Source organism: Terasakiella sp., from assembly GCF_048267425.1.
GTDB lineage: Bacteria > Pseudomonadota > Alphaproteobacteria > Rhodospirillales > Terasakiellaceae > Terasakiella.
In genome coordinates this window covers 57,672-115,342 of sequence record NZ_JBLWXN010000005.1, presented here as the reverse complement: position 1 = coordinate 115,342, position 57,671 = coordinate 57,672, and the positions used below count along the sequence as shown (strand labels likewise).

The 57,671-nt window shown below is 46.4% G+C and carries 55 protein-coding genes and 2 tRNA genes (2 of these 57 cut by a window edge); 18 read left to right on the top strand and 39 right to left on the bottom strand.

The window, feature by feature from the left end; all coding sequences use genetic code 11:
- Together ACN0VA_RS09805 and ACN0VA_RS09800 are read right to left on the bottom strand one after the other, a co-directional pair.
- Positions 1 to 1,137, bottom strand: partial view of a tyrosine-type recombinase/integrase gene (locus tag ACN0VA_RS09805; protein WP_417820973.1) — the 5' portion only. Its footprint begins 51 nt before the window's first position; 1,137 of the gene's 1,188 nt are visible here — the first part of the coding sequence; its start codon is at positions 1,135 to 1,137; its stop codon lies beyond the left edge, outside the window.
- Positions 1,138 to 1,358: 221 nt separating this feature from the next.
- Positions 1,359 to 2,243 (bottom strand): LysR family transcriptional regulator, encoded by an 885-nt coding sequence (locus tag ACN0VA_RS09800; protein WP_417820972.1) that lies wholly within the window; start codon positions 2,241 to 2,243, stop codon positions 1,359 to 1,361.
- 110 nt (positions 2,244 to 2,353) lie between these two features.
- Here ACN0VA_RS09800 and ACN0VA_RS09795 point away from each other — a divergent pair, with 110 nt between their 5' ends.
- Entirely contained in the window at positions 2,354 to 3,451 is a 1,098-nt protein-coding gene (locus tag ACN0VA_RS09795; protein ID WP_417820971.1) for an alkene reductase, read from the top strand.
- 65 nt (positions 3,452 to 3,516) lie between these two features.
- Here the strand turns inward: ACN0VA_RS09795 and ACN0VA_RS09790 are convergent, their stop codons facing one another.
- Together ACN0VA_RS09790 and ACN0VA_RS09785 are read right to left on the bottom strand one after the other, a co-directional pair.
- Positions 3,517 to 4,308, bottom strand: coding sequence for an acyl-homoserine-lactone synthase (locus ACN0VA_RS09790; protein WP_417820970.1), 792 nt, complete (start codon positions 4,306 to 4,308; stop codon positions 3,517 to 3,519).
- A gap of 93 nt (positions 4,309 to 4,401) precedes the next feature.
- On the bottom strand, positions 4,402 to 5,115 hold the full coding sequence (locus ACN0VA_RS09785; RefSeq protein WP_417820969.1) for a helix-turn-helix transcriptional regulator: 714 nt from the start codon (positions 5,113 to 5,115) through the stop codon (positions 4,402 to 4,404).
- A 188-nt stretch (positions 5,116 to 5,303) separates the two neighbouring features.
- Here ACN0VA_RS09785 and ACN0VA_RS09780 point away from each other — a divergent pair, with 188 nt between their 5' ends.
- Entirely contained in the window at positions 5,304 to 6,344 is a 1,041-nt protein-coding gene (locus ACN0VA_RS09780; RefSeq protein WP_417820968.1) for a CobW family GTP-binding protein, read from the top strand.
- Here the strand turns inward: ACN0VA_RS09780 and ACN0VA_RS09775 are convergent.
- From ACN0VA_RS09775 to ACN0VA_RS09755, 5 genes are all read right to left on the bottom strand, one after another.
- Positions 6,341 to 6,934, bottom strand: coding sequence for an SCO family protein (locus tag ACN0VA_RS09775; RefSeq protein WP_417820967.1), 594 nt, complete (start codon positions 6,932 to 6,934; stop codon positions 6,341 to 6,343). The genes ACN0VA_RS09780 and ACN0VA_RS09775 overlap by 4 nt on opposite strands.
- Positions 6,931 to 7,446: a hypothetical protein gene (locus ACN0VA_RS09770; RefSeq protein ID WP_417820966.1), complete on the bottom strand. Its 516-nt coding sequence runs from the start codon at positions 7,444 to 7,446 to the stop codon at positions 6,931 to 6,933. Before ACN0VA_RS09770 ends, ACN0VA_RS09775 begins: the two co-directional genes overlap by 4 nt.
- A gap of 4 nt (positions 7,447 to 7,450) precedes the next feature.
- On the bottom strand, positions 7,451 to 7,885 hold the full coding sequence (locus ACN0VA_RS09765; protein WP_417820965.1) for a hypothetical protein: 435 nt from the start codon (positions 7,883 to 7,885) through the stop codon (positions 7,451 to 7,453).
- 106 nt (positions 7,886 to 7,991) lie between these two features.
- On the bottom strand, positions 7,992 to 8,369 hold the full coding sequence (locus tag ACN0VA_RS09760) for a LytTR family transcriptional regulator DNA-binding domain-containing protein (RefSeq protein ID WP_417820964.1): 378 nt from the start codon (positions 8,367 to 8,369) through the stop codon (positions 7,992 to 7,994).
- Between the two features lie 357 nt (positions 8,370 to 8,726).
- The gene (locus tag ACN0VA_RS09755) at positions 8,727 to 9,431 is read right to left on the bottom strand and encodes a Crp/Fnr family transcriptional regulator (protein ID WP_417820963.1); all 705 of its coding nucleotides are present in this window, start codon (positions 9,429 to 9,431) and stop codon (positions 8,727 to 8,729) included.
- Positions 9,432 to 9,673: 242 nt separating this feature from the next.
- On the opposite strand from ACN0VA_RS09755, the gene ACN0VA_RS09750 reads away from it, so the two are divergent.
- The 4 genes from ACN0VA_RS09750 (at position 9,674) to ACN0VA_RS09735 (ending at position 13,160) form a co-directional block, all read left to right on the top strand.
- Positions 9,674 to 9,796, top strand: coding sequence for a hypothetical protein (locus ACN0VA_RS09750; RefSeq protein ID WP_417820962.1), 123 nt, complete (start codon positions 9,674 to 9,676; stop codon positions 9,794 to 9,796).
- A 127-nt stretch (positions 9,797 to 9,923) separates the two neighbouring features.
- On the top strand, positions 9,924 to 11,108 hold the full coding sequence (locus ACN0VA_RS09745; protein WP_417820961.1) for an adenylate/guanylate cyclase domain-containing protein: 1,185 nt from the start codon (positions 9,924 to 9,926) through the stop codon (positions 11,106 to 11,108).
- Positions 11,109 to 11,179: 71 nt separating this feature from the next.
- Positions 11,180 to 12,511 carry a diguanylate cyclase domain-containing protein gene (locus ACN0VA_RS09740; RefSeq protein WP_417820960.1) on the top strand — a complete coding sequence of 444 codons (1,332 nt, stop codon included), beginning with the start codon at positions 11,180 to 11,182 and terminating at the stop codon, positions 12,509 to 12,511.
- A gap of 22 nt (positions 12,512 to 12,533) precedes the next feature.
- On the top strand, positions 12,534 to 13,160 hold the full coding sequence (locus ACN0VA_RS09735) for a DsbA family oxidoreductase (RefSeq protein WP_417820959.1): 627 nt from the start codon (positions 12,534 to 12,536) through the stop codon (positions 13,158 to 13,160).
- On the opposite strand, the gene mfd is transcribed toward ACN0VA_RS09735, so the two are convergent.
- Positions 13,161 to 16,640 (bottom strand): transcription-repair coupling factor, encoded by a 3,480-nt coding sequence (gene mfd / locus ACN0VA_RS09730; RefSeq protein WP_417820958.1) that lies wholly within the window; start codon positions 16,638 to 16,640, stop codon positions 13,161 to 13,163.
- 20 nt (positions 16,641 to 16,660) lie between these two features.
- Positions 16,661 to 16,921, bottom strand: coding sequence for a succinate dehydrogenase assembly factor 2 (locus ACN0VA_RS09725; RefSeq protein ID WP_188664889.1), 261 nt, complete (start codon positions 16,919 to 16,921; stop codon positions 16,661 to 16,663).
- Positions 16,922 to 16,997: 76 nt separating this feature from the next.
- Between ACN0VA_RS09725 and recG the strand changes: the two genes are divergently transcribed.
- Positions 16,998 to 19,079: an ATP-dependent DNA helicase RecG gene (gene recG / locus ACN0VA_RS09720; RefSeq protein WP_417820957.1), complete on the top strand. Its 2,082-nt coding sequence runs from the start codon at positions 16,998 to 17,000 to the stop codon at positions 19,077 to 19,079.
- Here the strand turns inward: recG and ACN0VA_RS09715 are convergent.
- Positions 19,076 to 19,867 carry a DUF502 domain-containing protein gene (locus ACN0VA_RS09715; protein ID WP_417820956.1) on the bottom strand — a complete coding sequence of 264 codons (792 nt, stop codon included), beginning with the start codon at positions 19,865 to 19,867 and terminating at the stop codon, positions 19,076 to 19,078. The two genes, recG and ACN0VA_RS09715, sit on opposite strands and share 4 nt — an antisense overlap.
- Before the next feature lie 83 nt (positions 19,868 to 19,950).
- On the opposite strand from ACN0VA_RS09715, the gene ACN0VA_RS09710 reads away from it, so the two are divergent.
- Entirely contained in the window at positions 19,951 to 20,193 is a 243-nt protein-coding gene (locus ACN0VA_RS09710; RefSeq protein ID WP_417820955.1) for a hypothetical protein, read from the top strand.
- A gap of 15 nt (positions 20,194 to 20,208) precedes the next feature.
- Here the strand turns inward: ACN0VA_RS09710 and ACN0VA_RS09705 are convergent, their stop codons facing one another.
- Positions 20,209 to 20,589: a cyclic nucleotide-binding domain-containing protein gene (locus tag ACN0VA_RS09705; protein ID WP_417820954.1), complete on the bottom strand. Its 381-nt coding sequence runs from the start codon at positions 20,587 to 20,589 to the stop codon at positions 20,209 to 20,211.
- 121 nt (positions 20,590 to 20,710) lie between these two features.
- Here ACN0VA_RS09705 and ACN0VA_RS09700 point away from each other — a divergent pair, with 121 nt between their 5' ends.
- Positions 20,711 to 21,154 carry an NUDIX hydrolase gene (locus ACN0VA_RS09700; protein WP_417820953.1) on the top strand — a complete coding sequence of 148 codons (444 nt, stop codon included), beginning with the start codon at positions 20,711 to 20,713 and terminating at the stop codon, positions 21,152 to 21,154.
- Here ACN0VA_RS09700 and ACN0VA_RS09695 read toward each other — a convergent pair.
- The 3 genes from ACN0VA_RS09695 to ACN0VA_RS09685 are packed head-to-tail and all read right to left on the bottom strand — an operon-like array spanning position 21,118 to position 26,995.
- The gene (locus ACN0VA_RS09695; RefSeq protein WP_417820952.1) at positions 21,118 to 22,503 is read right to left on the bottom strand and encodes an HlyD family type I secretion periplasmic adaptor subunit; all 1,386 of its coding nucleotides are present in this window, start codon (positions 22,501 to 22,503) and stop codon (positions 21,118 to 21,120) included. The two genes, ACN0VA_RS09700 and ACN0VA_RS09695, sit on opposite strands and share 37 nt — an antisense overlap.
- Positions 22,500 to 24,692: a peptidase domain-containing ABC transporter gene (locus tag ACN0VA_RS09690; RefSeq protein WP_417820951.1), complete on the bottom strand. Its 2,193-nt coding sequence runs from the start codon at positions 24,690 to 24,692 to the stop codon at positions 22,500 to 22,502. Before ACN0VA_RS09690 ends, ACN0VA_RS09695 begins: the two co-directional genes overlap by 4 nt.
- Complete coding sequence (locus tag ACN0VA_RS09685) at positions 24,689 to 26,995, bottom strand: peptidase domain-containing ABC transporter (RefSeq protein ID WP_417820950.1); 2,307 nt, start codon at positions 26,993 to 26,995, stop codon at positions 24,689 to 24,691. The genes ACN0VA_RS09690 and ACN0VA_RS09685 overlap by 4 nt, the downstream gene beginning before the upstream one ends.
- A 383-nt stretch (positions 26,996 to 27,378) precedes the next feature.
- On the opposite strand from ACN0VA_RS09685, the gene ACN0VA_RS09680 reads away from it, so the two are divergent.
- Positions 27,379 to 29,685: an LPS-assembly protein LptD gene (locus ACN0VA_RS09680; protein WP_417820949.1), complete on the top strand. Its 2,307-nt coding sequence runs from the start codon at positions 27,379 to 27,381 to the stop codon at positions 29,683 to 29,685.
- A 72-nt stretch (positions 29,686 to 29,757) separates the two neighbouring features.
- Here the strand turns inward: ACN0VA_RS09680 and ACN0VA_RS09675 are convergent, their stop codons facing one another.
- The 4 genes from ACN0VA_RS09675 to ACN0VA_RS09660 all read right to left on the bottom strand — a co-directional run bounded on the left by ACN0VA_RS09675 (position 29,758) and on the right by ACN0VA_RS09660 (position 34,375).
- Positions 29,758 to 31,560: a PHA/PHB synthase family protein gene (locus ACN0VA_RS09675; RefSeq protein ID WP_417820948.1), complete on the bottom strand. Its 1,803-nt coding sequence runs from the start codon at positions 31,558 to 31,560 to the stop codon at positions 29,758 to 29,760.
- 196 nt (positions 31,561 to 31,756) lie between these two features.
- Positions 31,757 to 32,521, bottom strand: coding sequence for a histidinol-phosphatase (gene hisN, locus ACN0VA_RS09670; protein WP_417820947.1), 765 nt, complete (start codon positions 32,519 to 32,521; stop codon positions 31,757 to 31,759).
- A gap of 3 nt (positions 32,522 to 32,524) precedes the next feature.
- Positions 32,525 to 33,991 carry an NAD-dependent succinate-semialdehyde dehydrogenase gene (locus ACN0VA_RS09665; RefSeq protein WP_417820946.1) on the bottom strand — a complete coding sequence of 489 codons (1,467 nt, stop codon included), beginning with the start codon at positions 33,989 to 33,991 and terminating at the stop codon, positions 32,525 to 32,527.
- 45 nt (positions 33,992 to 34,036) lie between these two features.
- Entirely contained in the window at positions 34,037 to 34,375 is a 339-nt protein-coding gene (locus ACN0VA_RS09660) for a DUF1491 family protein (protein ID WP_417820945.1), read from the bottom strand.
- 43 nt (positions 34,376 to 34,418) lie between these two features.
- Between ACN0VA_RS09660 and ACN0VA_RS09655 the strand changes: the two genes are divergently transcribed.
- The 5 genes from ACN0VA_RS09655 (at position 34,419) to ACN0VA_RS09635 (ending at position 36,984) form a co-directional block, all read left to right on the top strand.
- Positions 34,419 to 34,829 (top strand): HIT domain-containing protein, encoded by a 411-nt coding sequence (locus tag ACN0VA_RS09655; RefSeq protein WP_417820944.1) that lies wholly within the window; start codon positions 34,419 to 34,421, stop codon positions 34,827 to 34,829.
- A 26-nt stretch (positions 34,830 to 34,855) separates the two neighbouring features.
- Positions 34,856 to 35,476 carry a TetR/AcrR family transcriptional regulator gene (locus tag ACN0VA_RS09650; protein ID WP_417820943.1) on the top strand — a complete coding sequence of 207 codons (621 nt, stop codon included), beginning with the start codon at positions 34,856 to 34,858 and terminating at the stop codon, positions 35,474 to 35,476.
- A 146-nt stretch (positions 35,477 to 35,622) separates the two neighbouring features.
- Positions 35,623 to 35,796 carry a hypothetical protein gene (locus tag ACN0VA_RS09645; protein ID WP_417820942.1) on the top strand — a complete coding sequence of 58 codons (174 nt, stop codon included), beginning with the start codon at positions 35,623 to 35,625 and terminating at the stop codon, positions 35,794 to 35,796.
- A 98-nt stretch (positions 35,797 to 35,894) separates the two neighbouring features.
- Entirely contained in the window at positions 35,895 to 36,215 is a 321-nt protein-coding gene (locus ACN0VA_RS09640; RefSeq protein WP_417820941.1) for a peptidylprolyl isomerase, read from the top strand.
- A 97-nt stretch (positions 36,216 to 36,312) separates the two neighbouring features.
- Entirely contained in the window at positions 36,313 to 36,984 is a 672-nt protein-coding gene (locus tag ACN0VA_RS09635; RefSeq protein ID WP_417820940.1) for a hypothetical protein, read from the top strand.
- Positions 36,985 to 37,098: 114 nt separating this feature from the next.
- Here ACN0VA_RS09635 and ACN0VA_RS09630 read toward each other — a convergent pair.
- The 10 genes from ACN0VA_RS09630 to ACN0VA_RS09585 form a co-directional block, all read right to left on the bottom strand.
- A tRNA-Glu gene (locus ACN0VA_RS09630) sits at positions 37,099 to 37,174 on the bottom strand.
- Between the two features lie 24 nt (positions 37,175 to 37,198).
- Positions 37,199 to 37,274: transfer RNA gene (locus ACN0VA_RS09625), tRNA-Glu, on the bottom strand.
- A 179-nt stretch (positions 37,275 to 37,453) separates the two neighbouring features.
- Positions 37,454 to 39,217 carry a single-stranded-DNA-specific exonuclease RecJ gene (gene recJ / locus ACN0VA_RS09620; protein ID WP_417820939.1) on the bottom strand — a complete coding sequence of 588 codons (1,764 nt, stop codon included), beginning with the start codon at positions 39,215 to 39,217 and terminating at the stop codon, positions 37,454 to 37,456.
- Between the two features lie 13 nt (positions 39,218 to 39,230).
- Complete coding sequence (gene glpX / locus ACN0VA_RS09615) at positions 39,231 to 40,211, bottom strand: class II fructose-bisphosphatase (RefSeq protein WP_417820938.1); 981 nt, start codon at positions 40,209 to 40,211, stop codon at positions 39,231 to 39,233.
- A 32-nt stretch (positions 40,212 to 40,243) separates the two neighbouring features.
- Entirely contained in the window at positions 40,244 to 41,536 is a 1,293-nt protein-coding gene (locus tag ACN0VA_RS09610; protein WP_417820937.1) for a homoserine dehydrogenase, read from the bottom strand.
- 48 nt (positions 41,537 to 41,584) lie between these two features.
- Complete coding sequence (locus tag ACN0VA_RS09605; RefSeq protein ID WP_417820936.1) at positions 41,585 to 42,781, bottom strand: LL-diaminopimelate aminotransferase; 1,197 nt, start codon at positions 42,779 to 42,781, stop codon at positions 41,585 to 41,587.
- 134 nt (positions 42,782 to 42,915) lie between these two features.
- Positions 42,916 to 44,073, bottom strand: coding sequence for an OmpA family protein (locus ACN0VA_RS09600; protein ID WP_417820935.1), 1,158 nt, complete (start codon positions 44,071 to 44,073; stop codon positions 42,916 to 42,918).
- Positions 44,074 to 44,201: 128 nt separating this feature from the next.
- On the bottom strand, positions 44,202 to 44,729 hold the full coding sequence (locus tag ACN0VA_RS09595) for a gamma carbonic anhydrase family protein (RefSeq protein ID WP_417820934.1): 528 nt from the start codon (positions 44,727 to 44,729) through the stop codon (positions 44,202 to 44,204).
- 22 nt (positions 44,730 to 44,751) lie between these two features.
- Complete coding sequence (locus ACN0VA_RS09590; RefSeq protein WP_417820933.1) at positions 44,752 to 45,450, bottom strand: alpha/beta fold hydrolase; 699 nt, start codon at positions 45,448 to 45,450, stop codon at positions 44,752 to 44,754.
- Positions 45,451 to 45,468: 18 nt separating this feature from the next.
- Positions 45,469 to 46,032, bottom strand: a complete 564-nt coding sequence (locus ACN0VA_RS09585) for a hydrolase (protein WP_417820932.1) — start codon at positions 46,030 to 46,032, stop codon at positions 45,469 to 45,471.
- A gap of 125 nt (positions 46,033 to 46,157) precedes the next feature.
- Between ACN0VA_RS09585 and ACN0VA_RS09580 the strand changes: the two genes are divergently transcribed.
- Positions 46,158 to 47,642, top strand: coding sequence for a DEAD/DEAH box helicase (locus ACN0VA_RS09580; RefSeq protein WP_417820931.1), 1,485 nt, complete (start codon positions 46,158 to 46,160; stop codon positions 47,640 to 47,642).
- Positions 47,643 to 47,678: 36 nt separating this feature from the next.
- On the opposite strand, the gene ACN0VA_RS09575 is transcribed toward ACN0VA_RS09580, so the two are convergent.
- Together ACN0VA_RS09575 and ACN0VA_RS09570 are read right to left on the bottom strand one after the other, a co-directional pair.
- Positions 47,679 to 48,815, bottom strand: a complete 1,137-nt coding sequence (locus ACN0VA_RS09575) for a type III PLP-dependent enzyme (protein ID WP_417820930.1) — start codon at positions 48,813 to 48,815, stop codon at positions 47,679 to 47,681.
- 65 nt (positions 48,816 to 48,880) lie between these two features.
- Positions 48,881 to 50,350 carry a PLP-dependent aminotransferase family protein gene (locus tag ACN0VA_RS09570; protein WP_417820929.1) on the bottom strand — a complete coding sequence of 490 codons (1,470 nt, stop codon included), beginning with the start codon at positions 50,348 to 50,350 and terminating at the stop codon, positions 48,881 to 48,883.
- 85 nt (positions 50,351 to 50,435) lie between these two features.
- Here ACN0VA_RS09570 and ACN0VA_RS09565 point away from each other — a divergent pair, with 85 nt between their 5' ends.
- Together ACN0VA_RS09565 and ACN0VA_RS09560 are read left to right on the top strand one after the other, a co-directional pair.
- The gene (locus ACN0VA_RS09565; protein WP_417820928.1) at positions 50,436 to 51,056 is read left to right on the top strand and encodes a pyridoxamine 5'-phosphate oxidase family protein; all 621 of its coding nucleotides are present in this window, start codon (positions 50,436 to 50,438) and stop codon (positions 51,054 to 51,056) included.
- Positions 51,057 to 51,125: 69 nt separating this feature from the next.
- Complete coding sequence (locus tag ACN0VA_RS09560; RefSeq protein WP_188664977.1) at positions 51,126 to 51,326, top strand: hypothetical protein; 201 nt, start codon at positions 51,126 to 51,128, stop codon at positions 51,324 to 51,326.
- Positions 51,327 to 51,329: 3 nt separating this feature from the next.
- Here ACN0VA_RS09560 and ACN0VA_RS09555 read toward each other — a convergent pair whose 3' ends face one another.
- The 7 genes from ACN0VA_RS09555 to ACN0VA_RS09525 all read right to left on the bottom strand — a co-directional run.
- Positions 51,330 to 52,610 carry a diguanylate cyclase gene (locus ACN0VA_RS09555; protein ID WP_417820927.1) on the bottom strand — a complete coding sequence of 427 codons (1,281 nt, stop codon included), beginning with the start codon at positions 52,608 to 52,610 and terminating at the stop codon, positions 51,330 to 51,332.
- Between the two features lie 167 nt (positions 52,611 to 52,777).
- Positions 52,778 to 53,059 (bottom strand): HypC/HybG/HupF family hydrogenase formation chaperone, encoded by a 282-nt coding sequence (locus ACN0VA_RS09550; RefSeq protein ID WP_417820926.1) that lies wholly within the window; start codon positions 53,057 to 53,059, stop codon positions 52,778 to 52,780.
- Positions 53,050 to 53,592: a HyaD/HybD family hydrogenase maturation endopeptidase gene (locus ACN0VA_RS09545; RefSeq protein WP_417820925.1), complete on the bottom strand. Its 543-nt coding sequence runs from the start codon at positions 53,590 to 53,592 to the stop codon at positions 53,050 to 53,052. The genes ACN0VA_RS09550 and ACN0VA_RS09545 overlap by 10 nt, the downstream gene beginning before the upstream one ends.
- Positions 53,593 to 53,689: 97 nt before the next feature.
- Positions 53,690 to 55,396, bottom strand: coding sequence for a nickel-dependent hydrogenase large subunit (locus ACN0VA_RS09540; protein WP_417820924.1), 1,707 nt, complete (start codon positions 55,394 to 55,396; stop codon positions 53,690 to 53,692).
- Positions 55,397 to 55,530: 134 nt separating this feature from the next.
- Positions 55,531 to 56,670 (bottom strand): Ni/Fe-hydrogenase cytochrome b subunit, encoded by a 1,140-nt coding sequence (hybB, locus tag ACN0VA_RS09535; protein ID WP_417820923.1) that lies wholly within the window; start codon positions 56,668 to 56,670, stop codon positions 55,531 to 55,533.
- 3 nt (positions 56,671 to 56,673) lie between these two features.
- A complete protein-coding gene (gene hybA, locus ACN0VA_RS09530; RefSeq protein ID WP_417820922.1) occupies positions 56,674 to 57,648 on the bottom strand; it encodes a hydrogenase 2 operon protein HybA in 975 nt (324 codons plus the stop codon).
- Positions 57,649 to 57,658: 10 nt separating this feature from the next.
- A protein-coding gene (locus ACN0VA_RS09525) for a hydrogenase small subunit (protein ID WP_188665005.1) crosses the window boundary here: on the bottom strand, positions 57,659 to 57,671 show its end. It continues 1,103 nt past the right edge of the window; the window shows 13 of its 1,116 coding nt (coding positions 1,104-1,116); its start codon lies off the right edge, out of view; the stop codon is at positions 57,659 to 57,661.

Sequence of the window (57,671 nt, the reverse complement as noted above, 5' to 3'; positions counted from 1 at the left end):
CAAATCTCCGCGCCTGTAAGCCGCCTCAGCCTTATTCTTGATCGTATGAGCTAGGGCCATTTCGCAGATTTCGTGAGGAAATGAGGTTTGCTCTGCGGCCCAGTCTCGGAAAGTCGATCTGAAACCGTGTGCAGTAATATCGCACATTCCCATTCGTTTCATCAGTTGGGAGAAGGCTGCATTTGAGAGGGGGCGGCCTTTCTTGTGACCGTTGAAGACATAGGGGCTATCCTTTTCTCTGGGTAAGTTCTCAAGCAACTTTACGGCTCGGTCACTTAACGGGACACGATGTTCTCGTTTCGCCTTCATCCGTTCCGCCGGAACAATCCAGATTTTGTTTTGCAGGTCGATCTCTTCCCATGTCATTTCGTAGACTTCACCGGGTCTGGCAGCGGTTAAAATTTGGAATTCAAGACCTCTGGCTGCATTCCCATCCCTTTTTTGCAGTTCTGCCATAAAGGAAGCAATTTCTTTATAAGGCAATGCCGCAAAGTGCTTCTCGTTTTTAAGGGCAGATGCTTTGGGAAAAACTTTATCCAAATGACCGCGCCACCGTGCAGGGTTTTCGCCGTCACGATATCCCCTCACCTTTGCCCAATCTAAAACACGCTCGATCCGGCCCCGTACGCGTGAGGCAGTTTCCGTCTTCTCTTTCCATATTGGTTGCAGCACTTTAACCACTAGGTCGGTATCTATCTGCTTGACGAGAAAATCCCCAATCACCGGATAGGCATAGGTCTTTAGGGTATTTTCCCATTGCTGGCGATGTTTGGCATTTTTCCAACCATCCGAGTTATCGCTAAGGAATGCCAAGGCACATTCCTTAAAGGTCATAGCGCGCGCTATTTCGAGTTTGCGGGTACGGACTTCCTCTTCGCGTTGCTGGATCGGATCAATCCCCTGCTGAACCATCTTACGGCAATTGGCAACCGCTTCTCGTGCATCGGCAAGCGATACAGTGCTGATTGAGCCTAATCCCATCTGACGGGCCCTGCCATGCATCATAAAGCGATAGAGCCATGATTTGGTGCCATGCTGCGTAATTTGTAACCAGAGGCCATTGCCGTCGCTGTAACGGCCTTTTTCGGACAATGAACTTACCTTCTTTGCCGTAAGCTTATTAATGCTTCGTGCCATATTCTCAACCCACAAAATTTCACCCACAAACCGACCCACAAAATAGGTCGCAATTTGATGAAATTCAGTGTAACCACATGAAACACCTGTTTGTAAATAAATATATGAATCAATTAGTTAAAAGGAATAAAATGAAACATGATGAAACAGGGGTTAGACGGACTAGCAATCCGCCACTAAAACCTCGCTCTTATGAGCGAGGTTTTTTGTTTACCATGATCTTAAACGGTTATTTGGTCTGCAATGTAATCGATAAGCATCCGGACACGGCGCGGCATGGTGTTTGATTGTGGGTAAATGATTTGAAATTGGGAGGGGACATTCAAGTATGGAGCAAGCAGGGGAATAAGTTTTCCTTCTGCAATATCCGCCTCCACATCCAGATCCGCTTTATATGCAATCCCATAACCGGCAAGACACCAGTAGCGGACTTGTTCTCCGTCATTTGCAATACGATTACCCTGCACCGGAATTTTGATCACGCGATCGTCCATTGAAAATGACCATTCATTATTAAGGTTTTGCCCAAACCGCATGATTAGACAATTGTGTTTTTCCAGTTCATAAGGTGTCTGGGGTGTTCCATATTTTTCAAGATAAGACGGGGCAGCACAGACCAAGCGTCGTGTTGACGCTATTTTCTTAACTTTCAAAGAACTGCTGGTTAAATTGCCGTAGCGAATGGCAAAATCAATTCCTTCGGACACCATATCCATATAGCCATCATTTAAAATCAAATCGATACTGACTTGCGGATAAACCGTTAAAAAGGCATCAATAATCGGCGTTAAGCGGTTTCGCCCCAAATCCAGAGGTGCACTTAACCTGATCGGGCCGGATATTTGATCAACACCTTGTTTTAAGCGGCATTCCAGATCATTGGCTTCAGCCAATAAACGTTTGGCGCCATCAAGGAGTAATCGCCCTTCTTCCGTAATATGAATAGCCCGGGTGGTACGTTTTAAAAGCGTTGCCCCATAATAGCTTTCCAACGTATTCAAGCGTTCCGTCACAGTTGCCGGAGATAAGCCCAGATCACGCCCGGCAACAGCCAAGCCACCTTTTTCGACGATACGGATAAAAAGCGCGAGATTATCAAGCAACATTATTCGATTTTCCCGAAATATATTTTAAATAAAATCTCAATTGTTTTTATTTTTCGTAAAGATGATTCTGTTGTCAAGCAAACAGTTTTCGATAGAAAGGATTACCCATTATGACGACAGATCTCTTCACGCCTTTGTCCTTGGGAACATTGTCATTACCCAATCGCATTGTTATGGCCCCCATGACACGGGCAAGAACCACTCAGCCGGGTGATATTCCCAATCAAATGATGGCACAATATTATGCGCAGCGAGCCAGTGCGGGGCTCATCATATCCGAAGCGACACAAGTTTCGCGCCAAGGGAAAGGATACTCATTCACTCCCGGTATTTTTACACCCGAACAAGTCGAAGGGTGGAAAAAGGTCACCGATCACGTTCATCAAGCCAATGGTCGTATTTATTGTCAGTTATGGCACGTTGGCCGGATGAGCCATGAAAGTTTTCATGATGATGGTATGCCCGTTGCGCCAAGCGCCCTGTCCCCAGATGCGCAGGTCTGGATTGTTGATCCGCAAACAAATGTTGGGCAAATGATTGATTGCCCCCTTCCCCGCGCATTAGAAGAGACCGAGATCAAGGATATCGTTGCTGATTTTGCACGGGGTGCCCGCAATGCAATGGATGCTGGTTTTGATGGTGTTGAAATTCACGGTGCCAACGGTTATTTGATTGATCAATTCCTGAGAAAATCATCAAACCAACGAACCGATGCCTATGGCGGTAGTCAAGAAAACCGTATTCGTTTTCTGGTTGAGGTTTGTAGCGCCGTTGCCGCAGAAATCGGAGCAGACCGTACAGGTATTCGTCTTTCCCCTTATATTACCCAACGTAATATGGCAGATGATGAAATTATTGAAACCATGTTGAAAGCCGCATTTGAACTGCAACGCATCGGTATAAGTTATATTCACTTATCCGAAGCAGACTGGGAAGATGCGCCAACTATTCCCGAGCAATTCAGACATGATTTGCGTGAGGTTTATTCCGGGACAATTATTGTGGCTGGTAAATATACAAAAGAGCGTGGCGAACAGCTTTTAAAAGACGGGTTGGCTGATCTTATTGCCTATGGGCGTCCGTTTATTGCCAATCCCGATCTTCCCTATCGTTTTGCCAATAAACTTGCCTTATCCACATTGGATCCCGACACTCTTTTTGGCGGGTCGGGAAAAGGATATGTTGATTACCCTTCCCTGCAACGCTAACAAATCCCGTCAGTCTGCCCAATTGCGTTTCAATTTATATGATCCGCAATTGGGCACTGATCTAATCAGGCGTGGCCAAGGCTCATAACTTCGCGGGTAATGGCTTTTTCAATCGCACCTATTTTATCGGCAATGTCCGGCATTCCTGCTGCTTTTGCCTGCGCACGAAGGTATTCCAAAGAAGCATGCATACCTTGAATGCGTTCATCGGCATTGCTTTCTAAACCAACGTTTTGCATACCTGTTGCACGCGACCACAAGACGGGCTCAAAAATGCCGGTTTTACGACGAACGGACGCCAAATATTCACGACTTATGGGTAAGCGCACAGCAACAGCGCGAGAGTCCCCGATCAAGTGTTCTTCCCCAATGCGTTCAGAAGACCAGCCCGCCAATTTGAACAAGCGTTCAATAAAAACGTCAGTTACCGTGATCAACTCTTTCTTGCCATGTGCAAGACCATACTCAATGCCACCAAGAAACAGCTCCGCACAACCACGCGACAGCAACCGATTGATTTTTTGATCGCCATCCGTTTCCACAGCAAATCGGCTGGATTCAAAATAAATTGAAGAGTCTGGGCAGATTTGGCCATCCAATAATTGCGGGAAGGTATCTCGCAACATATTGGTCCCGGTCATGGGCAAAAAGCGAACAGACCCCCGCAAACATCCATCAGGACTGTAATAAAGTAAATAGGTTGGATCTTCTGCGTCATACTGGTCGCGTTCTCGTCCATTTTCTATCGTTACATCCCACCCCAAACGGCCTTTAAAAACACGGGCGCGTTGTTGAAACATTTGATCTAGACGTTCCATAAAAACGTGATGGTCGGACGGTTCAATTTGAAATAACATTTTCGGATACCCCTTCGTTTAAAAATTGAATGGAGTATCGCTTTTAGTTGTGCACGCCCATATAGGGGAATCCCCCTATGTCACCATTCTCGCTTACGGGGCGATCAAACCTTCGGTCAAGCATTTCACCACGGCATGTGTCCGAGAATACACACCTAACTTATTGTAAATATTTGTAAAATGATTTTCCACTGTTTTACCGGAAATATGCAAGATATCGGATATCTCACCATTTGTTTTGCCATCTTTCGCCCATTTCATCACCTCCAGTTCGCGTGGCGTCAAGACACACATCAATGGTTGAGGTAAAGAAAGTTCCGCAAAATGGGCATCAAAATGCAGCGATAGAATATGTAATTCAGACGCATTATGCCGGATTGCTGATTGAAAACTTGCATCGGTTTCATCACTGGCAACGGAAATAAAGGAGGGTTTTAATCCAATGGTTTTATTAGGCACTGTAAACCCGTTCCCCAACCCGCAATCACGGGCTTCGTGCATCATTTGAACCTGTCGCGCAGTCAACCCGGACGCATCCTGACTGCCCCATGCAAAAGGCAACCTTGCCCGCATTCCATGTTGGAACACCGGATCAATATCTCCATAATTTTCATCCAGATAACGATCTTGCCATTTCAATCCATAATTGTGACGATGCGCAACCCAGTCGTTTTCAGGAACAGCAAAATTAAAATAGGCAAAGGTTGCAAAGCCAAGCGATTGTATTTGCTTAGCAAAGAGCAAGGCCAAATCATCTGGCGTCTTCGCTTCGGCAATCTCGCCCAAAAAATGGTCTAACTTTTTCATGCCACCCGCAATTCGCACATTGGAATTATAAAATTAACGGTCGAATTGCATTATGTCACTTTTTGAAGCTCGTGGTAAATAATCTTTGATTGATAATTCACTTTGACCAAAGCTCCTGTAGTTTGTTTTTTTGCTCTTGCCTTCTGTTATATTGTAACGTTATAACGTATAAAAACGGAGAATAGATAATGCTGATACCGGTTACCTTACTGACAGGTTTTTTAGGGAGTGGAAAATCCACTCTCTTATCGCAAATCTTGCGTGATCCAGAATTTGCCAATGCAGCCGTCATCGTCAATGAATTTGGCGAAATCGGTCTTGATGATTTTCTTGTCACACATAGTGAGGAACAAACCGTTGAGATGACAACTGGTTGCCTATGTTGCACCGTTCGCGGGGACATCACACAAACCTTGTTGGATTTATATGAAAAACGAGAAACAGGGCAAATTGCCCCCTTTAATCGTGTCATTATTGAAACAACTGGATTGGCTGACCCTGCCCCGGTCATTCATACCCTTGTCACAGAGCCGCGTATTGCAAAACGTTATATGCTGGGTGGGGTAGTTTGCACGATAGATACGGTCAATGGATTGGCAACACTGGCAAAGCATGAAGAATGTCAGAAACAAGTCGCCGTTGCAGATCGTCTGGTTTATATGAAAACCGATATTGATGTTGACGAGGCAGCCCTGCACGATCTTTATAACGAGATCAAACATTTAAACCCGCTGGCCATCAAACAAGATCGTCACGGTGTAGATTTCAACCTGAGCAATCTTTTCAATACAACGTTATACGACCCCAAGAAGGATCATTATGATGTTGCTCGTTGGCTCAACGATACTGTTTTACACACACATCACAATGATCATGATCACCATCATCACCATAATGGTGGTATTGAAACCTTTAGCCTCATATTTGACGATCCTTTGCCATCCAGTGCTTTTTTATTGGCTATGCAATTGCTTATTTCAAATCAAGGCAAGGATCTTTTGCGCATAAAAGGTATTGTGAATCTTCAGGAACAATCAGATCGCCCGATCATTCTACATGGAGTGCAACACGTCTTCCATGAACCGTTGGAACTTGACACTTGGCCATCCGAGGATCAGCGCACGCGATTGGTTTTCATCACCCGCAACATTCCCAAACAAACCATCGAATTATTTTTCAAAACATGGCTGAGCTACCACGCAGAGCAAGTTTTAGAAATGTCACGCTAAGGAAGATATTTTTCGATCGCCTTTGCCATAACAGCGGGATCACTGCCATGTGGGAACATGGTCAAAAATCGACCATCCGGGCCCATCAAATACGTAATTGAAGAATGGTTGACTAAATACTCATCCGCAGGTTTACCTTTTTCAATCACCTTACTGCGATGGACGCGATAAGCCTTTGCAATCGCACGCACCTGTTTCTCACTCCCCGTTAATCCAATCAAGCGGGGATGAAACGCTGTAACATATTGCTTTAAAAATGCCGGTTGATCGCGCTCCGGATCAATTGAAACAAAAATCGGTTGAATTTTCGCCCCCCTCTCCTTCAACAAGTCCAGCGCCATCGCCATCGTTGACAAACCCGTTGGGCAGATGTCCGGACAATAGGTATAGCCAAAATAAATCAACATATAACGTCCGCGAAAACTGCGGTCCGTCACAGGCTTTCCATCTTGATTGACGAGGTCAAACGGCCCTCCAAACAAATTGGCAATCACGTGTGTTTCTTTATTTTCTGTTGCAAATGCAGGCGAGAAAACCCCATTTGTCAACATGAACAGAAAAGCACAAAAGACAAGGCGCACCCACATCATTCATCCCCTTTCAAACCCGGTATGCCAAATACACCACGTGCTTCAATTTCTTTTTTCACCATTTCGTCATGGCGATACCATTCGGCGCCATTTTTGTTAGGATTTACTTTTTGCCATGCTGGTATGAAAGCATTTGCCCTACGCCATTCACCGTCAGGTGCAGCCCGCACAAATTGCAATGCAAACATATTGACTTTGTCATTGGTAATACTCAACCCGTCCGCAATGACGCGCTGGTTGCAAAATTCGATTAAGTCCTCCCCTGTACCAGCAAAAATATCAAAATTTTTAATAGCCAAAACCAGTGTGCCATCATCCTTTAACAGACCAAGCTGACGTTTCCCTTTTCCACATTGATCAGGACAGTTCCCACTTAACTCGCATGCGACATCTACGACCTTTGCTTCAAACCGATCGGTTTTTTCCCCTTCAATCCCCCACTCTTCTGCCGCCATCGCAGAAGACATAAACAGTGCAAATACGGCGCTGATAAAGCTTATTTGAAATTTCATGTCCTTATTCCCCGAACGGCACGATACCGTATTCATCATGTGTTAAATTCACAATCCCATGATCATCTTCAACTTGTGTAATAAACAGGTAATTAACCCCATCACGTTGATAAAGATCACCGTTTACACTCACGTTATGTGACTGGATTTTTAAACTGGCCGGATTGGACACATTGGCTTCGCTCTCTTCCAGCTTAAGCACCACATATACCTGACCATCTTCCCCCAGAATACTAATCGGAATCCCGCCGACAGCGCACCATACAGCACATTGATGATGTGCCGTTCCTTCAGCAAACATAATTTCAGTAACATAACACCATGTATCAATTACCTCCCCGGTAACAGATACACGTTGCGCCGAGTTTGAGGCAAATGCGACAGGCATAACACCCACCAACATCCCCATAAGCGCGAGAACGAATATCGTACGTTTCATGTGCATAGCAGCCCTTTTGATGACAACAGTATTCTCTCCTTTATACAGGAAAGAGAAAAAGGGCATTTTCACGTTTAGGTGACGTTGCCATCACATTTTTGTTAGATCAGGGCGTCATATCCCATTCTGCTTCTTGCAGAACGCGGCGATAACTTTCACATACAGGAAACCGTTTGTCGTTTTTTAAAACAATTTCATAAGTGCCATCCACATGATCAATCCGCTTGATGGCATCTTTAAGCACCCAATGCTCCAAATGAACACAGGTGCCCTTGTGCCCACGCAGATCATGCACCGCATCACTAAAGCGATATAAAATGCGATCTTCACCTTTGTCGCCATAAACACGAATAAAATGATCTTCCTGGCTAACTGCCCAAATTTCGTCGCCGACATCTTTTTTAAGTCTTGCAACAAAACGTAGTTGTTGTGTTGCTTGCTTTTCGGGCGTTGTTGTCGGCGCTGTTTTACGAAAGAAAAACATTGTTACCTCAAACAAGCTGGGTCGTATATCCTCTTATTTGATGTAAGAAGACCCAAGCAAAATTGCCAGTCTTCCATAAAAAAAGAGAGCTGCCGGCACAAAAACATGCCTCTACAGCTCTCTTAAAAAGTTTGTGTTTGACGAAGGATGAGGGGGGACTAGTCTTGCGTCAGTGACCGTTCACTTTTCGAATAACAAATACCAGTAAGCCGACGACCACAAGCAAAGTCGTTACAACACCGCCGACACCGAATATACCAATCGTATCCATGACATTCCCTCCTGATACGCTGAATGAACAGGCATATCATGGCAACCATCCTCTTTTGATGCATTGCGAATTATCAATGGAATAAATTAATTTTCGTTGGCAATGTTTTGTAAACGCACCAAATCTGCAAGAAAATGATTTTTCCCTAAGTCCTTTAAGGAGCCTTCACGCTTAAATTCTGCAATAATACGGGACGTGGTTTCCGTCGTCACACCCAGGATTGCCCCGAGATCTTCTCGGCTGAATAAATAACAACTATTATCGACCTTATCCGATAAACCGATAACAAGACGGGCCACTCGAGATTTCGAACTGCCTGTCGATAATTCCGTCAGCCACTCATCCGCCTGTTTGACGGCTGTGTGCCAACGATTTAACAATTGATTATGCAGACGCGGTGTTTCCCGATTTAATCGTTCTACCACATCACGGGGGATTTGACATAATTCAGCATCGCGTAAAACAGTCGCGTAATGTTCGTAAGTCGGATTGACCAGCACTTCCAAGCCCGCAACATCACCTGTGCGTAACAGTCTGACGATACGTTGTCCGCCATCCGGTAAATATTGCGTCAGTTTAATAACACCACTGCGCACCGTATACAGAAATTGCCCCTGATCACCTTCACCATAAAGACGGTCTCCTGCCTTTTTTTCCACTTCTACAATGGGTTTATGGATCAGCTCGAAGTCCGTATGTTCTAAATCGGCAAAAAGTGCAAGATGGCGAATACCACAATTTTCACAGTTAGAAACACCCGACCAAGCGTTTGCAATGGCTTGTTTTTCCACCCTAGTATCCCCTACAACATGCAACATTAATTAGATCAGTTTTTATTCATTAAACCAAATCACAAAATCTTTGCAATTCAATTTTATCTTTTTATCTTAATTCATTGAATAACCATATATTTATTATGGCTTATATCTCTTTTTATACTTTTTCTAATTTTTATTGACTTCATAAAATATTTCTATATTTTTTGCACCGCAATATAAATAACCTCTATGCCAAGTTTAAGGAAATCCCCCCAATGGAACATACACCGACTTTAAACGAAAAACTTACCGGCGACGCCCTTCCGTTTATCATCATGGGTATTGGCGCCTTTATGCTGAGTTGGGTCTTTTTTCTGGGTGACCTCGTCACAGGTTAAATAAACCAAATCGCTTTAAAAAGGGGGTAAGGCACCATGTCTTACCCCCTTTTTTATTCTTCGGGCTTGCATCTCTCAAAAAACAGAATAGCTTTGATAAAATCATATCAGGGGAATTAATTCGGACATGTCCAACATCAACAATCCCATTATCGACTGGCTTTTACAGGAAGGCTGGCAGATAACCGATAAATCGGACTTTACCTTAGCCCTTGCCCAAACCTTTATTAAAGCAGGAGTTCCGCTGGATCGTCAGCGCCTTGTTATTCGCTTGCTCCATCCACAGGTCATGGGCTTCAGTTATACATGGGACAGTCAAACACAAGAGATTGACCTGTTTGAAACCGGTCACCATTTGCGCGAAAGCGAAATGTATAAAAACAGCCCTTTTGCGGCCTTGTTTGAAGATGGCGCAGGTGCCATTCGACGCCCCTTACATGATCCCAAATGCCAAATGGATTACTCCGTACTTCCTGATTTAAAAGAAGAAGGCTTTACAGATTACGTTGCCCTGCCCCTGATTTTTTCAGATGGCAGACGCAGTGCCATCACCCTTGCCAGTAAAACGGCAGGCGGTTTCAGCACCGAACATTTGACGATTATATACGAAAGCCTCCCCGCCCTTGCCCGCATTGTTGAAAACTATGCCTTAAAACATACAGCCACCGTCCTCCTTGAAACTTATTTAGGGAAAGAAACTGGAAAACAGGTTCTCAGTGGCAAGGTAAAACGCGGTGATGGTCAAATCATTCGCGCTGTTTTATGGTTCTCGGATCTGCGCCAGTCCACCACATTGGCAGAGACCCTTCCTCGTGCAGATTTTCTGGATATGTTAAACGATTATTTTGACTGTACAGCCGGTGCCGTTTTGGCAAATGGTGGCGAGGTCTTGCGATACATCGGAGACGCCGTTCTCGCCATTTTCCCGGTTGGTGAAACACCGGAATGCAGCCAAACACACCAAGCCGCCCAAAATGCCGAACGCGCCATACGCAGCGCCTTTGATCGTTTAAACGAGCTTAACGCCACGCATGGGGCCAAAAACCTGCCCATCATAAATTGCGGGATCGGCATTCATGTCGGTGAAGTTATGTATGGCAATATCGGCACCCATGATCGGCTTGAATTTTCTGTCATTGGTTCTTCCGCTAACGAAGCCGCAAGACTGGAAAGCATGACGAAAGAACTAAATGTTCCTGTCGTGGTCTCCAATCAATTCTGCCAACTTCATGGCGGGGACTGGCAATCGCTGGGGGAACATAATTTAAGGGGATTTTCTCACAAACGGGAACTATTCACCTTAATACGATAGAACCTCTGGTTTGACCTTTCGTTTTCAGTTAAAGTGAGGCTCAAATAAATGGGCGGGTTGGGAGAAAGAATTTGAACGCGCATATCACGGCAAATATCCTCGCGGTATCAACAAATGATGAACTGCAAAAACGGTTTTGCGCCGATTTAACAAAACATCATTATCAAGTCCGTTTTTGCAATCCAGACAATTTGCAGGACAATGTAAGCAAAGAGCGCCCCGACCTGATCGTTGTCGATGTTTCCCATAACGAATTTGACGGTTTCGGTTTAATCGAAAAATTGAAAGGTGACGCGACCTCTAAACATATTCCCACGGTCGCGCTTGTGCCTGAAAAAACACCGGACTTATACCAACGCGCTATTGAAGTTCATGCAGATGATATTTTCATCCAGTCTTTTAATATCGAAGAGTTTTTTGTTCATATCAAACCGTTGCTTCGCCTTTCCACTATGTTTGTCGAGCTTGAAAACCGTATCGCATTAGCCAAAAAGCTCGGCATTCAAGCTGACGACGGCATTGATGAGACAGATGACAACGCCTATCAAATTATGCTGATCTCCCCTCGTGACGGCGATAAGGCAATGATTGAAGCCGTCTTAAATGGCAATTGCCAAATCAATGTCTGTGAAGACTTTTTTGTCGCTGAAGAAGAACTAAGCAAAGCCAATTATGATGCCGTCATCTGCGCATTAAACGACGAGAACAAAGAACAAGCCTTTGTCTTAAGTTCACGCGCTAGAAACAATCCCCGTCTTTTTAACTTGCCTGTATTGTTTATCAATGATGACAATATTACAGACCGGCTGGATGCGTATCATCGGGGCGTGACGCGGATTACCAACCGTCCGCTGAACAATGCCTCGCTTCATGCCAAAGTAAAAATGCTGGTTCGCCGCCAACGTCTGCGTTGGAACATCCGCAAAGCAATGGATAGCACACGAGCCTTACAAAGCATTGAGCCCACAACGCAGGCTTATAATCAAGATTTTTTCAAAACGCATCTTGTGCATCAAATCGAAAATGCACACAAATGGCATAAACACCTGACGTGTGTCTTTTTCTCTATCGGCAACCTGAGTAATATCAAAACCCAGTTTGGTGATGAAGCCGCACAGCATCTTATGCAACAAATTCATCAATGGATTAGCGGCCTATCGCGTGTCGAAGATTGCGTTTCCCTTTATCAGGAAAATGAATTTGCAATTGCACTTCCCGATACCCCCATGAATGAAGCGCAAATTGTCATGCATCGCATTGCCGGCATTCTCAGCTATACTGACTTTGCCCTGCCCGACGTCTTTCAACCTGTCAGTGTTTGGGTCGAATGCGGTATTGCGCAACTCACGGCGGATGACGATTTGAATTCCATGCTGGAACGTGCAAGAAATCCTATCGTCTAGCATAGATAAACGAGCGGCCTTTATGTATATCGACCTTTATTACGACACGATTTGCCCCTGGTGTTGCATTGGTAAAAAACGGCTGGAAAAAGCTTTGCTCAGTCGCGCTCATATTTCTTTAAAAATCCGCTGGAAACCTTTTTTGTTAAACCCGACGATGGGCCCCGGCGGCATGGATCGTCAGCTTTATTTATCACAAAAATTCGGCGGACCGGACCGGGCAAAACGTGTTTATGATGCCATTGCACAAACCGGACAAGAGAATGGGATCGATTTTCATTTCGATTTAATTCGCTACACCCCAAACTCCATTGCGTCACATCGCCTTGTCTTCTTCGCGACCCGTTTTGATTTACAAATCCAAATGGTTGATCGATTATTTCAAGCCTTCTTTATCGAAGGTAAAAATGTCGGTGATATCGATGTTTTGACAACACTCGCCACGGAAATAGGGCTGGATAAAGCGGCAACAAAAGCTTTTCTACAAAGTGATGAATTGCACGAAGACGTGATAGAATCTGACCGTCAAGCCCGTGAACTGGGCGTTCATGGGGTGCCCGCCTTTGTGGCACGCGACAGATATATTATCTCTGGTGCCCAAGAAGCAAAAATTCTTGGTAAATTTATTGATACGGCGTGGAACGGGTAATTATTGCAAGCGGGCCATTTCGCCCAGATCTTTCAACAAACGCTTCACACCTGTCAGTCTGGTCGCCATATCATCCCAACGGCGCATAAAGACCAGACAATGATCCGGGCGCATTTTTGCTGTTCCGGCTTGATCCATCAAGAAACGGACCAAGCCATCCGGGTTTGCAAACTCATTATTGCGGAATTTAATCACGGCCCCTTTGGGTCCCGCATCAATTTTTTCGATATGCGCTTCACGACAAAGATGCTTCATCGCCACTGTATCCAGCAGATTCTCAACTTCCCCCGGCATTGGACCAAAACGATCGACCAATTCCGCCGCAAACGAGTCCAGATCCTGTTGTGTTTTCAATGTGGATACCCGGCGATACAGTTCCATACGAACATTCAGGTCTGCAATATAGCTTTCCGGGATCAAGACAGGTAAACCGATGCCGATCTGAGGGCTCCAGTCATGGGGATTATCTTCTTCAAAACCACCGCCGCCTTTGGCTTCAGCAACCGCTTCTTCCAGCATTTGTTGATAAAGTTCGATACCGACCTCTTTGATATGACCGGATTGCTCATCCCCCAGCAAATTCCCGGCCCCACGAATATCCAAATCGTGGCTAGCCAACGTAAACCCGGCCCCTAAGCTGTCCAAGGTCTGCATGACTTCAAGACGTTTTTCCGCTGTTTTGGAAATTTTCTGACCGGGCGGCAAGGTCAAATAGGCATAAGCACGCATTTTGGATCGCCCGACCCGACCGCGCAACTGATAGAGTTGTGCAAGGCCAAACATATCGGCCCGGTGAATAAAGATCGTATTTACAGACGGTAAGTCCAAACCGGACTCAACAATGTTGGTTGCCAATAAAATATCGAACGCTTTTTCGGAAAAAGCCGTCATAACCTCTTCCAATTCCGATGGCTTCATGCGCCCATGCGCCACCGCAATTTTCGCATCGGGAACCAGATCATGTAATTCGCGGGCGACTTTATCCAAATCCGCCAAACGCGGACACACATAAAAACATTGCCCGCCGCGAAAACGTTCGCGCTGGATTGCCTCACGGACAACCACATGATCAAAAGGCATAACAAAGGTGCGCACGGCCAAACGATCCACCGGCGGTGTCGCAATCAGGCTCATTTCCTTCACCCCGGTTAGCGCCATTTGCAACGTTCGCGGAATGGGGGTCGCCGTCAAGGTCAAGACATGAACATCGGCCTTCAGTTTTTTGAGCTGTTCTTTATGGGTCACGCCAAAATGCTGTTCTTCGTCAATAATTAACAGGCCAAGACGTTTGAATTTAACATTTTTCGCCAATAGCGCATGGGTTCCGACAACAATATCAACGGTGCCTTTGTCCATTTCTTCTTTCACGCGCTTGGCTTGCGCCGGGGTGACCAATCGTGAAAGCTGCTGAATGCGAATAGGGAAATGTTTAAACCGTTCAACGAAATTATTATAATGCTGACGGGCCAGCAAAGTCGTCGGCACGACCACGGCAACCTGCATTCCACTCATCGCTGCGACAAAAGCGGCACGCAAGGCGACTTCGGTTTTACCAAACCCAACATCACCGCAGACCAGACGATCCATCGGGCGTCCACTATTCAAATCCGATATGGCATCCCCGATCGCGCGCAATTGATCGTCGGTTTCCACAAATTTAAACTGGGTACAGAATTCTTCGTACAAACCATCCGGTGCGGCAATGGCTTCCCCTTTGCGTAGTTCCCGTTCCGCAGCCACTTTGATTAACTGCTGGGCCATATCCTTGACGCGTTCTTTCAGGCGTGCTTTACGCGCCTGCCATGCCACACCACCAAGCTTATCCAGATGGGCAGCCCCTTGATCAGAGCCAAAACGAGATAACAATTCAATGTTTTCAACTGGCAAAAACAGCTTGTCACCACCGTCATAGACCAGCACCAAACAATCATGGGGTGCCCCCCCAACGTTGATGGTCTCCAAACCTTCATAGCGTCCAATCCCATGATCTACATGGACGACAAGGTCGCTTTCATTCAGGCTGGATGCCTCGGCAATAAAGTTTTCCGCACGCATGCGACGCCGGGCCGGACGAACCATACGTTCGCCTAAAATATCCTGCTCACACAAGACGGTTAGACCATCAAACGCAAAACCGTGTTCCAACCCTAAAACAATCAGGGCAACCCCGTCTTTAGGCAAGCGTTCCACATCGGCAAAACGGCCAACGGCTGCCAAACCTGCAACACCATGTTCCTTTAAAACCGTCATCAAACGATCACGTGACCCATCAGAATAGGCGGCAATCACAACACGTTGTTTATTGTTTTGTTCCGCGACAATATATTGGCGAACAGCATCATAAACATTGGCATTTGGGTTGGCGCGGGCTTCAGCAAAATCAAGACTACGTCGCGCGTTGCCATCAATGACAGTGTCGCTAGGTTCCAGATTGAAGGCACTGAATTGACCAATACCGTATCCATCCAACAACTTTTCCCAATCGTCGCCTTCAAAATAAAGCAAGGATGGATCAATCGGGTTATAAGGTGCTTCGCCCCCTAAAGAAGCCCCGGCAACATCAACACGCGCATCATAATAATCACCGATCATTTCCAGTCGGGAATCACGCGCCTGATCAACCTGATGATCGAGAACAATCTTTGCTGTTTTCGGAAGATAATCCAGCACACTTTCCATTTGGTCATGGAACAAGGGTAACCAATGTTCCACACCCATCGGGCGGCGCCCTGCTGACACGGCTTCATAAAGCGGATCTTTTTCCGCTTTTGCCCCGAAAATTTTACGAAATTCGGTCCGAAAACGCGAAATAGCATCGTCCCCCATCGGCAATTCGCTAACGGGTTTCAAGGCAAAGGTATCAATTGTCTCAAGCGTGCGTTGTGAAAGCGGATCAAATGTGCGGATTGCCGCGACTTCGTCCCATTCCAGATCAAGGCGTAACGGTTCTTCCCTGCCCGGAGCAAAAACATCTACGATATCGCCACGAACCGCATATTCGCCCGGCTCCATAACCGTTTCACTACGTTGATAGCCATTTCGTTCAAGAAACTTGACGAGATCTTCGCGTCGTACTTCATCGCCAACTTTTGCCGTAAAAACGGCGTCTTTGAAACTCGCACGCGGGGGAACTTTTTGTAAAAAAGCGGAAACCGTCGTTAAAAGCAAACGCGATGTTCCCTTGGGACGATCCTGTAAAGTCGTCAATCCGTCCACGCGTTGCCCCACAATTTCAGCATGCGGGGATACACGGTCATAAGGCAGGCAATCCCATGCCGGAAACTGGATCACCTGAAGGTCGGGATAGAAAAAAGAGACCGCATTGGCCGCACGTACCATTTTCGTCTCATCCGTCGTAACGAATAAAACATCACCATGCTGTTTTGCCAGATACCCCAGAAGAACACTGTCATATCCTTCTGGCACACCGCCATAGGTCAATGTACCAGCGGTCGGAAGCGCGCGTAAACTCAGTTTCATAACAGGTCGTTTGCCTTCACTTAGGCGTTTTCGATATATTCCTGACAATCGCGAAGTTTTATCATCACGTTATTGTCAAATTCCGCCGGGACATCCAGTTTCCCGGTAATCCATTTAAAGATATCCAGATCGTTCTGTTCCAGCAAGGCTTCGAACTGGGATATCTCTTCATCCGGTAATTCACCGAGGTAACGTTCAGAAAAACGAGCGAAAATCACATCGTTTTCGTGCATACCCATATATTTGCATTTGTGATGTAAACGTTTAAGACGGTCATCCATGTCGAACACCATTTGCCAGATGAAAAAATTTGCTTAGGATATAGCGACCTTTTCACTCATTGTCATGGCTTAAAGCATGCGTCCTGAAATTCTTTTTCCATTATTTCGCCCCATCACCGCCCTTGCCGGCGTTGGACCGCGTATTTCCAAATTGATGGAAAAACTCACCGGCGAACATATTGTCGATATTCTGTGGCATCTTCCGACATCGTTTGTCGATCGCCGTTTTTCCCCAACAATTGCTGATGCACCGGACAATGCCATTGTGACGTTGGAAGTCAGCGTTGCCAAACATTTCCCATCACGTAACCGCCGCGCGCCCTATAAAATTTCGTGTTTTGACGAAACAGGGCACATGGATCTGGTCTTTTTCAATGCACGTGCGGATTATTTAAAAAAACAATTACCCGAAGGCGAAACCCGCATTGTCAGTGGCACTGTTGAGCGTTTCCAAGGCGTTTTACAAATGACACATCCCGATCGGATGGGAACACTTGACGAAAAAGAAGACATACAAACCGTCGATCCGGTTTACCCCTTGACCGCAGGGGTCACAAACAAACTTATGGGGAAAACGGTTCAACACGCCCTTGAACAAACAACCGCCTTGCCCGATTGGTTAAATGAAGCTTTTAAAAAAGTAAAACGCTGGCCTGACTGGCAGGATGCCCTTATTAGCGCACATCATCCTCGTTGCGAAGAAGACCTGTTTGCTGACACCCCGGCACGTGAACGTCTTGCTTATGACGAGCTGCTTGCCAATCAACTGGCACTCGCACTGGTCCGACGAACCGTACGCCGTGCTGCCGGGCGCGCCATTACGGGGAACGGAAGTTTGCGCAAAACAATAAGGGATGCCCTACCCTTCGATCTCACCAACTCGCAGGAAGACTCCTTAAAAGAGATCGAAGCCGATATGGCAGAGCCCTTGCGGATGCTGCGCCTGCTGCAAGGCGATGTTGGCAGTGGTAAAACTGTTGTTGCCCTGCTCAGTGCCCTGATCGCCATTGAAGCGGGGTTACAGGCCGTTATTATGGCCCCAACGGAGATTTTAGCCCGTCAACATATGGAAACCATTGCCCCCTTGCTGACAGAAACCCCGATTAATCCGATCCTGTTAACGGGTCGCGATAAAGGTAAAAAACGACAAGCCATCCTCGAACAAATTGCCAGTGGCGAGGTTCAACTGATTATCGGAACACATGCCTTATTTCAGGATGATGTAGATTTTGCCAATTTGGGTCTTGCCATCATTGATGAACAACATCGTTTTGGCGTACACCAACGCCTTGCGCTGGCCAGCAAGGGGCAGCATGTGGATGTTTTGGTCATGACCGCCACCCCCATTCCACGCACGCTTATGCTGACCGCCTACGGCGATATGGATGTTTCGCGCCTGTTGGAAAAACCTGCGGGACGTAAACCCGTTGATACCCGTGTCATGCCTCTGGCTAAACTGGAAGAGGTAGCATTCGGTCTTAAGCGTATGATTGATAAAGGCGCGCGTATCTATTGGGTTTGTCCCTTGGTAGAAGAATCCGACAAAATCGAAGTTGCCGCCGCACAGGAAAGGTTTGAGCACCTGCAATCCCTTTATGGCGCACGCGTTGGTCTTGTTCACGGCAAAATGAAGGGAACGGAAAAAGATGCCGTCATGGCCGCCTTTGTCGCTGGTGACATTGACATACTGGTTGCAACCACGGTGATTGAAGTCGGCGTAAACGTACCGGAAGCCACCGTCATGATCGTTGAACATGCCGAACGTTTCGGCCTTGCCCAGCTCCATCAATTGCGGGGGCGCATCGGGCGCGGTATGGATGCCTCAACCTGTCTTTTATTATACGGCGCGCCCTTGTCGGAAAACGGGCAAGCCCGCCTTAAAATTATGCGCGATACCGAAGATGGCTTTATCATTGCCGAAGAAGATTTACGTCTGCGCGGCGCGGGCGAGGTTTTAGGTACACGCCAAAGCGGACTGCCGGAATTTAAACTCGCACAGCTGCCTGCACACGAAGATTTGCTGGCTGCCGCACGTGACGATGTCAAACTGATATTGGAAAAAGACCCTGAATTACAAACAGAACGTGGGCAAGCGTTGCGCACCCTCCTCTATCTATTTGAAGAGGATGCAAGCGTCGGATACCTGCGCTCCGGTTAAGCGTTCTCATCTTTGGCTGGAATCGGGTGTTTGGAAACCAAGACCGGGCTTCCGTCTTTTTCCCGCAAAACATCCACATCTTCATACGTCTTAGCGGATGTTTGTGGAACTTTTTGTTCTTCGACAGGTCGCGTATCCGGCGGAGTTACAATCCCACCGGAAATAACCATTTTCACCGCTTGCTCCACCGTCATATTCAATGGAATCAGCTCCCCTTTCGGAACGAACAGCAAGAATCCAGATGTCGGGTTCGGCGTTGTCGGCAAGAAGATATTCACACATTGTTCTTCCGTCAGGTTTTGGACTTCGCCTTTTGTGGTACCCGTGATAAAGCCAATTGCCCAAATCCCACGACGCGGATATTCAATCAGAACCGCCTCGCGAAAGGCTTGTGATTTCTGGGCGAGTACGGTTTCAAAGATTTGCTTGGTTGCACTGTAAATCCCACTGATAACCGGCATACGTGCCATAATGCTTTCGCTGATACGCACCAGTAATTTACCAACGAAACCAGCCGTTAACATCCCCACCACAGTTAAACTAACAAGGACAATCAGCAACCCCATTCCCGGAATACTAAAAGGAAGGTACGTTTCCGGGTTATACGTTTTGGGAATAAGGGGCGTGACCTTTTGATCAACAAAATCCACAAAAACCCATGCGACCAAAATCGTGATGGATAACGGTGCTGTTACCAGTAAGCCCGTCAGGAAATAGGCGCGAATACGCCCCATGACAGTCAACCCTTTAACAGGTTTGGTATCTTCTGACGAATTTTCTTCGGTCATGGACAAGCGTTCCTAATTTCTATAGCGTGGAAGTGCATGGTATAGAGTTTAACGTAAAGACAAAAGAACGAAATGAGCCTGTTATGAAAAATTGGGTTATACAATACGTCTATGCGACGGACAAAAATGAACAAGGCATTTCAATTTTAGAAATCCAAGCCGAAAGTCTTGAAGCTGCAAAAGAAATCGCTATTCAAAAAGCGGCTGCCGAAGAATATGTCTTTAATGTCTATCCACAATCTGACGAACAATTTTTAGGAAACGTCAAACACCAGGCCAGCATTCTTGTGGGTAAAGGCGAAACTATTGAAAATGATGCGGAATAAAGCGATATTGCGAACTTAGGTTTTATATTTAACGAGTTCTTGCCCCATTCTGCGAATATTTTTCACAAAAATATTGATTAACCCACGCATGAAGGGGTCCGCCTTGGCAAGCTTGCTTTCAAACGTATCGCGCGTCACAATAACCAGCGTTGTTTGTTGAACAGAACGCGCCGCAGCCATACGAGGGGCATTGTCGATCAAAGCCATTTCCCCAAAAATACCGCCTTTATTCACCGTGCCGAGCACGACTTCACGCCCATCAACCATTTTATAAATTTCAATCATGCCACGCTCAACGATATAAGCGCGGTCACCGGGATCACCTTCTTTAAAAATACGATCCCCCGCATAAAAGACTTTACGCTCAATAAAACGTTTCGCAGCGTGGCCAGCCATTTAAAAACCCTCAGATCCCGTCGATTAAAGTTATTTTATAGTACCTGTTTACTCAAGGAATGCAATCTAGTCTAATCTGAGACGGATAGAAATTCTTCATTTGTATAGGTGAGGCAAATTCATGCGGACATATCCTGAACGCCCGTGGGTCGGCATCGGCGTCGTTGTTCATAAAGATGAGGACATTTTGCTTATAAAAAGGGCAAAAGCCCCTTACAAAGGTGCATGGAGCCTACCCGGTGGTGCCCAACATATCGGCGAAACCGTTATCGAGGGAGCCAAACGTGAAGTTTTTGAAGAAACTGGAATATATACGATCCAGCATCATTTTATCGATATTATCGATTCTATTCATTACGACAAAGATAAGCGCGTGGAATATCATTATACCCTTATCGAAATATCCTGCCTTTACCAAAAAGGAATGTTGGCTGCAAACGATGATGCGCTATGCGCTAAATGGGTTCCTTACTCGCAAATTGACCGATACAATTTGCGAGAAGATACCCTTCGCATTATCACGCAGTCTTATCGTTCGCGGAATGCTTCGTTGACGGAGGAATAAACCGGTTTCAACAGATATTGTAACAACGTCTTTTTACCGGTCGTTACATCCGCCTGAACCGTCATCCCCGGCATAATACGATTATTGGACGGGTCATACCCGACATAACTGCGATCAAGTGCGATCAAACCTTTATAATAAGGTTCTTCCTTTTCGTTCATAAAGGTTGTGGCTGAAATCGCAGAAAGCTCGCCAGTGATGCCGCCGTAACGTGCGAAATCAAAACTCGTAATCTTAACTGTAACCGGTTGCCCGACGCGCATGTGTCCGACATCGCGCGTTGCGATTTTCGTTTCGACAATCAATTCCTTATCCAACGGGACAATTTCGGTTATCGTCGCACCGGGGGCTAAAACACCGCCAATTGTTGTTGCCTGCAATCCTTTAACAATACCACGCACCGGGGCACGAACTTCCAGACGCTTTACGCGATCTTCCAACTTTGCAATGGCTTCGCGCACCTGAGCCAGTTCCTGCGTCACACCGCCCATTTCCTGCAAAGCTTCTTCTTTTGACTTGGCAACATCCTGCGCCAGCCGGTTCTTAGCTTCTTCGTGTTCTTCCAACGCTTTTAGGCGTTCCTGAACCACTTTGTTCACATCACCGTGCGCCTGATTGGCTTCCCGCTTTAATTCAAGATACAAAACCTTTGAACTCAATCCCTGTTTAAACAGGGCTTCGCGCATCTTCAGTTCATCTTGAACGATGGAAAGCTGTTGACGTAACGTTGTTTCCTTTTCTTCCAGCAAATCAAGCTCTGTACTGGATTGTTCAATCTGATTGATCAAAACCTGACGGCTACTGTCTTGTGCGCCTGTTTGAACCCTGTAAATCGCCATCTGGTCTTCAACCATTCCGGCATATTCTTTTCCAACGATTGAAAAATCCGGTTGCCGATCCATACCGATTGCACGCAATCTTTCTGCCTTTAACAATAAGCCGGCCCGGCGCGCTTTCATCTGTGCACGTTCAGAATAAGCTGCGGCAGGGTCCAGACGTATCAGGACGTCACCCGTCTCCACAATTTGTCCTTCTGAAACCAAAATTTCAGATACAATACCACCTTCAAGATGTTGAATAGTCTGGATTTGACCAGAGGGGATGACCTCCCCGAAAGAAACCGAGACTTCATCAACCTCGGTAAAATACGACCAAACGATAAAAGCAACAATCACCGCGCCGACCGTCATCATTCCCGCGCGGATTAAAGAAGAAGACCCTGCCTCTTCCAACACAACGGATTGTGCCAAATAGCGCGTTTGCCGCGATCCAATTTTAAACTGGACTGGATGCAGTTTTTTTTCTTCAACTGCTTTCGTTTCGCTTTTTGTAATCTGGTTGCCACTCATAGGAAATCTTTCGGTAAGTGGGGTTTAACCTCATCTGTTGGACCGTACATTTTCATGTGACCGTTTTCCAACCATAATACTTTGTCTGCTATTTTTAAATGACTTGGTCTATGAGTCACAATGAAGCTGCAAACCCCTTCTTCTTTGAGATTGGCAACTGCCTTCATAAAGGCCTGATCGTCATCAAAATCAAGTCCATTACCCGGTTCGTCAAATAACATAATTTTAGGACTTTTCACGAAACAACGAGCAAGGTTTAAACGTTGCTGAAAACTGCTGGGCAACTGACCGCCCGTCCCTTCCCCGATGCGCGTCCAAAATCCTTTTGGCAATGCCTCAATATCATCTAAAACATTTGCGATTTTACAGGCGTGCGCCAATTCTTCATCCGTTGCTGCCGGATTAGCAAGGCGTAAGTTTTGTGCAATCGTTCCATAGAAGAATTGCGTGGTTTGCGGGGCATATCCCATCATCTGACGGAGTTCAACAGGATCCAACTGACGAATATCCGTTTGATCAACCCGAATATTACCCGCCTGAGGAATATACATTCCCAACAACAATTTAAGGATGGTGGACTTTCCGCTACCATTTCCACCAACAAGTGCCAGAACTTCACCGGGGTTTACATCAAAATTCACCCCGACAAGTGCCGGGTCTGCATCTGGGGAATAGCGCAAAGACACACGACCAAATGAAATAAAACCATTGATTTTACGGTTTGTAGAAATCGTCTGATCTTTATGTTCTGAATTAATATTCATCAAATTGTTAATCTGTGAAATAGATGAACGCACCTGCTCCAACCGGGTAAGTGTCACAAACCCTGATTGTAACGGCCCCAAGACACGCCATACAAGGATCATGGAAGCGACAAGCCCCCCAATGGTCATCGCACCACTGAAAACTTCAAAAACCCCGACAGCAACCGTTGCAACACCGGAAATAATCATCAAGACATGTGATGTCGTATTGAGATAACTGGTCACTTGTGCCGACTTAAAACTTGCCATTGCCGATTTGGCTGATAGCTCACGATAACGGCTCAACCATGTTGCCTCGGAGTTACTGTATTTAATCGCCCGCATCGAAGAAATTGTCTCAATAACCAATTCTTGTTTTTGCGAACCATAGCGGGCCGTCGCCCCAATTGCATTTCGAATAATCGGACCAAAAGCCAACGCCACCAGCCAATAGAGAACCAACATTAAAATGGGGATAAAAGCAACAACACCGCCCAATATAAAGATGACGATAATAAAAATGAATGAAAACGGGATTTCAAACATCACCACGGCCATAGGCCCGGTGAAGAACTCCCGAATAGATTCAAAATCCTTAATTCGCGCCACCTGAGCCCCGATTGTTGCACGTTCTGTAAAGGCAGGCGGCAGGAACATAATGCGCTTAAAAACTTCCGTTCCCACAATGTTATCGATCCTTGCCCCGACAAAGGCAAAGATCTTGGTTCGAATTTTCCTGAGGACAAAATCGCATATAAGCGCAATACTCACCCCGATACCGAAATAAGCCAATGTAGACATGGATCCGGTCGCAACAACTTTATCATATACCGCCATAACAAAAAGCGGGGTTGCCAAGGCCAATAAATTCAAGAGCAGTGTCAAACCGAGAATTTGGTAGATCAAAGAACGGAACCGCTCCATCACCATCCAGAACCAGCCGATTTTTTGTTGGGCTATTTTTTGTTCTTCATTGTCAACAGGTGTAAAGAAATAGGCCGTTCCCTTCATCTTCATGTCATTGCCACTCAGTGTGGCATAATCGCCCGTTCCGCCATCAAAAATGCGAACACCATAATCACTGCGTGCCATTGGGATAAAGGCAGCCCGATCATCAGAGACATAAAGGCAGGGCATGAGACGAGGATCAATATCCTTAAGGCGGATACGTTCCGGTCGACTGGAATATTGCAGGTTTGCCATAACGTTTCGCAAACCCGTAATATCCAGTTCATCCGCGAAATGCGGCATCGCTTCGGCGACATTACGCTGTTCCCCACGCCAGCTTAAGGCCATCAGCAAAATTTCAAGGCAGGCCGCAAAATCTGAAATTTCACGCAAGTTCGCTAATAAAGGTGATTTTTTAATGGCTTCAGCCGTTTGCGAGAGCGAACGTTTTTCCACTTCAAGCTTTTTAACGTCTATTTTGCCCAATGCGTTACTCATGTATCGCTTTCCGTTTCTTTGACTGTACGGGTTTTCAGGACAAGCTTTTTATTTTTCAATCCAGCACCATCTTTTGACCTGCTGTCATTTACCTTGGCAGCATGTGCTTTCCATGTTTCTAGCGGTGTCGATTTAACATCAACCTGACTGTCATGTTTTTCTTCTGGATCGTTACTCACGGCATCAGGGGATACCAAGTCTAATGGTTTATCTTCTTCTGCCAAACGCGATTGTTCATTTCTGTCAGTCTCGACTTTCTTTTGTTCCGTCATTTGCGTTGCTGGACTGTCTTCCGTTTTCTTTTTTTGAATCAAGCGATCAAAAACCGATTTATCTGACGCTAAAAGACGCGGCTGTTTTTTTTCATTTTCATCAACCAATGTCCCCGGAACGGTCACTTTACGCTCCGCAACACGTTTTTTAGGACGCGGCACAAGCTTTGTTTTCAGCTTATCTTTTATTGCATCCTTGTTTTCTGTTTTTTTCGCCGATGAATTTTCTTGTGGCTGTTTAGGGACGATCGGATTTGGTTGCGCTTGTTTGGCCTGAGTGGGCTGTGCCTCAGCCTCTATGCGTTTTTCAGTTGGCGGCGTTTGATCTGCAGAATAAAAAACCGGCGCCTCTTCAACTTCTCGCTTTATCAAATGACCATCTTGCAAATCATAGATAGCATCCGCCATTCTCAACACGGAAGGACGGTGTGACACGAGAATTAACGTTCGTTTTCCACGGGCTTGCTCCAGAAACTCGGTTAAAACCTTATCCCCGGCACTGTCCATTGCCGCGTTAGCTTCATCAAAAAGAAGGACGACCGGATCGCTCATCAACGCACGCGCGATGGCAATTCGTTGTTTAATACCACGCGGCAATGTGTCGTAGGCACCGTTGCCGACAGAGGTGTCATAGCCCAGTGGCATACGTGCAACCACATCATCCAAACCTAACAAACGTGCAATGCGTAATGCCTTTTCTTCCAGTTCGGGTTTGAACATTGTCAGGTTTTCAAGGATTGTTCCGTTGAATAACACACCATGCTGAGGCAAATAAGCGATCTTGCGGCGAACACTGTTCGGTTCCAACTCATTGATATCTTGACCATCAATAAGGACTTGCCCCTCACTGGTGCGCATGGCCCCCATCATCAGGTATAACAACGAGCTTTTCCCACTCGCATTCCCACCGGAAATACCAATAATTTCGCCGGGCTCTACTTTTAAATTAACGTTAGCAAAAACCGTTTGCTCATCATCCCCAAACTTTAATCCAACATTATGTAATTCAATCCGGCCTGAATAAGTACTGTCAACAGTGGGCAATGCCCCTTGGGTTTCCGGTTGCAGTTCAAAAATTTCCCGCAGCTTTTCGCGCGCGAGTTGAATGGATTGAAAACGCGACCAAATCCCGACCGCACGTTGAAGAGGTTGCATCGCACGACCGGATAACATTGTACAGGCAGCCAAGCCACCAACGGTCAATTGTCCATCGATGACAAAAGTGCTTCCAGCACCGACAACCGCGAACATGGTTAATTGCGAATAAAGCGCCCCCAGACTCATTGCAGACGAACTCTGGCGCGTGACTTCATAATCTGTTTTCGCACAAGATTCTTGAAGACGCTCATAACGACGTAACATCTGCGTTTCCATCGCCATAGACTTGAGCGTGTGAATACCTGTTAATACTTCAATGATAAAATTAAACCGACGCTCATCAGCAACCATGCGTTCTGATATGGCTTTTCGTAATTTAATGCCGATACGCCAAGCCATTAAGGCAAAAAACGTGATGAGTAGGATAGGAACAAAAACAAGAGCGCCTGCGAGGTAACTGATCAAGGCAAGGAAAATAATTGAAAATGGCAAATCAAACAGTGTCATAATGGCTTGACCTGCGTAAAATTCCTTTAGTGTTCCAAGTGACGAAATTCGTTCTAAATGCACACCGGAACCGTCTTTCTCAAATTCATTCACACTCGTGGAAAGCAGGCGTTCAATCGCTGCGCAGCCCGCCATATGTTCAAACCGCGCACCGACCCATCCGCTCAAATACGACCGCCCGACACGTAAGGCGGCTTCCATCAGCAACGCCAAAGCAATCCCGCTCACCAGCAAGGCTAGTGTATTCAAAGAGTTATTTGGCAAAATACGGTCATAGATTTGCAATAAAGACAAAGGCATTGCTAACGACAATATATTAATAAAGAAAGACGCCAGCAAAATATCCATCATCCCAAAAGGAACTTTGGAGTTTTTGCCAAGCTTGGCCAACCAGTCAATCGACTTATCTGCCTTTCTGTTTAACATATTATTATTTTTTACCCTTATGAGTGATGCCTATATTTATACTATTAGATAGTCGAATGGTTCTGTCCTCGCAAACAAAAACACCTTAACAAAAGTCAAACCAACCAATTACTTATGTAATTACGTATATACCCGTAACCTACTTGTTTAATATCAATAAACACGCTCAACCATACATGAGAATTCACAAACAAATCCTTAAGAGAGGACAGAATCTTCACGCAGAAGTTAAAAATTAACCAAAAAGAAACTCCAGATAAAATATGCTCTTTCCATCTTGCGCGGTATATAGGTTTCCCCTACTATCCGCCACGCATTGGGCAAGCAGAAAATTGAGATACATGGGCATGGCATTTAAGCAAACAGCATCAAAACGGCAATTTGTGACATATACACTTTTTGCAACGTGTTCTACGCTTGCAGTCCTCGCGCCATCACAAGCACATGCCCAACTTTCGATTATGGGCGTTCTTGACACACGCGCCCCTTTCACCCCTGTACAGAAGAAAACGTCTCCGGTTCTTGCCTCACCTGAGTTGCAACAAAAATCAAAACCGAAAACGCAGCTTCCGACAAATTCAAACGAGGTTGCACCTTCATCCAATTCAGATAAATCATCTATTTCTGCCGATGAACTTGGATATAGTAAGGATCTTGGTGTTCTGACAGCACGTGGCAATGTCGAAATTGTATATAAAGAACGTATTCTCGTTGCCGACACCGTTTCTTATAATCAAAATAAAGATGTCGTAACCGCATCTGGCAATGTCCAACTTATAGAACCTGACGGCAATGTCCTTTTAAGTGAATATATGGAGATATCGTCAGACTTGAAACATGGCATTGCACGCCAAATGGTTTTGAACCTTGCAAACAGCTCCCTAATTCGCGCAAAAGAAGGTGAAAAGGACGGCCGATTTACAGTCATTAAAGATGCTGAATATTCCGCTTGTAAAAAATGTGAAGATGACCCAGAGCGTCCCCTTTTGTGGAAACTCAGCGCAAAAGAGGTTAAGCACGATTCAAAATTACAACGTATTGAATATTCAGATGTCTTTTTCGAAGTTTTAGACGTACCTATCCTTTATACACCAATTTTTTGGCATGCCGATCCCTCGAAAAAACGTGAAACGGGTTTCTTATTCCCGTCCTATGGTAGTCAAGGCACACTTGGTAGTTATGTAAACACCCCCTTTTTCTGGAACATTAATCCGTCAAAAGACCTCACCGTAAATCCCACCTGGTATTTTGACGACAACCAGCCTCTTTTGGAACTGGAATACCGCCAAGCTTTAAGGAATGGAGATTTACGCCTGAGCGGCAGTGCGACTTACATTAAAGAAGGCGGGCGCGGCCAATCTTCAGGAAATACGGGAAATGAAATTCGCGGGCATATTGATAGCGAAGGACAATTTGATATCAATAACACTTGGCGATGGGGTTTTGAGATAAATGCCGCCAGTGATGACACCTATACACGTCGGTATGGCTTTAATGATAATACTGAAAATGCACAATTAATTTCACAACTCTATACTGAAGGTTTTCGCAAGCGTAATTATACGACATTGAATTTAAGCACGTACCAAGAACAACGTGATATCAAATCCGAAACCCTGCAGGATTCAAAACTGGAATACCTGTTTTCACATATGAGTCAGCCATCAAAGAGCGGTTCTTACTGGAAAATGGACGGCACGATGATGCACATTTCCCACCGCAATGACGTTCGGACCTCACGTCTTGCAGCAGATACATCTTGGGTTGTTCCCTACACATCAAATACCGGCGACTTAATTACATTGGAAGCCAATTTGATTTCAGCAGGCTATTATACTTCTGAATCCAATGCTGCCAGCAGTACTTCCATAAAAAGTGGGAGTGACGCGCAATTTGTCCCCAGCCTAAGCTTGGAATGGCGTAAACCCGTCAGCCGCACCCATATGGACGGTAAAGTAAATGAGGTCTTGGAACCAATATTCAAGGTCAAGGCCGCCCCAAATGTCGGCCAACGCGACTTCTTGAATGAAGATAGCCAAGACTTTGAATTTGATGACACCAATATTTTTAAAACCAAACGCTTTACCGGTTTGGACCGTATAGATGGCGGTCACAGAATTGATTATGGCCTGAATTGGGGGGCTTATGGAAATGAAGGCGGTTACAGCTTATTCACAATCGCTCAAAGTTATCGGTTGCGAGATGACAAAACCTATAGCTCTAACTCAGGCCATGAAGATAATCTTTCAGATATTGTCGGGCGGATTGACGTCGCGCCGACAAATTTCCTAAATGTTCTTTATCGCTATCGACTAGATAAGGATGAACTGACATTAAACCGAAGTGAAACATCGTTGACCATTGGCCCTTCTTCCTCTCGTATGAGTATTTCCCACCTTTATGTCGAAGGTGCGGGTGGCGGCTCGCAGTATGCAACGCGGGAGGAAATATCTACTTCAATAGAAAATCAGTGGTCTAAAAACTGGTCATCCAATGCCTATTCCACTTACCGGATGAATTCCCCTGAAGGCAACGTCAATTATGGCGCACGCGTTACCTATGAAGATGATTGCTCTGCCGTTTATCTGGATTTTAGACGTAGCTTCGCCGAAGATCGCGACCTGACACCGGATGACACGTTCTCCTTACGTTTTGAGCTTAAAAGCCTTGGTGACTTTGGTGTCTTCTAAGTAAAATGCAAAATGCATAAAAAAAGCTGAAAAGACAAAACTCTTTTCAGCTTTTTTTGTTTAATCATGGTGTCAATCCGTCATACGAACTTTGACATATGAGCCTGGAGCATCTTCAATCGGCTTATATTTTTTGCTTCCGACAGTTCGGGCATCAACCTTACCGCCACTGTGTCTGGCAATCCATTTTTTCCAATCCTGCCACCATGAACCCTCGTTCTGCTTAGCACCGGCTAGCCACTTATCCGGATCTGCCGGTTTGTTTGTATTCGTCCAATAGCCGTATTTTCCCGAATTTTCCGGGTTAATAATTCCGGCAATATGACCGGAACCACCCAAAACAAATTTCACAGGTCCTGAAACATGCTGTGTCAGAGAGTAAGTTGATTTCCAAGGTGCAATATGATCATCATGCGTGGAAATCATATACATAGGGGTTTCGATCTTACCCAAATCAATAGGAACACCGTTCAACTCAATTCCATTGGGTTCAATGAGCTTATTTTCCAAATACATTTTACGTAAATAGAACTTGTGCATCATCGCCGGCATACGGGTCGGGTCTGAATTCCAATAAAGCAAATCAAACGGGAAAGGTTCTTTCCCTAACAAATAGTTGTTAACGAAGAAAGACCAGACCAGATCATTCGCGCGTAACAGGTTAAAGACCTGCGACATTTGCGCCCCTTCCAGATAGCCTTTGCGTTCCATATGGGCATCCAGAATTTCCATTTGTTCTTCATCAATAAAGACGCGCAACTCACCACAATCTGTAAAATCAGTTAACGTGGTAAACAAGGTTGCAGATTTCACTTTATCCGCCTCCCCAATGGCCGCCAAATAAGCGAGCGTGCAACTCGTCAGCGTTCCACCGATGCAATATCCGGCGATATTAACCTGATCTGCACCTGTAATTTCTTGCACCACATCAATCGCATTTAAAGGACCTTCCTGCATGTAGCAGGAGAAATCTTTATGAGCGAGTTTTTCGTCCGGGTTGATCCATGAAATAACAAAGACCGTATGACCTTGATCAACAGCCCATTTGATCAGGGAGTTTTTCGGTTGAAGGTCCAGCACATAAAACTTATTGATCCACGGTGGAACAATTAAAAGCGGGTTTTTGGCGACTTTTTCCGTTGTTGGCTCATACTGCAAAAGCTGAATCAAGCCGTTCTGATAAACCACTTTCCCTGGCGTTGAAGCGACATTTTTACCCAATTCGAATGCCTTCACATCCGTCATGGAGACGCGCAGCTTGCCCTTACCTTCTTCCAAATCCTTGAGGAAATGATCAAATCCTTTTAACAGGCTTTGACCTTGCGTTTCGACCGCTTCCTTAATCACAGCAGGGTTGGTTGCTGCAAAGTTACTTGGTGCCATCGACTGAACAAAGTTACGAGTATAGAAATCAACTTTCTTTTGAGTGCTTTCGTCAATCCCGTTCACGTCAGACATCGTATTTTTGATCCAACGTGCCGTTAACAGATAATATTGTTTGACCGCATCAAAATAAATTTCTTCTTCCCATGCTTCATCTTTAAAACGCCGATCCCCGGGAACCGGTTTTGCAACAGGTTCTGTTTCCTGCCCGAGCATGCGCTGGGTCACATGTTGCCAAAGTGCCGTATATTCTTTCCATAAATCAGCTTGAGCCTGTGCAAGACGCTGTGGGTCCTGCATAAGCTGCGCCGAGGCCTTCAAAAACGCTTTGCCTACGACATAAGGGTCTGGAATCTGGAAACCGTCATCTTCAGCCTGACGCTCAAGAAACTTTGTCATTATACGCTGAGAACGCTCTGCAAAATCCTGCATAGAGTCCATGAGCTGTTGTTGATCGACATTCATCAAGTTTTGTTCTTGTTCTTGAGACAAACCCAAATCTCCCCTTTTTTTAATTTTTCAACTACGCAAGTGCAGTTCAATCTATTCTGTGCCCAATGTCAATTTGGGAACACACTTTTTTCACGCTAAGATAATGTCAGCCATACATAAAAGAATATACTTATGCATTTTCAGCCCACACAAGCTATTGATTTCACACGAAACAAAATGATACGTGCGGTAGCAGTTAGCTTTTCAAGAGTTCTAATGCTTGCTGGTGCAGTTGTGGTGTTGCAGCAGCTACAATGCGCCCATCCCAATTTAAGGTGACCTCTTCTCCATCCCAACCGGTGACGATTCCACCGGCGCCTTGAATAACGGGGACCAATGCCATCGCATCATAAGGCTGCAAACCTGCCTCAATCACTAAATCAATATGACCGGAAGCCAACAACGCATAGGCATAACAATCAGTCCCATAACGCGTACATTTAACTTTATCTTTTACACGACGAAAGCTGGCATCTTGATCTGCTGTAAACAGGTCAATATCGGTCGTAAATAAACTGGCTTGATCCAAATCCACGCCTGTACGAACTTGGCAATAGCTTCCGTTGTAGGTTGTACCGTTGGGGCTGCCCACCCAGCGTTCTTTCATCATCGGAACATCCAGCACACCGATTTGCGGCACACCCTTTTCCAAATAAGCAATCAAAGTGCCAAACCACGGTGCACCGCAAATAAAAGATCGCGTGCCATCAATCGGGTCCAGCACCCACATATGCACACCGTCCCCTTCTTTCACACCATGTTCTTCACCAAAAATACCATGCTCTTCAAAAGCTTGTTCGATCCGTTCGCGCATGGCTGCTTCAGCACTTCGATCAGCGATTGTTACAGGGCTATCATCGGCTTTATCAATCACCCCAACATTCCGCCTGAAATAAGGTTCAATAACGGCGCGGGATGTATCAGCAAGACTTGCTGCAAACTCAAGGATTTCCGTTGTCATGTTTTATTTATCCACTCCACCCATGCACAGGTATTTAATTTCAACAAAATCTTCGACACCATATTTAGAACCTTCACGGCCAATGCCAGACTCTTTTACCCCGCCGAAGGGGGCCGCTTCGGTTGAAATGATACCTTCATTGATACCGACAATACCGTATTCAAGACCTTCACTAACCCGCCAGATACGCCCGATATCGCGTGCATAAAAATAAGCCGCCAAGCCAAATGGTGTATCATTGGCCTTAACGATGACTTCTTCTTCGCTTTCAAACTTATAAAGTGGAGCAACAGGACCAAAAATTTCTTCATTGGCAATGCGCATGTCAGTTGTCACATCGGTAAGAATCGTGGGTTCATAGAACGTCCCGCCAAGATCATGGGCTTGACCACCGCAAACAACTTTCGCGCCTTTATCTTTGGCATCATCGACCAAACACTGCACTTTTTCCAACGCCGCCTTATTAATCAAAGGCCCCTGGGTCACACCATCCTGATCCCCTGAACCAACTTTGAAGGTGCGAACAGCACTTGCCAATTTTTGGGCGAATTCATCATAAACACCGGCTTGAACGAAAATACGGTTTGCACAAACACAGGTTTGCCCTGCATTGCGATATTTCGACGCAATCGCCCCCACAACCGCCGCATCCAAATCCGCATCATCAAACACAATAAACGGCGCATTGCCCCCAAGTTCCAATGAGACTTTCTTCACTTGGTCGGCGCACTGCTTCATCAACAGTTTGCCAACCGGAGTGGACCCTGTGAAACTGACTTTGCGAACAATCGGGTTACCGGTCAGTTCCCCACCGACCGCAACGGCATTTGGTTTATTACAGGTGACAACGTTAAACACGCCTTTTGGAACGCCCGCACGTTCGGCCAATTCCGCCAAGGCCAATGCACTCAACGGGGTATCTTCTGCAGGTTTGACAACGGCCGTACATCCAACAGCCAAAGCAGGCGCCACTTTGCGTGTAATCATCGCCAGCGGGAAATTCCAAGGTGTAATCGCACCAATAACCCCAATAGGCTGCTTGATGACAACAACTCGCTTATCTGCACCGTGTGCCGGGATAACGTCCCCATAAAGACGTTTTCCTTCTTCTGCAAACCATTCCACAAAAGAGGCCCCATAGATAACCTCGCCACGCGCCTCAGCCAAAGGCTTGCCTTGTTCAAGGGTCATCAACTGCGCAAGGTCTTCCTGATTTTGTAAAATCAGGTCGTACCACGCCCGCAAGATATTTGCGCGTTCTTTTGCTGTCTTTGAGCGCCAGGACGCTAAGGCCGAATTAGCCGCATCAATGGCATGTTTGGTTTCAGTCGCCCCCAAATCCGGCACGGCTGCAATTAATTCACCATTTGCAGGATTAAAAACATCAAACGTGTCACCATTATCGCTGTTACACCATTGACCATCAATATAGGCTTGAGTACGCAATAATTTTGGATCGGTAAGTTTCATATTTTCCTCCTGAAAAACGTTTGCTTGACGTTACCTGAGCCACACCTATTCGACAAGTGTCGCGTCCAGTTGGTATTGTTTTTTCGGATCTTCTATTTCCAAAACCCAAAGATCCGGGTCACGCGCCACTTGCCGGTTAATGTAGGCGTCACAGTCGCGTTCATCGACAAACCCGTTTTTCAAACCATGCATCCAGCCACGTTCTCCCTCGATTGTGGTTACAGGCACAAACACGGCACAACCTTCTGAAAAACGATTTAACTTCAAAAATACGGACCCAGAATCAGGATCTCCTTTACGAATAACCATTGCAGAAATAAAATTTATATCGCAAACACGCAATTGAGCTTGCACCCACAGTCCTGCTTTTAGCCGATCCGACACGTTTTTCTCCGGTCTTCATTAAATTAAAATTATAGGGAGCCCTATGTTTAAACTAAACGACAGAATTGACAACGACACGTTTGAAATTTGTAAACTTTCCTTATGTGAAGTGCGCTTGATGAATGATGCAAATTACCCTTGGCTTATCCTTATTCCGATGATGGAAGGACTAACTGAACTCCATCATATTCCCGCCGATCGACAATCTGAACTATATTCAGAAATCAATCAGGTTTCCCTGATTATGGAAGACCTTTTTGCACCTAAATCCCTGAACGTTGCTGCCCTTGGGAATGTCGTCAGTCAATTACATATTCACGTCATTGCCCGTTTTGAAAACGACCCCACCTGGCCCGGACCCGTCTGGGGGCAACACCCTGCCCGCCCTTATGAAGATAAAAACACACTCAATCGACTGGAAAATGCATTCAAGCAATTGCAATTTCACGCTTAAAGCGATAAAAGACTGCCATGAACACGATGACCACACGCCGAAAATCACGCATTCGCCAACGCAATGAGGACGCTATCCTCAAGGCGGCCGAGATCGTATTTGCCCGACGTGGGTTTGGTGCCGCAACAACGGCGGAAATTGCCAAACGGGCAGGCATCCCCAAAGCCAATTTGCACTATTATTTCAACACAAAAGAAGATTTATATACGCAAGTTCTGGAAAATATCCTTGGAACATGGCTGACGGCAGCCGACGATTTCAATGAAGAGCAAGACCCAAAATCCGCACTTGAAAACTACATCCGCACAAAAATCGAACTGTCCCGCACCCGCCCGGAAGCATCTAAAATTTTCGCCAAGGAAATTATTAGTGGGGCACCGTTTTTAAAAGATCATTTACGCGGTGATATCAATCCGTGGCTGGAAGAAAAGGGACGCATTTTCCAAAGCTGGATCGCGCAAGGAAAAATGGCACAGGTCAATGTCCCTCACCTGTTCTTCCTGATTTGGTCCATGACACAAACTTATGCCGATTTTTCCACACAAATCAGTATTGTTCTGGACAAAGAAAAACTGGAAAAGAAAGATTTCGAAACCGCTGGTGATATGATTCTTTCAATGGTTTTCGCCCTTTGCAATCTTAACTAAACTGTCATTTGTGTGATCTAGGTCACAGCTGTAAAACATCCCCCGTTATATTTATTTGTATGCCTCATCAATATAGGTGATGGCATACACATACGGTCTTTGTAAAACCCCGCTATCGGGATTACTAAAAAGAGCAGGATGAAAAAATGTTATCGAAAAAGTGGATGCGATCCGGCGAAGAACCGCGTCTCAAAGATATGCTAAATGATCCGATTATCGAATTGGTTATGGCCCGCGATAACCTGAACGCAAATGACGTTTGGCAGGTTGTCAATCAGGCAAAATCTCAAATCAATCAAATTGAATGTAACGCGGCCTAATTCTACCCTTTTCTTTTTAAGCGGAGAACTGTAGATTACCGTCAAAAGCGCCCTATGTTGGGGCGCTTATTATTTATCTAGGTATTGGAGATATCATCATGGCTGATCAAGTCGGCGCAGCACACATCCTTCTCATGTACGCAGGTTCAGCGCGTTCTACAGCAACACGCACTAAAGAAGAAGCCCTGCAACAGATTAAAGACATGAAAACCGAAATTGACAATGGCGCTGATTTTGGTGAACTGGCTCAACAGCATTCAGATTGCCCGTCTGGCGCAAGCGGTGGCGATCTTGGCACATTTGGTCGTGGCCAAATGGTCCCGGAATTTGAACAAGCTGCTTTCAACATGGAAGTCGGTGCGACAAGCGACGTTGTTGAAACTGATTTTGGTTACCACCTGATCCAGCGTACCGCGTAATCGTATTGCCGCAAAATTCATTTGCGCTTTCGCGTTATTTATTAAAAATGTTAGTGTGCCCCCAAAGGTGCACTAACATTTTTTTTTGGAGAAAAACATGAGCGGCGTTGACTTGGATCACCCCGAAGCCATTTTCGTAAAACGACTTGATGGCACCGGTTATGGTTTCTTCTATTCAACCCCTGCGCAATTTGATAATGCCGCCAATGGCTTTATCGGACCGATCAAAGCACGCATTCAACAAGAAGCCGCCGAAAAGAACGAAATCCCGGTAAACGCAGATGAACTTTGCCTCAAAGCCTCTATAAAGGCGATGGAACGCGTTTACGCCCCTGACTGGGATGATCAGGCCGGAATTGATGGAACACGCTGTGTGGCCGCATCCTGCGTTGCCGAAACCAAATGGGAAGACACCATTCCCCAATGCGTTGTCATCGAACAGGTCGGCGACGAAATCAGCATACGTGAAGGTTTTGAATTTCTAGAACATCCCGGTTATCCCTTAGGCATTGTCATTGGGTCCAAAGGGGATGGCGGCGGGTTATGCCGTTTTTATGATAGCGAAGATGAATTTCGACTGGTAGCCACCAAACCACCCTCTCCCCTTATTTGGCTCCCACAACTCATTTATCGGCTCTATGTACGTACCCCATCCATTATGACGGGGATTCCCACCCCAGATGAAGGCGGTAAAGGTATTGGTGTGGAATGTCATGCCTATAACCTCAACCGACAGGGGCAGTTGATCGAAAGACAACGTAAAAAATAAGCCATTTTGATTTTGGACGATTCCCCATCAGGGAATCCCAAATCTCCAGCTTCAGCAATCATAAAAAAATCGAGAACAAAAAAAGCGCCGCCAAAACTGGCAGCGCTTTTTGAATGGCGACCCCTACGGGACTCGAACCCGTGTTGCCGCCGTGAAAGGGCGGTGTCCTAGGCCACTAGACGAAGGGGTCATATTCAATTTTTTACCAACGGGATGGCGACCCCTACGGGACTCGAACCCGTGTTGCCGCCGTGAAAGGGCGGTGTCCTAGGCCACTAGACGAAGGGGTCATCGCCGTTGGTGAGGCGGGTTATAGACGATGCTTTCCGACCCCGCAAGACAAAAATTGCATTTTTGTCATTTTTTTTCTAAACAAATGATTCAAAAGAGCTTTTCTTCAAGAAAACTGCGCTTTTAAAGAGAAACAGTCCGATTAAAATTTTGCATAAAAAAAAGCAGCGTACCCGTATCAGGCATACGCTGCATCATCAATGAGCAACTGAACCGAGGTTCCCCCGCCCCAAGTATCCAGTTTCAATCGTCCCGCGATATGAAACTTTTTACCGCCATGATTTAACAACGCCTGCCCGAGATCCGTATCCAAGGCCCGAAAGGCTATGGCCTTCAAACGAACCCCATATTGATCGATTAAAAAACACCGTACATGATCTTTACCGACCACATCAGCGCGTTGCAAAGACATATGGTTTAAAATAAACCGGGGCTGAGGGTTTCCAGCCCCAAAGGGACCAACTTGTTCCAGTTCTTCGACCAAAGCCGGTGTGGCTGCGCTGGCTGCAATGACACCATCACATTTATAGGTTGGTCGAATATCCTGTTCCTCAATCTGCTGAGAAAGACGTTCATTAAGAAATGCGTTAAAATCATCCAGTTTCTCACGATGAACGCTAAAGCCAGCTGCCATTGCATGACCACCGCCTTTTAACAGCAAGCCAGATTGACGGGCCGCAATAATCGTTGTTCCAAGATCCACCCCCGTCACAGATCGGCCCGATCCATGCCCGATATCATTTTCATCAAAACTGATCACACAGGATGGCAGGCTGTAGCGTTCCTTCAGACGTGACGCAACAATTCCAATCACACCGGGATGCCAGCCCTGCCCGATGGCTAAAACAACACCGCGATGTTCCTGCCCATCAACCTGCTGAATTGCGTCATCCAAGACAGTCTGTTCAATTTCCTTGCGGTCTTTATTGTAACCATCTAGTTGCGCCGCAATTTCAGACGCCATACGGGCATTATCTGTCGAAAGCAAGGTCGCCCCCAGATAGGATTCACCGACACGCCCCCCCGCATTCACGCGTGGTCCCAGCACAAAACCAGCATGATAGGCTTCTGGTGTTTCATTGATACCTGCAACATCGACCAATGCTGCCAAGCCAGGATTGGCACGCCGCGCCATAACTTTTAACCCTTGTATCACAAAAGCTCTGTTCAAACCGACAAGGGGCACCACATCACATACGGTCCCCAAGGCAACCAGATCCAGCAATTGACGTAAATCCGGTTCTTTCCGCCCATCAACAAACCAGCCCGAATCACGTAAAGCGCGGTTGATCCCAATGGCAAAAATAAACGTCACCCCCACAGCCGCCAATTGGCTGTAGCGGCCATCTTCATCAAGACGTTTTGGGTTAATCACCGACACACAATCGGGTAATTTCACCTCGGCCTCGTGATGGTCGACAACGACGACATTTAAACCGATTTCGCGCGCATGGGATAAGGGATCGAATGCCGTTGTGCCACAATCCACTGTAACCACAGTTGTGACCCCCTGTTCCTTTAACGCATCCATCGCAGGCGCATTCGGGCCGTAGCCCTCTTCAAGTCGGTCCGGGATATAAATCGTCGATTTGGCACCAACGGCATTTAAGAAACGGCGAAACAATGCGGACGAGGTCGCCCCATCTACATCGTAATCCCCAAAAATAGCAATCAGTTCATCATTCTGAATGGCCTGACACAAACAATCCACGGCCTCTGCCATACCTTTAAAGCGGTTTGGATCAGGCAAAAGGTCCCGTAATGTCGGCGTTAAAAAAGTTTGCGCATCGTCCAGTGTCACATCCCGCGCCGCCATGACACGCCCCGTCAAGGCTGACACGTTCAGACGCTGGGACAACGTGATTGCCAAACGTTCGTCAAAAGATCGATCCTGCCAGCTTTTCCCGGAAATGGATAAGTCGATATCAAGTAAGTATGGCACTTTTTATACGCGCCTATTCTTCCAACACGCCAAGACGGGCAAGATCATGGTGCGCTTCGATAAAACGGATCGTACCACTGCGCGAATTCATAACCAACGAATGGGTTTGCGCACTATTGCCAGAACGTTGGACACCACGCAACAGCGCCCCGTCCGTCACCCCGGTTGCTGCAAACATCACCTGTCCCTGCACAAGATCGTTTAACGCATATTTACGTTCCAGATCTTCGACACCACTTTCAAAAGCAATACGGCGTTCATCCTGATTTCTGAACACCAGTCGCCCTTGAAACTGACCACCGATACACTTTAACGCAACAGCCCCCAGCACGCCTTCCAACGCACCACCAATACCGATATAAACATCGATCCCGCTGTGGGGTTGGCTGGTGGCGATGACCGCAGAGACATCCCCGTCAGGAATCAGCTTAATGCGAGCCCCTGTTGCACGAATGGTTTCGATAATCCCAACATGGCGCGGGCGTTCCAAGACACAAACAACAAGATCGGATACATCACAGCCTTTTGCATCCGCGATGGCCCGTAAGTTTTCTTCGGGTGTGGAATCAAGATCAATAATATTATGGGGCAGACCTCCGCCCACAGCGATTTTATTCATATAGACCGGCGGCGCTTGAAAAAGCTTGCCCCGCTCCGTCATAGCAACAATTGAAAGGGCGTTTGGCCCCCCTTTTGCTGCCGACGTAATGCATTCCAACGGTTCTAGGGCAAAGTCAATTTCGGGTCCAGCACCAAGGCCCACTTTTTCTCCGGTATAGAGAATGGGATTATGATCTTTATCCCCTTCGCCAATCACGACGCGACCATCTAATGACATGGCGTTCAAGGCATCGCGCAAGGCCTTGGCGGCTGTGCGATCAGCAAGTTCTTCGTCACCGCGCCCCATCAAAGAGGAAGACGCTATCGCAGCCGCTTCCGTTGCGCGCACGGCTTCAAGCGCCAAATTCCGGTTGATACCTGCCAATTGTGACATCAGCCAATCACTCCATTTTATATTTTACTCGCCTAGAAATCCTCAATACGGATCATACGGGGCGTTTCAACGACACTGTCCAAGGCGGCAATCCCGTTCAATGCATTCAGCATGGACTGTTCACTGGTTTCATGCAAGGTCAAAACCAGCGGCACAGGCTCACCCGGTGCACGATTACGTTGAACGATTGTTTCCATCGAAACATTGTTTGCTTTCAACACGCCCGCGACATCGGCAAACACACCCGGCTCATCAACCACCATCAAACGCACATAGTAAGACCCGTTGTGTCCTGTCAACGGTGCGGATTTCAGTTTTTCGAGCTTATCGGCGGCCACAGAAAAAGTTGGAACCTTCACGCCGCGCGCAACATCAACCAAATCGCCGACAACGGCTGACGCGGTTGGGCCTTCACCGGCACCACGACCTTGCAGAACAACCTGATCGACAAAGTTCCCTTCAACAACGACAGCATTGAAAACGTCTTCGACTTGCGAAATCGGTGCCTTTTTAGACACCATGCACGGATGAACACGCTGTTCTACCGACCCGTTTTGACGAGAGGCAATCCCCAACAATTTAATGCGGTAGCCCAACTCTTCGGCAAATTCGATATCAACCGGCGACACATGACGGATACCTTCGGTTTGCACACCATCAAAATCGACCTCGCAACCAAAGGCAACGCTGGTCAAAATCGCAAGTTTATGTGCGGCATCAATGCCATCCACGTCAAATGTCGGATCAGATTCTGCATATCCAAGGTCTTGAGCTTCAGACAAGATTACATCAAAATCGCGCCCGGTTTCACGCATATTGGTCAGCATATAGTTGCAGGTACCATTCAAGATACCGTAAACACGATCAACACCGTTGCCCGCCAATCCTTCACGCAAGGCTTTGATGATTGGAATGCCCCCAGCCACCGCCGCCTCATACATGATTGAGACACCTTTGGCCTCTGCTGTTTTGGCAAGTTCGGTTCCATGATGAGCAATCAGCGCTTTATTTGCCGTCACGACATGCTTGCCATGTTCAAGTGCTTTTTCACACAATGCTTTTGCAATGCCGTCTGATCCACCGATCAATTCGACAACAACATCAACATCATCATCAAGGGCCATATCTACCGGATTGTCATACCATGTAAACGAGTCCAGCGACACGCCGCGATCACGATGACGATCACGTGCACTTACCGCGCAGACCTCGATCGTGCGACCACAACGGGCCGAGATGATGTCTTTGTTATCACTCAATACTTTAATAACGCCAGCGCCGACAGTTCCCAACCCGGCGATAGCAATTTTCAATGGTTTATTCATGGTTCACTTAATCTGAATACAAAAGAAAACAAAAAGGACGAAAGAAGGTTATAGTGCTTCGCCTGCATTATGCGTTCGCATAAAGGTTTTGATATTACGTACGGCTTGGCGAATACGATGAACGTTTTCAACCAATCCAATTCTGACATATCCTTCGCCATGCTCACCAAATCCAACACCCGGTGCAACCGCTACCTGAGCTTCTTTCAATAACAATTTTGAAAATTCCAGGGAGCCCAAATGTGCGAATTTTTCCGGGATTGGCGCCCATGCAAACATGGTTGCAGGCGGGCTGGGAACATCCCATCCAGCCGCAGCCAAACCTTCGATCAAGACATCGCGGCGCTTTCTATAAATATCCCGGATTTCATCCACACAATCCTGCGGACCATTCAAGGCAGCAGCAGCAGCGACCTGAACAGGTGTAAATGCACCGTAGTCAAGGTAAGATTTAATCCGTGTCAGCGCACTGATCAGTTCTTTATTGCCTGTTGCAAAACCGATACGCCAACCTGCCATTGAGTAGGTTTTAGACATTGATGTAAATTCAACCGCGATATCCCAAGCGTTTTTGACTTGCAGAATGCTCGGCGGCGGATTGTCATCAAAATAGATTTCTGAATAAGCCAAGTCCGACAAAATCCAGATATTCTGAGAGCGGCAAAAATCAACAATCTCTTCATAAAAAGCCAAGTCACAAACACAGGCAGTCGGGTTGCTTGGAAAATTCAAAACAACCGCGGACGGCTTGGGTAAGCTATGTTGAACAGCACGCTTTAAGGCCTCAATCATCTCTTCACCCGGATAAGCCGGAATATTGCGAATAGATGCCCCCGCAATCATAAAACCGAAATGGTGAATGGGATAAGACGGGTTTGGCACCAAAATCACGTCACCCGGCGTCGTAATCGCAGACGCCAAGTTCGCCAGACCTTCTTTCGAGCCGAGCGTCACAACGGTTTCTGTTTCCGGGTCAACAGTGACGCCAAATCGACGTTCGTAATATTCTGCATGCGCCTTGCGTAAGCCTTTGATACCCCGAGAAACCGAATAGCCGTGTGTCTTGGGATTACGAACCGTTTCGACCAATTTTTCAACGATATGCGGTGGCGTCGGTGTATCCGGGTTCCCCATACCGAAATCAATGATGTCTTCCCCCGCCGCTCGCGCCGCCGCTTTCATTGCATTCACTTCAGCAAAGACATAGGGGGGCAAACGTTTGATACGGTGAAAATCTTGTACCATGACCTCAGGAGACCTTCTTCATAGGGTTAAAATAAAATAGGCTTTCCGCCAAATAACAGACATGTGTTAGACCACATGAACGCCAAAACGAAAAGCCTAAAATTGGGCTTGCAGACGATTTTCTTAATAAAAAATCAGTAATCCACAAAAATTTCCGTTCGGCGGTTCCCCGCCTCACCGGACGGCATCACTTCTTGATAAAGCGGCTGATGATCAGAAACACCACCAACAAAGAGATGTTCCCCAGGCAAACCTAAACTTAAAAGTTGGCGGGCAACACGGTCTGCACGCCCCATAGACATCTTGGCATTGACCGTTTCATGTTTTTGAACAGGCATATTCTGTGTCCGGGAACTGGCGTGACCGACAACGCGAATAACACCACCCTGTTGCTGATGAATACTGACAACTTCCTTTAGAATGCGGATATCTTCCTGTGTCAACTTTGCAGAACCATTGCCAAATTGAATGGTGGCAACCTGAAAAGAGCCATTAAACATTGACGGATTAAAGCTGGATAACGATTGCGCCCGACCTTCAACCACAACTGGCGGCTCAATCATCATCGCAGATGACAGCGTATCATACGCATCGCTTTGTACCGTCTGTGTCAAAGAGGCATAACGCTGCTGTTGGGCAGGTTGCATATAACTTGGAACCTGGCGATCAACACCTGTGCTGGATACGACAACCGTTTCATAAGGATGCATGCCATACGCAAGCGTATCGCTGCGTCCCATCGTCGTTACATTTTGATCCGGACGTGTCTGCGCAATATTTGCCGCATAAATCTCACTCACACTCCGCGTATCCGTTTGGCCAACCGGTTGAGCCGTTGTTGTCGGCGGTGTTAGTTTTAATTTAGGTGTTGTCGGTGAGCTTTCCGGCACACCGTTTGCGATCACGACAGGTTTTTGTGACTCTAAGGATTGTGAGCTGACAGGTGTACTGGGCGCTGCTTTGGGCGCGGGCGCTTGAACAACTTCAGCCGTTTTCTCCTCACCAAGCGGGTTTACCACCTCACCTTGACGCATAATGGGTTCGCCATACTTGCCTTCTGGGGCTTGTGCGGCAACAAAACCGGACCCAACGGCTTTTTTCTCGGCGTCGTTCTGCACATTACCATCCGCCGTCATATCGGCTTCATCGTCGGAGAAATATTCGACGGATGAGCGATACCATTCCACCGGGTTCACCGCATCGGGAACCGAAGAACAACCGACCAACAGCAAAGGTGCTGTCAATACTGCGGCTTGCGTCAAAAGCTTTTTCTTAAGCATTTTGGTGAACATTATTCATTCCTCGTTGATTCGCCCCAAGATGGAGGTGCTATTTTGCCCATTTCGCCGTTATACTAGCACGACTGTTACTCGCAATCTAAACCATTAGCATCATAAGGTTAATAGCAAATTATTTTTTTTTACGACTTTTCTGCTTTAAGGTACTCAGCGGCTACCTCAACATAGTGATCTGTCCCGAGTTTCAGGCCTGCAATTTGCTCTGCACTCAAGTCACGCATTTTCTTTGCCGGATTGCCGCCCCACAGTTCACCCGACTTGACCCGCTTGCCCGGTGCCACCAAAGCCCCGGCGGCGACCATTGCCCCGCCTTCGACAACCGCACCATCCAAAACAACCGCACCCATACCGACAAACGCACCATCTTCCAATGTGCAACCGTGGATAACCGCATTATGACCAACCAGTACATCATCTCCAATGTATGTGCCAAAACGATCCGCCGTTACATGAACAATTGTGCCATCCTGAATGTTTGAACGTGCCCCAATGCGGATTTTTTCAACATCACCTCGCAGAACACAACCGTACCAAATGCTTGATTGTGCACCGATTTCGACATCACCAATAAGGACCGCGTTTTCCGCAATAAAGGCATCCTGTGCGATTTTTGGTGTCATACCTTTATAAGAACGAAGGAGAGGTTTCATATTTTATTCCCTTATTTTAAATTCAGTTTTGCAGCCAATAACGCAACAATGCTGTCACAGCTTCCGGCTGTTCCATTGTCGATAAATGTCCACAATTTTCAATCTCTACTAATGCGGCCTGTGGTAATTTTTGCGCCATATCCCGCGCGATTTTAACAGGCGTCATTGTATCTTGCCGCCCAACCAAGACCAAGGTGGGACATGAAACAGTCGTCAACATATCGACGTAGTCCATTCGGTTCAGCAAGGCGGTTTGCTGGCGTAAGAATCCATCAACACCGACACGATGGGCCATTGCATCAATTGTTTTGACCAATTCTTCGTCTTCATATCGTGAAGGGTGTATCAAACGCCCAAGAATGCTATCCATAACCTCGCCAAGCCCGTGATCTTTTGCCCGTTCCATCGCCGAACGTCTGTAGTCTGCATGTTCAGGCAAATCCGCGTAAGGTGACGCATCCAGCAAGGCCAGTCGCGTGACGCGATCAGGCGCACGTTTGTATATTTCCAATGCGACATATCCACCCATTGACAACCCGGCCACACTAAACGGGCCTTCAGGAACAAGGGCCAACGCACTTTCCGCAAAAGACTCGATGCTGTCACCATGTGTAAAGTCAGTAACTTTCAAATTACACTCGGGACCAAGATATTCCAATTGATGACGCCATAGACTGCGATCACACAAGAGCCCCGGTAGCAAGAGAACCGTTTCTTTCATATTTTATCTTTCCATTTTTTATTTAATGAGCGGTAAAACTTGCTTAAACGGGTCTGTACCTGCGCGTCCCAACCATTCGAACAAGACCATTTCAGTGCTTACGATTTGTGCACCACATTGGCGCATACGTGCCAATCCCAGCTCTTTATTATCCATCGTGCGCGAGGCCACAGCATCCGCCACAACAAAGACCTGATAGCCGTCATCCAATAAATCCAGCACTGTTTGCAACACGCAAACATGCGTCTCCATACCCCCGACAATCAATTGATGACGCCCGGATTGTGCAAGTGCCTGTTGGATAGCCCCCTCCTCCATGCAAGAAAATGTCATCTTTTCAAAGACACGATCTTTATCAATTAATGCAGAGAGTGGATCAACGGTGTGTCCAATACCTTGGGGGTATTGCTCGCTAACTAACGAGGGAACTTCAAGCAAGCTTGCCGCCTGTAACAGCTTGGCATTATTGGCGATCGCCGTCTCGCCATTGGTCATAGCGGGCGCTAGTTTTTTCTGAACGTCGATTACAAAAAGCAAACTCTTCGTTGCTGAAATTCGATGCGCCATATCTGTTTGCCTCATTTTATTTATCCATTTTGCAGACAATCTAACCTACTTTGAAAGCACAGGGAAGGAGCATGATCATTGACTTCTGAGCATAATCACCTAATATCCGGCGACAAATGATATTGAGGAAAGATGTATTTATGAATTTTGCGGACCTTGGGCTAAGCGACGAACTATTATCGGCCGTGTCAGACGCGGGATACGAGACACCGACACCTATTCAGGCGCAAGCTATACCGCAAGTTCTTATGGGACGCGACATTATGGGATGCGCCCAAACAGGTACAGGGAAAACAGCCTCTTTTACCTTGCCGATGATTGACATTCTTGCCAGTGGGCGTGCGCGCGCACGGATGCCGCGTTCCCTTATTCTTGCCCCAACACGCGAACTCGCAGCCCAGGTTGCACAAAATTTTGAGACCTACGGCAAAAACAGCAAACTTTCTATGGCGCTTTTGATTGGTGGAACATCAATGGGCGATCAGATGAAAATCATCGACCGTGGTGTGGATGTGCTGATTGCAACACCGGGGCGCCTGCTTGACCTGTTTGAACGCGGCAGTTTGATTTTGCGTGATGTTAAAATTTTGGTAATCGACGAAGCAGACCGAATGATGGACATGGGTTTCATCCCGGATGTCGAAAAAATTGTCTCTTTGTTACCACAAATCCGCCAGACCCTTTTCTTCTCTGCCACAATGGCAACAGAAATCAAGAAACTGGCTGACAAATTTCTGATGAACCCAAAAGAAATCAGTGTCTCAAAACCGGCGACAACAGCCGAAACCGTTCGCCAAGGGCTTATGATGGTTGATTGCAAACCACATGATGGCAAAACAAAACGCACCGCCCTGCGCGCGCTGATCGACAGTGAAGACGTTAAAAATGCGATCGTTTTTTGCAATCGCAAGCGCGATGTCGGTATCGTCTACCGATCTTTAAACAAGCATGGCTACAATGCTGGCCAAATGCACGGCGATATGGTCCAATCTGCGCGAATGGAAACTTTGGACAAATTTAAAAACGGCGAGATCACTATTTTAGTCTGTAGTGATGTTGCGGCACGCGGACTGGACGTTCCGGCACTCAGCCATGTTTTCAATTACGATTTACCGAGCCATGCTGACGATTATGTCCACCGCATTGGACGTACAGGTCGTGCAGGTAAAGACGGCACTGCCTTGAGCCTTACCACACCGTCAGAAAAGAAACAGCTCGCTGCCATCGTCAAACTGATTGGCAATAAAATTCCACCGGTTAAACTTGATGCTGTCCAACCCGTTGAAGAAAAGAAAGCCCCGGCCCCGAAACGGGAAAAAGAGCGCGAGAATACAAGAACACGGGAACGCCCACAGCGGGGAGCACGGAAAACAACGGATGCCGTCATGGTTCAGGAAGAACCTGCTGATGGTGTTATCATTGGAATGGGGGCACACACACCGGCCTTTTTGTTAAGACCCGTGGTTTTGGATTGTAGCGCGTCTGCACAATCCGAAGAAAAGTCTACTCCTCGTAAAAAAGCACCTGCAAAGAAAACAACACGCCGCGCAAGCACAGCAAAAGCCAAACCGCGTGCAAAAAAGAAAACGGAAACAACGACTGAAGAAAAAACGGCCCAAGAATAAATCCTGAGCCGTTTTGTTCCTTTGCAGAACGATTTCCTAGATGAAATATTCTTTCGGTGGTTCAAAACCATTGAAACCTTGCGACGCGTACATGGTTGTGTAAGCCCCTGTCGATAAAATATTAATCTTATCACCCGTCTTAAGTGCCAACGGCAGTTGGAAATAAGTCCGTTCATAAAGCGTATCGCAACTATCACAAGTCGGTCCTGCGACAATTACCGGACCCATTTCCTGATCATCATATTCGGTGACCATTTGATAGACGATGGATTCATCAATGGTTTCTGCCAGACCACCAAATTTGCCGACATCCAAATAGACCCAGCGAATTTCTTCCGCAAAGTCTTTAATGGAAACACAAACCACTTCACTTTGCAGGACACCAGCTTCAGCAACGATATAACGCCCCGGTTCCATATAAATTTCCGGCCAGTTTTCGCCAAACGAAGCCGTCATATGTTCCTTGATGTAATCAACAAATTCTTCCAATGACGGAATATCTTCTTGATAACGTGCAGGGAAACCACCACCGATGTTGATCATTTTCAACTGGATACCACCTTCGCCCAACGCATCAAACAAAGTTGCAACGTCACTGATCGCTTTGGCCCAGTGTGCCGGGTCCAATTGCTGGGAACCAACATGGAAAGACACCCCAAAAGGCACCAGCCCTTTCGCCTTTGCCTGCATCAAAAGCTCATGCGCCATCGCTGAAGAACAACCGAATTTGCGCGATAGGGGCCAGCTTGCCCCTGCACCGTGACGGTTGACCAAAATACGGCAGTAAACACGCGAACCAGGGGCCACTTCTGCAATTTTGTCCAGCTCATCAGCGCTATCCAAGACAAACAGGTCAACACCCTGATCAAAGGCTGCTTTAATGTCTTTTTTCTTTTTCAATGTATTCCCAAACGAAATACGTTTCGGGTCGACGCCGATCTCCAGACATTGCATAATTTCGCCCAGACTCGCCGCATCAAAACGCGAGCCCAATTGATTGAGGCGTTCCAAAATCGGCTTAGCCGGATTGGCCTTCATGGCATAATAGATATGGCCTTCACTAAAAGCAGAATTCAATCGCTTATAACGATCTTCAACCACATCCAGATCGACAACCAAAAATGGACTATCCTTTTCGGCGTCTTTCAGAAAAGCTTCAATTTTCGGCGTCATTTTGAGCCCTCCATAAAAAAAAGTTTGCGCCTTATAAGGCTATTTTTGAGAAATAAAAGCGTTTTTTATATTTCGCTTATTTTTTTTTGGATGTGTTGCAAACCTGCGTCTATTGCGGCTTCATCAAATCCGGCGAATCCCATGACAAGACCTTGTTTTTTCACGCCTAATTTATAAAACGAACTAAGCGGCCTTGTAATAACACCACATTGGCGTAAGTCTTCTGAAAGTACGATATCGTCAATTTCCTTCTTAAACAACAGGCAAATGTGCAAACCGCCATCTGCCGGAATAATGAAACAGTCCTTGGACAACCGTAATTCAACTTGCTTTAGAAGATAATGACGGCGTTCTCTATATAATTTTTTCATCCGTCGCAGATGGCTGTCAAAGTATCCTTCCTTAAAAAAGTCGGCCAAAACTGCCTGATGCAGGATTGATGCATGACCGTCGATATAAGATTTTGCAGCAATAAACGCATCAACAAGTTTTCTCGGCACAACAACGTACCCTAAACGCAAGGCAGGGAAAACGATTCGACTGAACGTGCCGACATATATCACCCTTCCATCACGATCCAGACCTTGTAAAGAGGATAAGGGCGGACCATCAAAACGAAACTCACAATCAAAATCATCTTCGACAATCCATGAACGCTTTCGCCTTGCGAGATCCAACAAATCAAAACGACGCGCAAGCGACATGGTGGTTCCCAGCGGATAATTCCGCGACGGGGTTACCATAATACTTTTTAAATCTGTTAAGTTTTCCAGAGGGTCCGTACATATACCTTCATCATCCAATGCAACAGGAATGATCTGTGCACCGCCCCCTAAAACAACCCCATTCATGCCGGGAAATGCGGGATCTTCAACCGCAATTTGATCACCCTCTTCCCATAAAACCCGACTTATCAAATCCAAGCCCTGCTGTGCCCCGGACACGATAACAATTTGATCCGCCTCACACGACATACCACGGGTCTTTCGCAAATATTTTGCCAATTCCTGACGCAAAGGTTCATAACCCGTGGGGTCGCCCTCCATCGCCAATCGGGGACCACTCAGGCGCCATCGACGTGACAACAGGCGCGCCCAAATATCAAAGGGGAATTGATCCAACGCAGGACGTCCCGGTGAAAAAGCCCGTTCACCACCAAAACGATGATGTTGCTTGCGTACACCCAACCAATGCTGCACCCGTCGTGCAATATCCGGTGTGCGTTCATCAACATCGTCTGAACTTGAAATTTGGGGAAGATGAGCATGCCCGATATCTTCACTCACATAAACGCCGTCCCCCTGACGACTTTGGATAAAACCATCGCTTTGCAAAATATCAAAGGCTTGCATGACCGTATTTCTTGAAATGGAAAGTTCCTTCACGATTTTTCGACTGGGCGGAAGTTTTTCACCACCAGATAACTTTCCCGACAACATCAGGTCACGCAATACGACATAAAGCGCCCTATATTTAGGAGCCTCCATATTTATCTGCCACGCATTTTTTAGATAAGTGAGCTGTAACTCGCTCATAATTGGACCTTATAATTTATAATAATTGGCACTTTTAACCATACCAATTATGTCTCATCTTCCTTTTTACAGAAAGGAGAAAATGATGTCTGAATTCCCAATTACAAAACGCACGACCTTAAAACGGGGACATAAACGTGCCAATCACCAAAGTGAAATGATACACGCCATTTTGGATGAGGCTTATCTTTGTCATGTCGGTGCAAAAATGAGTGACCGCCCGATGGTGCAACCCACCATTCATTGGCGCGAAGGCAATAAGCTTTACATCCACGGTTCAAGCAAAAACGGGTTATTCCAAACCTTGATTGACGGGGAAGAGGCTTGCATCAATGTCACCTTGTTGGATGGTTTAGTCATGGCGCGGTCTTCTTTCCACCACAGTGCCAATTATCGTAGTGTTATGGTTTTTTCCAAAGCAAAACTCATCACCGAACCTGATGAAAAATTACGTCTCCTCAATCTTATGATGATGAAAATCACACCGGAACGCTATGACGGTATTCGTGAACCAAATGATAATGAACTAAAAGCCACCGCTGTTCTGGAATTTGATATCACAGAATCATCCGCTAAAATCCGAACGGGTCCACCCGTCGATGATGAAGACGATTACGCCCTGCCCGTCTGGGCTGGTGTGATCCCATTAAGCCTGCAAAAAGGTGCACCGATCAATGACCCGCGTTGGGAAAACGATCATAATTGATCTTTCCCATTTTTCAGCCGCCGATTTTTTGTTATTCTAACGATTATGGCGGCTGAAAAGGATTGTAAAATGGGTGGCTGGAATTGTCCCAACGAAGTAAAAGGCCAATGCAAACATGTGCCCGGTTATAAATGTGACCCAGGTATGAAGGGGTGTGTTCTCTTTGGTAAGTTTCGTTTTGCAAACACTGACAAAAACAGCCCAAGCAAGGAGCGTGAACGTCAGGAAGCGCTGGATGCGCATATCGCCAAAAATTTCAACAATCGCTAATCGTCAATCCCAAACAATCCGGTTACGGCCTGTGTTTTTCGCTTTATAGAGGCGTTCATCAGCTATGTTCAACGCCTCTTCATAGGTTTGGCCAGCCTTCCATTCTGCCAACCCGCCACTGACCCTCATGGTTAATTCCTGATCATTTGCGATCTTTAACACATTGCTTTCAACGCGGGTACGGATACGCTCTGCCAGAACCTTCGCACCTTCAAAACTTGTTTCAGGCAACAAAACCACGAACTCTTCGCCACCAATCCGCCCTAGCGCATCACTTGTCCGTAACGTTTCACCAATCAATGAAACCAGCTCCTTTAACGCATCGTCCCCAACCTCATGGCCAAACGTATCGTTAATCTTTTTAAAATGGTCAATATCAAGCATAAGGATGGAAATTGGCTTTTTATTACGCTTTGAACGTTGTTGTTCATCTAGCGCACGCGCACTTAACGCACGACGATTAAGGGTGCCCGTCAAATAATCTGTCCGGGCAGCTTCCTCTAGGGCTTTCTCCATTTTTTTACGTTCTGCAATATCATTAAACGCAACGAAGAAGACGTTTTCATCCAACAGACGCAAGGGAGTTGCGGAAATAAGAGCTGTGAAAACTTCGCCTGATGATTTTTTAAGATCTAACTCTTCATTACTGATAAGGTTTGAATGTTTTAGCTTATTGATCATCCCTTTACGCTTTTCGGGTCGCGCATAAACATCTTTTGCGTGTGTTTTCGAGACATTTTCCTGCGCAATTTCAAGAATTTTACAGGCATGATCATTCATTTCGATTAACATTCCCGTATCAATAGATGATAATAAATAGGGAACGGGAAGGGCGGCCAACACTTTCTTCAGTCGGTCTTTCTCCTCCTCAACCTGTCGATAAAACTGTCGAGCCATCAATTGATTTTTTACCCGCGCCAAAACTTCCGGCATTTGCAGGGGACGAGGAATATAATCGGATGCACCAACTTCAAAACCCTTAATTTTACTTTCAACCGTATCCGTGGCCGTAATAAAAATCACGGGCACGTCAGCCGTATCCGGTGATTTTTTCAATTGCTGGCAAACCTCAAACCCATCCAATCCAGGCATCTGCACATCAAGCAGGATCAAATCAGGCGTTTTTTCAGCGATACTGGATAAGGCCTCTTCACCGCTTCTCGCCCCACGTACAACATAGCCGTTTGTTGTGAGCACATGAGTCAGAACCTTCAGATTGATAAGGTTATCATCTACAATAAGAATTTCGCATCCTTCAAATGTTCGGGCGACATCCCACACCATAAAACCCAACCTCACTCAATTACAGTCACGACGTTTTCGCAAAACATAATTCTAAAATATAGAAGATGAGCGATAATAAAAGCTTAAAGTGAAATAGCTTATATAATTATGCTAAACATGATGAATACGAAAGTAGTCACAACTGCACTAAAAATCAATCTGTGATTTCAATGGTTATTTTTCATTGAGATATCCGGGAAATACATATCCACATCAATTTTGTCGGCACCGTCCATAATAGCCGTTAAACCGTCTAATGCCTTATTGATATTTTCAGCATCCTGTTCGCTAATCACCTCACGGGCGGAACCAAGAAAATTTAAGACCCATGTCCCTTCTGTTTGTGGACCAACCAGCATCATATTAACTTCTTCTGTGCCGTTTCGCCCTTCACAAAGGGCCACAAAATCCCGATTTTCAATAACCTTTACAGGCGTTCCTATACACATGGTAAACAACCGTTTTGCGCATGTTGCGACCAAAACCCGGCAACGGGTTGCTCCCGTTTTTTCAGGTTTACCCCACGTGCCTCAATTTCCTTTACGAGCATATCCAACATCTTGAAAACACGCTCTTCCGTTTCGGGGCTTAAGCCGAGGCTATTTTCCAGCTTATAGGGCACCATACCAATAATCGTAACCGTTTCCGGGGACTGACCTTGCAACTGCAAAATCCCCAACAAATCAGACAAACCTAATTGATGGTTGGAAATTTTCGTCTGAAAAAAGGCGGGTACCTGCTCGTCTGCCAAGCGGATTAATGTTCCCTCTGGATCCCCGGTATTAACGGAGTCCGTCACAATAAGATGTTTAACATCCCGCATGGGTTCCAGTAGTTCGGTCCCGGTTGTCCCCCCATCCATAACAATCACGTTATCTGGAATTTCATACATTCCTTCCAAGGCTTCAACAGCGCGGACCCCCACACCTTCATCCTGCATCAAGACGTTTCCGAGACCTATGACCAGAATTTCAGTTGTCATGGTATTTTCCTTTATTTTATTTGACAAAAACCAAGAAGATTGAACCCCACTTGGGAGGGTATCCGGGGTTCAATCTTCTTAAGCAGTCATAGCCACCCTAAAGTGCTTTGACTTTCACAATCGGTTTTTGTTCCGTATCAACCATATGAATTGCACAGGCAATACAGGGATCAAATGAATGCACAGTGCGTAGAACCTCCAGGGGCTGTTCAGGATCAGCAACCGGGTTATCCAGCAAGGAAGCTTCATAAGGCCCCATTTCGCCATTTTCAGCACGCGGCCCAGCGTTCCACGTAGATGGTACAACAGCTTGGTAATTTTTGATCTTGGCATCTTCAATCACCACCCAGTGCGATAATGCCCCACGCGGCGCTTCATGGTGCCCCACACCGCGAATTTCGCCTTTAGGGAAGACAGGTGCGTTGAAACTGTCGGTATCGCCAGAAGCAATATTATCGACAAGTTTTTGCCATTGCTGTTTCAGCGTGTCCATCATAACACCGGCACGAATAGCCCGTGCGGCATGACGCCCGATTGTCGATTCAAAAGCGGTTAATGGAATATCAGACGCACCGGAAACTGTTTTAATAATACCAACGGCATCATTGACATATTTTGTACAGTTTTCATGGCCTTGCGCCAACATAACCAATACGTTTGCCAAGGGGCCAACTTGCGCCCGCTTGCCGTTAAAGGTCGGCGCCTTGATCCATGAATACTGTCCGTCATCTTGGAAATCCGTATATTGAGGTTCGGTTTCGCCCTCCCACGGATGAAGCGTCGCATCACCTTCATACCATGCATGTTTGGACGATTCGGCAACTCCTTTATGGAAGAACGGATCGTGGAAATCCTTAATCGGTGTAAACTTGTTGAAATCACCGGCTTCAATATACCCGCCGGGCAAGTCAAACTTGGTTCCCTTGGTATCTTGTGGGCAATCCGGCACAGACAGATAGTTATTCACGCCTTTACCATATCCGGCCCAATCCAGATAAAAGGCACCGATTGCCGGAACGTCCGTCATATAAGTGGATTTAACAAAATGTTCCAGCTTATCAATCCAGCCTTTGATCATCATAATCCGTTCCATATTCAAAACAGATTGGCTATTCATATTGACGGAGTTAGAAATCCCGCCAACGGCCAAGTTCTGAATGTGGGGGGACTTACCGCCCAAAATTGCCACGATCTTGTTGCAATAATTCTGCACTTCCAACGCTTGTAGATAGTGCGCAACCGCCAACAAGTTTACTTCCGGTGACAGTTTCATCGCCGGGTGTCCCCAATAACCGGAGGCAAACGGGCCCAACTGACCGCTGGAAACAAATGTTTTCAAACGATCTTGCACCGCTTTCATTTCATGTGGACCATTTAAGGACCAGTCAGACAGGCTTTCCGCCAGTTTGGATGTGGCAACCGGGTCCGCATCCAATGCAGATACGACATCTACCCAATCTACCGCAGACAGGTGATAAAAATGAACGATATGATCCTGAATGGCATGTGCCGTCTGGATAATATTACGCACCAATTGGGCGTTTACCGGAACTTCCAACCCTAGTGCGTTTTCCACAGCGCGCACGGATGTAATCGCATGTACGGTGGTACAAACCCCACAAAAACGTTGTGTAAACAACCAGGCTTCACGCGGATCACGCCCCACCAGAATTGTTTCAATACCGCGCCACATCTGACCGGAAGACCAGGATTTGCTGACACGGCCTTCATCATTAACTTCAACATCGATACGAAGGTGGCCTTCAATACGCGTGACCGGATCGACTGTAATACGTGTTGTCACGATTTTTCTCCTAATTCGATAACTTTAGAGCAAATCCCGAGCAGATTGCACCAATCTGCGACGACGCATTTGCATTAAATCAATAAGTTAGAGCCTTTCAGGTGAGCTATAGCGAACCTGAAAAGCTCTAACTCTCACGCGTGCGCCTCTTTGTGCAGCACGGGCAGCATTTTAACCATCACCATGTATGCCATGATCTCAAACGCAACGATGCCAACGGTCACCATCACTTCCCCAACTGACGGGAAATAGCTGTAGCCAGGTCCCGGGTCATAGGTGAACAAGAAAGCATTGAAACGATAAAGCGAGCCAGCAAACAGCATGGACACCGCAGCCCACAACAAAACACGCGGATTTTGGCGCATTTTCTGGGATAACAAGGCAACAACCGGGAAAATAAACAACAAGGTTTCCAACAGGAAAAGCAGGCTATTTTTGTCGCCGGCAAAGATATATCCGACTTTGCCATTCAGGATAATTTCCCCAAATCGCACCACCAGATAAACCAATAACAAACCGACGATGATTTTGCCGATTTTAGATAACAAAGATGTTTCATCTGGTAAGTCAAAGGCAACTTGCGAAGCCGATGCTTCGAAAATCACAATGGAAAAGCCCATTGTCAGTGCCGTCAACAATGCCAAAAGAGGTTGAAAATGTACCGTCTGCCAAAGGGGGGCAACCTTATATCCCATCGCAATCAAAAACGACCCAAGGGAAGACTGGTGCATCGTCGGCAATAGGATGCCAAGGGCGATAAAAATGAACAACATCTTGTTCAATATTTTCAGCACCCCATGCGCCCCGATCCGTTCCAGAAAAGCCGGAGCAAATTCAATAACCAGAACAAGGATATAGGTTGTCACACACAGGCCAACTTCCAACATCACAGCATTGAAATTCATATGCCACGGTAAAAGCAGATTATAGAACTGCCAGTAACGTCCCATGTCGATAAAGGCCCCGACACCACCAAGGGCATACCCCAGCAAACTGGCCAGCAATGCAGCCCGCATCAATGGGTGATATTGACCTTTATTAAAAACATAGATCGTGATGGCCAGTGCATAACCGCCACAGGCCAATGCCGTACCGATTACAACGTCATAAACGACCCAAATTCCCCAAGGAAAGCCACCGTTAATATTGGCAACGGCCCCCATACCATCCATAAAACGAACGCCTAAGAAATACATGCCGATCACGAACAGAACCAGACACAACATAAAGGCCGGTGTAAAAATAGAACCGCCCAGCGGTTTAGCGTGACTCATGGTCTATTCCTCCCCGTCATGGTTGTCTTTATTGCGTTTAACCACATAGGTTAAACCCGCCATAGCTGCCGCCGGCAAAGCCATGTATTTGTATAAAGTGTGCTGTACGCCCTCTGAAACAGACGCATAAGAACGGTCTTCCAAAGGGGGCATTCCCAGCTTGTCAAACGGGATAGCCGAAATATGCAGAACATTGGTTCCGCCTGCTTCTTTTTCACCCCAGATGTGATTTTGATAATCGGCTTCCAGTTCTTTTTCATGATAACTTTCCGGCTTGGAAATATCACCACGAGGGAAGTTATAATTATCGCCCGACTTTAACTCCATGCGTCGTTTGGCTTCTTCCATCAACATACTGCGCGGACCAAACAGAGTGGCACCCGTGGGGCATACTTCCGCACAGGCTGTCATACCGCCCTTATTAATGCGTTCCAGTCCTTCCTGATTGCACATCTGGCATTTATGAATACGTCCGAATGCATTGTCATATTCAAATTGCGGAACGTTATAAGGACAGCCAACCATGCAAGTTCGACAACCGATACAAGCATCGGGATGATGCGTCACAATTCCCGTCAATGGGTCACGACGCATCGCCGTCACCGGACATACAGAAACACATCCAGGATCAACACAATGCATACAACTGCGTTTTTCAAAAGCGAAACCGTTTTCTTCGCTATCTTTCACCGCTGCCGTACCATCGCTGTAAACTTTGATGACGTTAAGCGTATCACCGGATAAGTCCAATGCGGAATCGTAAATATGACCATCCCCGCGGTCCACGGGTGTCATATCGTTGACTTCTTTACAGGCTGTTACACAGGCTTTGCACCCAACACAAAGCGTTGAATCATACAGCATGCCAACTGCCTCAGGGGCAGGTTCCAAATTCGGGCGAGCATCCGCGGCCGTACTGATACATGCAGCACCCGCGACCCCGGCACTCGCCGTTTTTAAAAAGGTTCTTCTATCCATAGCAGCCCCCTCAGGTTTCGCTG

Coding starts and splice junctions, on each gene's coding strand:
- ACN0VA_RS09800 (WP_417820972.1), bottom strand. CDS start 2,243: ATGTTGCTTGATAATCTCGCGCTTTTTATCCGTATCGTCGAAAAAGGT.
- ACN0VA_RS09795 (WP_417820971.1), top strand. CDS start 2,354: ATGACGACAGATCTCTTCACGCCTTTGTCCTTGGGAACATTGTCATTA.
- ACN0VA_RS09790 (WP_417820970.1), bottom strand. CDS start 4,308: ATGTTATTTCAAATTGAACCGTCCGACCATCACGTTTTTATGGAACGT.
- ACN0VA_RS09785 (WP_417820969.1), bottom strand. CDS start 5,115: ATGAAAAAGTTAGACCATTTTTTGGGCGAGATTGCCGAAGCGAAGACG.
- ACN0VA_RS09780 (WP_417820968.1), top strand. CDS start 5,304: ATGCTGATACCGGTTACCTTACTGACAGGTTTTTTAGGGAGTGGAAAA.
- ACN0VA_RS09775 (WP_417820967.1), bottom strand. CDS start 6,934: ATGATGTGGGTGCGCCTTGTCTTTTGTGCTTTTCTGTTCATGTTGACA.
- ACN0VA_RS09770 (WP_417820966.1), bottom strand. CDS start 7,446: ATGAAATTTCAAATAAGCTTTATCAGCGCCGTATTTGCACTGTTTATG.
- ACN0VA_RS09765 (WP_417820965.1), bottom strand. CDS start 7,885: ATGAAACGTACGATATTCGTTCTCGCGCTTATGGGGATGTTGGTGGGT.
- ACN0VA_RS09760 (WP_417820964.1), bottom strand. CDS start 8,369: ATGTTTTTCTTTCGTAAAACAGCGCCGACAACAACGCCCGAAAAGCAA.
- ACN0VA_RS09750 (WP_417820962.1), top strand. CDS start 9,674: ATGGAACATACACCGACTTTAAACGAAAAACTTACCGGCGACGCCCTT.
- ACN0VA_RS09745 (WP_417820961.1), top strand. CDS start 9,924: ATGTCCAACATCAACAATCCCATTATCGACTGGCTTTTACAGGAAGGC.
- ACN0VA_RS09735 (WP_417820959.1), top strand. CDS start 12,534: ATGTATATCGACCTTTATTACGACACGATTTGCCCCTGGTGTTGCATT.
- mfd (WP_417820958.1), bottom strand. CDS start 16,640: ATGAAACTGAGTTTACGCGCGCTTCCGACCGCTGGTACATTGACCTAT.
- ACN0VA_RS09725 (WP_188664889.1), bottom strand. CDS start 16,921: ATGGATGACCGTCTTAAACGTTTACATCACAAATGCAAATATATGGGT.
- recG (WP_417820957.1), top strand. CDS start 16,998: ATGCGTCCTGAAATTCTTTTTCCATTATTTCGCCCCATCACCGCCCTT.
- ACN0VA_RS09715 (WP_417820956.1), bottom strand. CDS start 19,867: ATGACCGAAGAAAATTCGTCAGAAGATACCAAACCTGTTAAAGGGTTG.
- ACN0VA_RS09710 (WP_417820955.1), top strand. CDS start 19,951: ATGAAAAATTGGGTTATACAATACGTCTATGCGACGGACAAAAATGAA.
- ACN0VA_RS09705 (WP_417820954.1), bottom strand. CDS start 20,589: ATGGCTGGCCACGCTGCGAAACGTTTTATTGAGCGTAAAGTCTTTTAT.
- ACN0VA_RS09700 (WP_417820953.1), top strand. CDS start 20,711: ATGCGGACATATCCTGAACGCCCGTGGGTCGGCATCGGCGTCGTTGTT.
- ACN0VA_RS09695 (WP_417820952.1), bottom strand. CDS start 22,503: ATGAGTGGCAACCAGATTACAAAAAGCGAAACGAAAGCAGTTGAAGAA.
- ACN0VA_RS09690 (WP_417820951.1), bottom strand. CDS start 24,692: ATGAGTAACGCATTGGGCAAAATAGACGTTAAAAAGCTTGAAGTGGAA.
- ACN0VA_RS09685 (WP_417820950.1), bottom strand. CDS start 26,995: ATGTTAAACAGAAAGGCAGATAAGTCGATTGACTGGTTGGCCAAGCTT.
- hisN (WP_417820947.1), bottom strand. CDS start 32,521: ATGACAACGGAAATCCTTGAGTTTGCAGCAAGTCTTGCTGATACATCC.
- ACN0VA_RS09665 (WP_417820946.1), bottom strand. CDS start 33,991: ATGAAACTTACCGATCCAAAATTATTGCGTACTCAAGCCTATATTGAT.
- ACN0VA_RS09655 (WP_417820944.1), top strand. CDS start 34,419: ATGTTTAAACTAAACGACAGAATTGACAACGACACGTTTGAAATTTGT.
- ACN0VA_RS09650 (WP_417820943.1), top strand. CDS start 34,856: ATGACCACACGCCGAAAATCACGCATTCGCCAACGCAATGAGGACGCT.
- ACN0VA_RS09645 (WP_417820942.1), top strand. CDS start 35,623: ATGTTATCGAAAAAGTGGATGCGATCCGGCGAAGAACCGCGTCTCAAA.
- ACN0VA_RS09640 (WP_417820941.1), top strand. CDS start 35,895: ATGGCTGATCAAGTCGGCGCAGCACACATCCTTCTCATGTACGCAGGT.
- ACN0VA_RS09635 (WP_417820940.1), top strand. CDS start 36,313: ATGAGCGGCGTTGACTTGGATCACCCCGAAGCCATTTTCGTAAAACGA.
- glpX (WP_417820938.1), bottom strand. CDS start 40,211: ATGTCACAATTGGCAGGTATCAACCGGAATTTGGCGCTTGAAGCCGTG.
- ACN0VA_RS09610 (WP_417820937.1), bottom strand. CDS start 41,536: ATGAATAAACCATTGAAAATTGCTATCGCCGGGTTGGGAACTGTCGGC.
- ACN0VA_RS09605 (WP_417820936.1), bottom strand. CDS start 42,781: ATGGTACAAGATTTTCACCGTATCAAACGTTTGCCCCCCTATGTCTTT.
- ACN0VA_RS09600 (WP_417820935.1), bottom strand. CDS start 44,073: ATGTTCACCAAAATGCTTAAGAAAAAGCTTTTGACGCAAGCCGCAGTA.
- ACN0VA_RS09595 (WP_417820934.1), bottom strand. CDS start 44,729: ATGAAACCTCTCCTTCGTTCTTATAAAGGTATGACACCAAAAATCGCA.
- ACN0VA_RS09590 (WP_417820933.1), bottom strand. CDS start 45,450: ATGAAAGAAACGGTTCTCTTGCTACCGGGGCTCTTGTGTGATCGCAGT.
- ACN0VA_RS09585 (WP_417820932.1), bottom strand. CDS start 46,032: ATGAGGCAAACAGATATGGCGCATCGAATTTCAGCAACGAAGAGTTTG.
- ACN0VA_RS09580 (WP_417820931.1), top strand. CDS start 46,158: ATGAATTTTGCGGACCTTGGGCTAAGCGACGAACTATTATCGGCCGTG.
- ACN0VA_RS09575 (WP_417820930.1), bottom strand. CDS start 48,815: ATGACGCCGAAAATTGAAGCTTTTCTGAAAGACGCCGAAAAGGATAGT.
- ACN0VA_RS09570 (WP_417820929.1), bottom strand. CDS start 50,350: ATGAGCGAGTTACAGCTCACTTATCTAAAAAATGCGTGGCAGATAAAT.
- ACN0VA_RS09565 (WP_417820928.1), top strand. CDS start 50,436: ATGTCTGAATTCCCAATTACAAAACGCACGACCTTAAAACGGGGACAT.
- ACN0VA_RS09560 (WP_188664977.1), top strand. CDS start 51,126: ATGGGTGGCTGGAATTGTCCCAACGAAGTAAAAGGCCAATGCAAACAT.
- ACN0VA_RS09555 (WP_417820927.1), bottom strand. CDS start 52,610: ATGGTGTGGGATGTCGCCCGAACATTTGAAGGATGCGAAATTCTTATT.
- ACN0VA_RS09550 (WP_417820926.1), bottom strand. CDS start 53,059: ATGTGTATAGGAACGCCTGTAAAGGTTATTGAAAATCGGGATTTTGTG.
- ACN0VA_RS09545 (WP_417820925.1), bottom strand. CDS start 53,592: ATGACAACTGAAATTCTGGTCATAGGTCTCGGAAACGTCTTGATGCAG.
- hybB (WP_417820923.1), bottom strand. CDS start 56,670: ATGAGTCACGCTAAACCGCTGGGCGGTTCTATTTTTACACCGGCCTTT.
- hybA (WP_417820922.1), bottom strand. CDS start 57,648: ATGGATAGAAGAACCTTTTTAAAAACGGCGAGTGCCGGGGTCGCGGGT.